This window comes from uncultured Altibacter sp. (assembly GCF_963972995.1).
Classification (GTDB): Bacteria; Bacteroidota; Bacteroidia; order Flavobacteriales; family Flavobacteriaceae; genus Altibacter.
Window position 1 is genome coordinate 57,672 of record NZ_CAXAXI010000003.1, and the last position, 55,723, is coordinate 113,394.

General features: G+C 41.8%; 64 protein-coding genes (2 of these 64 only partly in view). 28 read left to right on the forward strand and 36 right to left on the reverse strand.

The window, feature by feature from the left end:
- Positions 1-175, forward strand: partial view of a sigma-70 family RNA polymerase sigma factor gene (locus AACZ11_RS01960; RefSeq protein ID WP_290627581.1) — the 3' end only. It extends 362 nt beyond the left edge of the window; 175 of the gene's 537 nt are visible here — the last part of the coding sequence; its start codon lies off the left edge, out of view; the stop codon is at positions 173-175.
- A gap of 6 nt (positions 176-181) precedes the next feature.
- Complete coding sequence (locus AACZ11_RS01965) at positions 182-976, forward strand: anti-sigma factor (protein ID WP_290627583.1); 795 nt, start codon at positions 182-184, stop codon at positions 974-976.
- 180 nt (positions 977-1,156) lie between these two features.
- Here the strand turns inward: AACZ11_RS01965 and AACZ11_RS01970 are convergent, their stop codons facing one another.
- The 3 genes from AACZ11_RS01970 to AACZ11_RS01980 form a co-directional block, all read right to left on the reverse strand.
- Positions 1,157-2,440: a tetratricopeptide repeat protein gene (locus tag AACZ11_RS01970; RefSeq protein ID WP_290627585.1), complete on the reverse strand. Its 1,284-nt coding sequence runs from the start codon at positions 2,438-2,440 to the stop codon at positions 1,157-1,159.
- Between the two features lie 67 nt (positions 2,441-2,507).
- On the reverse strand, positions 2,508-3,182 hold the full coding sequence (locus tag AACZ11_RS01975; RefSeq protein ID WP_290627587.1) for a hypothetical protein: 675 nt from the start codon (positions 3,180-3,182) through the stop codon (positions 2,508-2,510).
- A 28-nt stretch (positions 3,183-3,210) separates the two neighbouring features.
- On the reverse strand, positions 3,211-3,930 hold the full coding sequence (locus AACZ11_RS01980) for a DUF4331 family protein (protein WP_290627589.1): 720 nt from the start codon (positions 3,928-3,930) through the stop codon (positions 3,211-3,213).
- 174 nt (positions 3,931-4,104) lie between these two features.
- Between AACZ11_RS01980 and AACZ11_RS01985 the strand changes: the two genes are divergently transcribed.
- The gene (locus tag AACZ11_RS01985; protein ID WP_290627591.1) at positions 4,105-5,319 is read left to right on the forward strand and encodes an LETM1-related biofilm-associated protein; all 1,215 of its coding nucleotides are present in this window, start codon (positions 4,105-4,107) and stop codon (positions 5,317-5,319) included.
- An 8-nt stretch (positions 5,320-5,327) separates the two neighbouring features.
- Here the strand turns inward: AACZ11_RS01985 and AACZ11_RS01990 are convergent, their stop codons facing one another.
- From AACZ11_RS01990 to AACZ11_RS02025, 8 genes are all read right to left on the reverse strand, one after another.
- Positions 5,328-6,083: a LytTR family DNA-binding domain-containing protein gene (locus AACZ11_RS01990; RefSeq protein WP_290627593.1), complete on the reverse strand. Its 756-nt coding sequence runs from the start codon at positions 6,081-6,083 to the stop codon at positions 5,328-5,330.
- 69 nt (positions 6,084-6,152) lie between these two features.
- Positions 6,153-6,479, reverse strand: a complete 327-nt coding sequence (locus AACZ11_RS01995) for a 2TM domain-containing protein (protein WP_290627595.1) — start codon at positions 6,477-6,479, stop codon at positions 6,153-6,155.
- An 11-nt stretch (positions 6,480-6,490) separates the two neighbouring features.
- Positions 6,491-6,829 (reverse strand): 2TM domain-containing protein, encoded by a 339-nt coding sequence (locus AACZ11_RS02000; protein ID WP_290627597.1) that lies wholly within the window; start codon positions 6,827-6,829, stop codon positions 6,491-6,493.
- 11 nt (positions 6,830-6,840) lie between these two features.
- Positions 6,841-7,152 (reverse strand): 2TM domain-containing protein, encoded by a 312-nt coding sequence (locus AACZ11_RS02005; RefSeq protein ID WP_290627599.1) that lies wholly within the window; start codon positions 7,150-7,152, stop codon positions 6,841-6,843.
- Between the two features lie 2 nt (positions 7,153-7,154).
- Positions 7,155-8,495 (reverse strand): 2TM domain-containing protein, encoded by a 1,341-nt coding sequence (locus AACZ11_RS02010; protein ID WP_339831322.1) that lies wholly within the window; start codon positions 8,493-8,495, stop codon positions 7,155-7,157.
- 6 nt (positions 8,496-8,501) lie between these two features.
- On the reverse strand, positions 8,502-9,125 hold the full coding sequence (locus AACZ11_RS02015; protein WP_339831325.1) for a hypothetical protein: 624 nt from the start codon (positions 9,123-9,125) through the stop codon (positions 8,502-8,504).
- A 132-nt stretch (positions 9,126-9,257) separates the two neighbouring features.
- Entirely contained in the window at positions 9,258-9,671 is a 414-nt protein-coding gene (locus AACZ11_RS02020) for a DUF2141 domain-containing protein (protein WP_290627604.1), read from the reverse strand.
- A 127-nt stretch (positions 9,672-9,798) separates the two neighbouring features.
- The gene (locus AACZ11_RS02025; protein ID WP_290627606.1) at positions 9,799-11,976 is read right to left on the reverse strand and encodes a TonB-dependent receptor; all 2,178 of its coding nucleotides are present in this window, start codon (positions 11,974-11,976) and stop codon (positions 9,799-9,801) included.
- Between the two features lie 170 nt (positions 11,977-12,146).
- Between AACZ11_RS02025 and AACZ11_RS02030 the strand changes: the two genes are divergently transcribed.
- From AACZ11_RS02030 to AACZ11_RS02040, 3 genes are read left to right on the forward strand one after another with little or no spacing between them, the layout of a single operon-like run.
- Positions 12,147-12,743 carry a YdeI/OmpD-associated family protein gene (locus tag AACZ11_RS02030; RefSeq protein WP_290627608.1) on the forward strand — a complete coding sequence of 199 codons (597 nt, stop codon included), beginning with the start codon at positions 12,147-12,149 and terminating at the stop codon, positions 12,741-12,743.
- A gap of 3 nt (positions 12,744-12,746) precedes the next feature.
- Positions 12,747-13,865, forward strand: coding sequence for an adenylate/guanylate cyclase domain-containing protein (locus AACZ11_RS02035; RefSeq protein WP_290627610.1), 1,119 nt, complete (start codon positions 12,747-12,749; stop codon positions 13,863-13,865).
- Between the two features lie 31 nt (positions 13,866-13,896).
- On the forward strand, positions 13,897-14,259 hold the full coding sequence (locus AACZ11_RS02040; RefSeq protein WP_290627612.1) for a hypothetical protein: 363 nt from the start codon (positions 13,897-13,899) through the stop codon (positions 14,257-14,259).
- 37 nt (positions 14,260-14,296) lie between these two features.
- On the opposite strand, the gene AACZ11_RS02045 is transcribed toward AACZ11_RS02040, so the two are convergent.
- Positions 14,297-15,577 (reverse strand): NAD(P)/FAD-dependent oxidoreductase, encoded by a 1,281-nt coding sequence (locus AACZ11_RS02045; protein WP_290627614.1) that lies wholly within the window; start codon positions 15,575-15,577, stop codon positions 14,297-14,299.
- A gap of 125 nt (positions 15,578-15,702) precedes the next feature.
- On the opposite strand from AACZ11_RS02045, the gene AACZ11_RS02050 reads away from it, so the two are divergent.
- Together AACZ11_RS02050 and AACZ11_RS02055 are read left to right on the forward strand one after the other, a co-directional pair.
- Positions 15,703-16,197, forward strand: coding sequence for an RNA polymerase sigma factor (locus tag AACZ11_RS02050; RefSeq protein ID WP_290627616.1), 495 nt, complete (start codon positions 15,703-15,705; stop codon positions 16,195-16,197).
- 6 nt (positions 16,198-16,203) lie between these two features.
- Positions 16,204-16,851, forward strand: a complete 648-nt coding sequence (locus AACZ11_RS02055) for a hypothetical protein (RefSeq protein ID WP_290627618.1) — start codon at positions 16,204-16,206, stop codon at positions 16,849-16,851.
- Between the two features lie 100 nt (positions 16,852-16,951).
- On the opposite strand, the gene AACZ11_RS02060 is transcribed toward AACZ11_RS02055, so the two are convergent.
- Together AACZ11_RS02060 and AACZ11_RS02065 are read right to left on the reverse strand one after the other, a co-directional pair.
- Positions 16,952-17,755 carry a lysophospholipid acyltransferase family protein gene (locus tag AACZ11_RS02060; protein ID WP_290627620.1) on the reverse strand — a complete coding sequence of 268 codons (804 nt, stop codon included), beginning with the start codon at positions 17,753-17,755 and terminating at the stop codon, positions 16,952-16,954.
- A 78-nt stretch (positions 17,756-17,833) separates the two neighbouring features.
- Positions 17,834-18,475, reverse strand: coding sequence for a CoA pyrophosphatase (locus AACZ11_RS02065; RefSeq protein WP_290627622.1), 642 nt, complete (start codon positions 18,473-18,475; stop codon positions 17,834-17,836).
- A 1-nt stretch (position 18,476) separates the two neighbouring features.
- On the opposite strand from AACZ11_RS02065, the gene AACZ11_RS02070 reads away from it, so the two are divergent.
- Entirely contained in the window at positions 18,477-19,205 is a 729-nt protein-coding gene (locus tag AACZ11_RS02070) for a peptidylprolyl isomerase (RefSeq protein ID WP_290627623.1), read from the forward strand.
- On the opposite strand, the gene AACZ11_RS02075 is transcribed toward AACZ11_RS02070, so the two are convergent.
- Together AACZ11_RS02075 and AACZ11_RS02080 are read right to left on the reverse strand one after the other, a co-directional pair.
- Positions 19,192-19,815: a trimeric intracellular cation channel family protein gene (locus AACZ11_RS02075; protein ID WP_290627624.1), complete on the reverse strand. Its 624-nt coding sequence runs from the start codon at positions 19,813-19,815 to the stop codon at positions 19,192-19,194. The two genes, AACZ11_RS02070 and AACZ11_RS02075, sit on opposite strands and share 14 nt — an antisense overlap.
- Positions 19,812-20,531 carry an RDD family protein gene (locus AACZ11_RS02080; protein ID WP_290627627.1) on the reverse strand — a complete coding sequence of 240 codons (720 nt, stop codon included), beginning with the start codon at positions 20,529-20,531 and terminating at the stop codon, positions 19,812-19,814. The genes AACZ11_RS02075 and AACZ11_RS02080 overlap by 4 nt, the downstream gene beginning before the upstream one ends.
- A 37-nt stretch (positions 20,532-20,568) precedes the next feature.
- On the opposite strand from AACZ11_RS02080, the gene AACZ11_RS02085 reads away from it, so the two are divergent.
- The 8 genes from AACZ11_RS02085 (at position 20,569) to AACZ11_RS02120 (ending at position 28,377) form a co-directional block, all read left to right on the forward strand.
- On the forward strand, positions 20,569-21,540 hold the full coding sequence (locus tag AACZ11_RS02085) for a stage II sporulation protein M (protein WP_290627802.1): 972 nt from the start codon (positions 20,569-20,571) through the stop codon (positions 21,538-21,540).
- Positions 21,518-22,393: a hypothetical protein gene (locus tag AACZ11_RS02090; protein WP_290627629.1), complete on the forward strand. Its 876-nt coding sequence runs from the start codon at positions 21,518-21,520 to the stop codon at positions 22,391-22,393. The genes AACZ11_RS02085 and AACZ11_RS02090 overlap by 23 nt, the downstream gene beginning before the upstream one ends.
- A 4-nt stretch (positions 22,394-22,397) precedes the next feature.
- Positions 22,398-23,159, forward strand: coding sequence for a DUF4129 domain-containing protein (locus tag AACZ11_RS02095; protein WP_290627631.1), 762 nt, complete (start codon positions 22,398-22,400; stop codon positions 23,157-23,159).
- A complete protein-coding gene (locus AACZ11_RS02100) occupies positions 23,152-24,369 on the forward strand; it encodes a DUF4350 domain-containing protein (protein WP_290627632.1) in 1,218 nt (405 codons plus the stop codon). Before AACZ11_RS02095 ends, AACZ11_RS02100 begins: the two co-directional genes overlap by 8 nt.
- Complete coding sequence (locus tag AACZ11_RS02105) at positions 24,356-25,354, forward strand: MoxR family ATPase (protein ID WP_290627634.1); 999 nt, start codon at positions 24,356-24,358, stop codon at positions 25,352-25,354. The genes AACZ11_RS02100 and AACZ11_RS02105 overlap by 14 nt, the downstream gene beginning before the upstream one ends.
- Positions 25,354-26,685, forward strand: a complete 1,332-nt coding sequence (locus AACZ11_RS02110) for a DUF58 domain-containing protein (RefSeq protein ID WP_290627636.1) — start codon at positions 25,354-25,356, stop codon at positions 26,683-26,685. The genes AACZ11_RS02105 and AACZ11_RS02110 overlap by 1 nt, the downstream gene beginning before the upstream one ends.
- Before the next feature lie 188 nt (positions 26,686-26,873).
- Complete coding sequence (locus AACZ11_RS02115) at positions 26,874-27,302, forward strand: DUF2141 domain-containing protein (RefSeq protein WP_290627638.1); 429 nt, start codon at positions 26,874-26,876, stop codon at positions 27,300-27,302.
- Between the two features lie 133 nt (positions 27,303-27,435).
- Complete coding sequence (locus AACZ11_RS02120; protein ID WP_290627640.1) at positions 27,436-28,377, forward strand: hydrogen peroxide-inducible genes activator; 942 nt, start codon at positions 27,436-27,438, stop codon at positions 28,375-28,377.
- A gap of 27 nt (positions 28,378-28,404) precedes the next feature.
- Here the strand turns inward: AACZ11_RS02120 and AACZ11_RS02125 are convergent, their stop codons facing one another.
- The 3 genes from AACZ11_RS02125 to AACZ11_RS02135 form a co-directional block, all read right to left on the reverse strand.
- The gene (locus AACZ11_RS02125) at positions 28,405-28,602 is read right to left on the reverse strand and encodes a hypothetical protein (protein ID WP_034258752.1); all 198 of its coding nucleotides are present in this window, start codon (positions 28,600-28,602) and stop codon (positions 28,405-28,407) included.
- A 121-nt stretch (positions 28,603-28,723) separates the two neighbouring features.
- On the reverse strand, positions 28,724-29,524 hold the full coding sequence (locus tag AACZ11_RS02130) for a TIGR00266 family protein (protein ID WP_290627643.1): 801 nt from the start codon (positions 29,522-29,524) through the stop codon (positions 28,724-28,726).
- 95 nt (positions 29,525-29,619) lie between these two features.
- On the reverse strand, positions 29,620-30,075 hold the full coding sequence (locus tag AACZ11_RS02135) for a DUF4442 domain-containing protein (RefSeq protein WP_290627646.1): 456 nt from the start codon (positions 30,073-30,075) through the stop codon (positions 29,620-29,622).
- 132 nt (positions 30,076-30,207) lie between these two features.
- Between AACZ11_RS02135 and AACZ11_RS02140 the strand changes: the two genes are divergently transcribed.
- From AACZ11_RS02140 to AACZ11_RS02170, 7 genes are all read left to right on the forward strand, one after another.
- Complete coding sequence (locus AACZ11_RS02140; RefSeq protein ID WP_290627648.1) at positions 30,208-30,708, forward strand: DUF4870 domain-containing protein; 501 nt, start codon at positions 30,208-30,210, stop codon at positions 30,706-30,708.
- Positions 30,708-30,902 carry a hypothetical protein gene (locus tag AACZ11_RS02145; RefSeq protein WP_290627650.1) on the forward strand — a complete coding sequence of 65 codons (195 nt, stop codon included), beginning with the start codon at positions 30,708-30,710 and terminating at the stop codon, positions 30,900-30,902. The genes AACZ11_RS02140 and AACZ11_RS02145 overlap by 1 nt, the downstream gene beginning before the upstream one ends.
- A 74-nt stretch (positions 30,903-30,976) precedes the next feature.
- Positions 30,977-31,315, forward strand: a complete 339-nt coding sequence (locus AACZ11_RS02150; protein WP_034258757.1) for a PadR family transcriptional regulator — start codon at positions 30,977-30,979, stop codon at positions 31,313-31,315.
- Positions 31,312-33,066, forward strand: coding sequence for a PspC domain-containing protein (locus AACZ11_RS02155; RefSeq protein ID WP_290627652.1), 1,755 nt, complete (start codon positions 31,312-31,314; stop codon positions 33,064-33,066). Before AACZ11_RS02150 ends, AACZ11_RS02155 begins: the two co-directional genes overlap by 4 nt.
- A 16-nt stretch (positions 33,067-33,082) precedes the next feature.
- The gene (locus AACZ11_RS02160) at positions 33,083-33,811 is read left to right on the forward strand and encodes a head GIN domain-containing protein (protein ID WP_339831335.1); all 729 of its coding nucleotides are present in this window, start codon (positions 33,083-33,085) and stop codon (positions 33,809-33,811) included.
- A gap of 76 nt (positions 33,812-33,887) precedes the next feature.
- On the forward strand, positions 33,888-34,373 hold the full coding sequence (locus AACZ11_RS02165; RefSeq protein ID WP_290627656.1) for a nuclear transport factor 2 family protein: 486 nt from the start codon (positions 33,888-33,890) through the stop codon (positions 34,371-34,373).
- 90 nt (positions 34,374-34,463) lie between these two features.
- Positions 34,464-34,937 (forward strand): hypothetical protein, encoded by a 474-nt coding sequence (locus AACZ11_RS02170; protein ID WP_290627658.1) that lies wholly within the window; start codon positions 34,464-34,466, stop codon positions 34,935-34,937.
- Positions 34,938-34,997: 60 nt separating this feature from the next.
- On the opposite strand, the gene trxB is transcribed toward AACZ11_RS02170, so the two are convergent.
- Positions 34,998-35,960, reverse strand: a complete 963-nt coding sequence (gene trxB, locus AACZ11_RS02175; protein WP_290627660.1) for a thioredoxin-disulfide reductase — start codon at positions 35,958-35,960, stop codon at positions 34,998-35,000.
- Between the two features lie 92 nt (positions 35,961-36,052).
- Entirely contained in the window at positions 36,053-36,520 is a 468-nt protein-coding gene (locus AACZ11_RS02180; protein ID WP_290627662.1) for an isoprenylcysteine carboxylmethyltransferase family protein, read from the reverse strand.
- Between the two features lie 193 nt (positions 36,521-36,713).
- Between AACZ11_RS02180 and hemN the strand changes: the two genes are divergently transcribed.
- Positions 36,714-38,078 (forward strand): oxygen-independent coproporphyrinogen III oxidase, encoded by a 1,365-nt coding sequence (gene hemN / locus AACZ11_RS02185; protein ID WP_290627664.1) that lies wholly within the window; start codon positions 36,714-36,716, stop codon positions 38,076-38,078.
- 103 nt (positions 38,079-38,181) lie between these two features.
- Positions 38,182-39,276 (forward strand): adenylate/guanylate cyclase domain-containing protein, encoded by a 1,095-nt coding sequence (locus AACZ11_RS02190; protein WP_290627666.1) that lies wholly within the window; start codon positions 38,182-38,184, stop codon positions 39,274-39,276.
- Positions 39,277-39,299: 23 nt separating this feature from the next.
- Here the strand turns inward: AACZ11_RS02190 and AACZ11_RS02195 are convergent, their stop codons facing one another.
- The 10 genes from AACZ11_RS02195 to AACZ11_RS02240 form a co-directional block, all read right to left on the reverse strand.
- Positions 39,300-39,428, reverse strand: coding sequence for a hypothetical protein (locus AACZ11_RS02195; protein ID WP_290627668.1), 129 nt, complete (start codon positions 39,426-39,428; stop codon positions 39,300-39,302).
- 6 nt (positions 39,429-39,434) lie between these two features.
- Positions 39,435-40,184, reverse strand: coding sequence for a sulfite exporter TauE/SafE family protein (locus AACZ11_RS02200; protein ID WP_290627670.1), 750 nt, complete (start codon positions 40,182-40,184; stop codon positions 39,435-39,437).
- A 1-nt stretch (position 40,185) separates the two neighbouring features.
- Complete coding sequence (locus tag AACZ11_RS02205; protein ID WP_339831340.1) at positions 40,186-40,659, reverse strand: FixH family protein; 474 nt, start codon at positions 40,657-40,659, stop codon at positions 40,186-40,188.
- Between the two features lie 151 nt (positions 40,660-40,810).
- Entirely contained in the window at positions 40,811-42,232 is a 1,422-nt protein-coding gene (gene ccoG, locus AACZ11_RS02210) for a cytochrome c oxidase accessory protein CcoG (RefSeq protein WP_290627691.1), read from the reverse strand.
- A gap of 24 nt (positions 42,233-42,256) precedes the next feature.
- Positions 42,257-43,240, reverse strand: a complete 984-nt coding sequence (locus AACZ11_RS02215; RefSeq protein ID WP_290627693.1) for a cbb3-type cytochrome c oxidase N-terminal domain-containing protein — start codon at positions 43,238-43,240, stop codon at positions 42,257-42,259.
- Positions 43,237-43,431, reverse strand: coding sequence for a CcoQ/FixQ family Cbb3-type cytochrome c oxidase assembly chaperone (locus AACZ11_RS02220; protein ID WP_290627695.1), 195 nt, complete (start codon positions 43,429-43,431; stop codon positions 43,237-43,239). Before AACZ11_RS02220 ends, AACZ11_RS02215 begins: the two co-directional genes overlap by 4 nt.
- Positions 43,432-43,433: 2 nt before the next feature.
- Positions 43,434-45,635: a cytochrome-c oxidase, cbb3-type subunit I gene (ccoN, locus tag AACZ11_RS02225; RefSeq protein ID WP_290627697.1), complete on the reverse strand. Its 2,202-nt coding sequence runs from the start codon at positions 45,633-45,635 to the stop codon at positions 43,434-43,436.
- On the reverse strand, positions 45,632-45,853 hold the full coding sequence (gene ccoS / locus AACZ11_RS02230; RefSeq protein WP_290627699.1) for a cbb3-type cytochrome oxidase assembly protein CcoS: 222 nt from the start codon (positions 45,851-45,853) through the stop codon (positions 45,632-45,634). The genes ccoN and ccoS overlap by 4 nt, the downstream gene beginning before the upstream one ends.
- Before the next feature lie 74 nt (positions 45,854-45,927).
- The gene (locus AACZ11_RS02235; RefSeq protein ID WP_290627701.1) at positions 45,928-48,348 is read right to left on the reverse strand and encodes a heavy metal translocating P-type ATPase metal-binding domain-containing protein; all 2,421 of its coding nucleotides are present in this window, start codon (positions 48,346-48,348) and stop codon (positions 45,928-45,930) included.
- 94 nt (positions 48,349-48,442) lie between these two features.
- On the reverse strand, positions 48,443-48,655 hold the full coding sequence (locus tag AACZ11_RS02240) for a DUF2892 domain-containing protein (protein ID WP_290627703.1): 213 nt from the start codon (positions 48,653-48,655) through the stop codon (positions 48,443-48,445).
- 176 nt (positions 48,656-48,831) lie between these two features.
- Between AACZ11_RS02240 and ric the strand changes: the two genes are divergently transcribed.
- Positions 48,832-49,554 (forward strand): iron-sulfur cluster repair di-iron protein, encoded by a 723-nt coding sequence (gene ric, locus AACZ11_RS02245; RefSeq protein WP_290627705.1) that lies wholly within the window; start codon positions 48,832-48,834, stop codon positions 49,552-49,554.
- 83 nt (positions 49,555-49,637) lie between these two features.
- Positions 49,638-50,843, forward strand: a complete 1,206-nt coding sequence (locus AACZ11_RS02250) for a hypothetical protein (protein ID WP_339831343.1) — start codon at positions 49,638-49,640, stop codon at positions 50,841-50,843.
- Here the strand turns inward: AACZ11_RS02250 and AACZ11_RS02255 are convergent.
- The 5 genes from AACZ11_RS02255 to AACZ11_RS02275 form a co-directional block, all read right to left on the reverse strand.
- Positions 50,840-51,457 carry a thioredoxin family protein gene (locus AACZ11_RS02255; protein ID WP_290627709.1) on the reverse strand — a complete coding sequence of 206 codons (618 nt, stop codon included), beginning with the start codon at positions 51,455-51,457 and terminating at the stop codon, positions 50,840-50,842. The two genes, AACZ11_RS02250 and AACZ11_RS02255, sit on opposite strands and share 4 nt — an antisense overlap.
- A complete protein-coding gene (gene nadB / locus AACZ11_RS02260; RefSeq protein WP_290627711.1) occupies positions 51,454-53,028 on the reverse strand; it encodes an L-aspartate oxidase in 1,575 nt (524 codons plus the stop codon). Before nadB ends, AACZ11_RS02255 begins: the two co-directional genes overlap by 4 nt.
- 1 nt (position 53,029) lies before the next feature.
- Entirely contained in the window at positions 53,030-53,962 is a 933-nt protein-coding gene (gene nadA / locus AACZ11_RS02265; protein WP_290627713.1) for a quinolinate synthase NadA, read from the reverse strand.
- 131 nt (positions 53,963-54,093) lie between these two features.
- Entirely contained in the window at positions 54,094-55,434 is a 1,341-nt protein-coding gene (locus AACZ11_RS02270; RefSeq protein WP_290627715.1) for a cbb3-type cytochrome c oxidase subunit I, read from the reverse strand.
- Positions 55,424-55,723 carry the 3' portion of a cytochrome c gene (locus AACZ11_RS02275; protein WP_290627717.1) on the reverse strand. The gene runs 132 nt beyond the window's last position, so only the last 300 of its 432 coding nucleotides appear in the window; the start codon falls outside the window, past its right edge; the stop codon is at positions 55,424-55,426. Before AACZ11_RS02275 ends, AACZ11_RS02270 begins: the two co-directional genes overlap by 11 nt.

Genomic DNA, 55,723 nt, shown 5'->3' on the forward strand with positions numbered 1-55,723 from the left:
ACAGAAATTCGTGGATGCCCTAAAACCTGCTTGTATAAAGATCATTGATCTCCTATTCTTTAAAGGTTTTACGCAGGCTGACGCCGCTAAAGAACTCGATATTCCACTGGGGACGTTAAAAACACGGAATAGAAATTGCATTAAGGATTTAAGAACCATGGTTCTTGGTCAATAAACCATTATGAGCGCACAAGAAATTATAGATTCGGGTAAATTAGAACTGTACGTTTGCGTGTCCCTCTCTTCGGAAGAGATCACAGAAGTAGAAGAAGCTTTAATCACCTACCCGCAGCTGCGAAGCGAAGTGGAAACCATTGAAGCTTCATTGATCAATCTCGCAGAAGCGGTAGCTCCTACCCTTCCGGCCATGATCTGGACGTACATTCTCAACTCGATCCGTAAGGTGCGATCCTTGAAGGACACCGAGCGCTCTTCTACCAACTGGGCTGCGATCACGGGTTGGGCTGCAGCTATTGTGTGCATTGCCGGTATCTTTTGGATGCTTCAGCAAAATACAGCCTTACAGGACGATATTCAATTAACGACTACAGAGAACGAGCAACTTAGAGAACAACTTACTACGGTTGAAGGCGAACTCACGGAAGCCAATGACATCTTAACAGTACTACGTTCTAAAGATTACAATACCATTATATTACCCGGTAATCAAGCCGTTGCCCCGGCAGCCTTTGCGAAAGTATATTACAACAAAGCTGAAAAAATAGCATATATTGATGCTTCAGGACTGCCAACACCTCCTTCGGGAAAAGTGTACCAAGTATGGTCCCTTATATTAGACCCGTTAACCCCCACCAGTGTTGGATTACTTAGTGCAGTAACCGAAAGTGAAAAAGGGGTCTATAAGTTCGAGAACATCCCGGATCCGGAAGCCTTTGGAATTACCTTGGAACCGGAAGGTGGAAGCGAAACCCCTACCTTATCGCAACTCTACACCCTAGGTACGGTAGCTCCTTAAAGCGTAACGCATTTTACAGATGATACAAAGTAAAAGCGCCCTCTTATGGAGGGCGCTTCAACTAACAAAAAAACTCTGAAAACCGGTAGTACCGGAAGTCAACTATCTATCAGAACTGATAGATGACCAACCTTTCAATCATACTTACGCAAAACTGGCGGTATTGGTTTTCAAATTCTCTTATAATTGTCTTACTTTTTGTGTTAAAACAGGACCTAATTCAAATTCGGCAGTAAGTAAGTCTTCTTTTAAAGGTGCTACCTCCTTCTCCATCCCATTAGCTTTATAGACCAACGCCGTATGATAGGCCGCCATGGGCTCAAATGTTTTTCCTACAACATGGTCTTGTATCGTTTGTAGCGCTTCCTTTTCATTCCCCGCTTTTAATTGTGCCAAGGCCAATAAATGATATGTTTCGGGCGTTGCGCGATTCGCTACTTCTTGTTTTGCCATTTCTAGTGCGCGTTGTGGGTCTTCTTCGGAATAGATCTCAATAAGATAGGCATTGTACATAGCTCCGTATTGAGGTTGTGACACCGCAGTGACAAATTTGTTGGTGAATGCGGTTGCTTCAGAAGTATTTCCATTGTATTCGGCCATTTCAGCCTTCAAAAGGTAATAATCGGGTGCCTTATGCTGCACCATGATGGAATCTAAGATGCGATTGGCTTCTTCAGTGTCCTTTTCCGAAGCATAAGCGATCCAGGCAATCCCTCTTTTTGCATAGGCGTTGTCCGGTTGTAACTCCAGTGTCTTTAAATACATGTTATACGCATCCTCGATACGTCCGGCGTGTCCGTAAAAATCTCCCAAATTTGAATACGTCCAGATCATGAGTGGACTACTGTTACGGGATTCAGCAACGTCTTTGGCTTTCTCCATATACTTGATCGCAGCATCGAGGTCTCCCTTGAAGTCACTCCATTTCGCTAACCGAATAAGGTAATTATAGTCGCCATTGGCTTTAATCTTTCCTAAGTATGTATCGGCCTTCTCGTACTCCCCGTTTTCCATGTATACGTCAAAGAGCATATATTCGGTATCTTTTTTATTAGAAGGCCCGGAGTAATACTGTTCCAACACTTCTCGAGCTTCTTTAAAGCGGTGCTGTGCAATGAGGTTATGAGCCAGACTCCGTGCGAAGCCCTCTTTGTCGTTTGCAGAAATTGCCAGTCCTTTTCTAATTAGAATTTCTGCTTCCTTAAGGTCTTGTACATTTCCTGTGGCGTCGAAAAGTGACGTGTAGGCACCGGACAATGGTCCTATCTCCCCGACTCCGGAAGTGTCTGCTGCCAAGCGTTGGCTCCAAAATTCTTTAGACTCAGTGGCCGTTTTTAAAGATTCGTGAGCTGTATTCTCTAAATACGAATTATAATCTTCTGCACTTATAACAGACTTTTCAGCGGTTTTAGAAGTGCAGGATAAGACCAAGCACAATAGCATGGTGTAGTATGTATATTTCATTTTTGAAACAGTTTTAAACAAAGAAAAGAGCAATTGCTTGCCCTTTTCTTATAATTGGTATTCGATATTATTGATTTGGAGTTTCCAAATACGGGAATGGTAATGAGAAGTTTCGGTCACCCGGGCCTACACCATCGCTGGTAAGTTGAGGCGTTCCGTTATTTCCGTCAAAACGCATTCCATCGGTACCACCAAACATTAAAGTAAGTGAAATATCGATCACGTCATCACTTAAAGTACGTCCTGTTAAGGCATTTGTCCCATCGAAATAGGTTGTCGTACCATTAGGTGCTACCTGTAAAGCATCGGTTTGTGAAAGAACAAAGGCAAAGGTAGGTGCGTCCAGACCCAAGATGTTCGCTTCATAATCGATATCGACACCTAAAGCGGTACCGTAGACATCATGATATCCTTCTAATTGCGCTTCAAAACCAGCTGTAAATCCGCTTCTACCACTTACGATAGTCGTGTTGAAATTGTTTTTGATATTATCACTGGAACTAAAAACGGTGTTGATTCCCGGTCGTCCCATGGCATCCTCTTGCACGAAGGTACCCGAAAAGGCAGAGATACAAGGTCCACATGCGGTTCCTCCACAATCTACTCCTTCTTCGTCTCCGTTCTGTATACCGTCGCTACAGCTTACTTGTTCTATTACATTATCGTCATCATCGCTACAGCCCACAACAAATAGGGAAGCACAAATAGCAATTAGTAAAAATTTGAATTTATATGTTTTCATATTTATATCTTTTAAAATGGTTATTTAATTATTGCTTTCTTTTTGTACTTACCCAAACGTTATATGCATTTGGCAAAGCGCCCGGAGGGAATAATCCCGCTGCAACGGCAACGTGTGTAGGAGCCGTTCCCAATAAAGAATTAGGCACTTCCACTACTATGGCCAGAACGTTCAGATTATCAAAAAAGTCATCGGCCTGTCCGGGTGGTAAAAACCCTTCGGGTGCTACAGACCCTGATGCTACCATGTTAAATCTGTTAAAATCAAAGAAGAATGCATCTCGTCTCGGACCGGCAAAAAAGGTCATCCCATTGCTGGTTGCCGTTTGAACATCGGCCGAGGTTGATATCTTTACAGCCACAGGTGCTACCGATGTTTCCACTATACTGGAAAGTCCGGTTTGTGTAGGCCCCACGGGACCAAAGAAGTACATAGAATCACCTCTTTTAATTGCTTGTATCACAAGATCTTCTACAAAATCACCGGTACGATCAATATTGAATTCTACCAATACATCTTCGTCAAATTGAGCATTATTGGTTACATTACCGGGCTCTAAAGGGCCTTGTAAGGTTGCAATAAGCACCGTATTGTTGGGGTTGTCCCCTTCAAAAGCATACAGATCGGCAATATCACTGGTGGTCCCTGCCACGGCCGGGGCATCAATGTGATCTGCAGCAATTAAAAATACTGCAAGCACAGCTAAGCCTAAGCCTCCTATTGCTGCTAAAAGTTTCGTTTTTTTCATAATTTAAGTTCTTTTAATTAATTATTTTTACTTGTTCATAGTTATTTACGTCTAAAGTACAGTGTTGGTTTCGCACCCACAGTTAATCTTTTGTTAATGTAATTGTCAAAAAACCCAATCCTTTGTTAAGTACTGTCATATAATACTAATTTTAGTTAATCCTTTATACTTATTGTGAATCCTTCTGCAACTGACTGGATACCAAAACTTTTAAACGGCTTCAAGAATGAGGATCTGCTTCGCCAAAACAACAGCGAAGTTAATTTTTACTCTGAATTGAAATCGGTAGGCTTCATCTTCGGGGTTTCGGTTTCCTCTCTTTTAGGTAAAAATCTAAGTAGTTTACAACTTACCAAAGAAGAATTCACCAAGGTTAATTTATTTCATGCGCTATTGGCTACCTACTGTTCAGCAACTAACTCAAACAAGTATCCGGAAGCCATCCAAAAGATCATTGAATTTTATAAACAGTTGGAAAAAGGAAAGACCGGCTTCTTTTCTAAGTTAACGCTGTCCCAAACTTCAACCCAAGAATTGGAACACATCTTGTCGGCAAGGCTTCAAGAGACCAACACTTCCCTGAAGAAGAACAATACGTCCATTTTAACTTACGCCTTGCTATATGCCGATGTATTAGCCTTTATGCGATGGTTGGAAACACCCAAAGGTATCAAGAACTACTCCAAATTGTTGGAAACTTTGGTGATAAGCTGTTGTTTTTTAGCGTTAAAAGCTAAAAAGAAACAAACGAAGTATGACCGGCTGCTCATTGAACTATTCGAATCCTCTTCCGAATACCTCATCGAAACGGCATCGGGTACACGAGTGATCACTTTGGAGAATCTCTCCGGATTAAAAAAGTTGACATTTTTGGAGAAAAAGTACTTGTTGGATATTTGCACCATTGCCGTATGGGATGATTACCACATGGACCTGTCGGAGTTTAAATTTCTTCAAGACCTTATTCTGTTTATAGAACTCCCTGAAGAAGAACTCACAAAAACCTTAAAGGAGTTAAGCCTTTTCTCGGAAGCGTATGGCAGTAAAATAAAACTATTCGAATATTCCAATCCGGTGCGTCTCTTCTACAAACAATCTGCTGCCACGGTTAAACTGTTGATTCTTCGGAACAAGAAGCGCTTACAACAGGAGTTAGAGGAAAGCGGAGAGCTTTTGGTATTACTTTCACAATCTACGGTAAGAGACCTTTCCGAAGAAGAACGACACAAAGTAAAGGAGCAGCTATTGGATGTGTGTAAGACCATCCCTTCGCTCACTATCTTCCTGCTACCGGGAGGGACTGTGCTCTTACCATTGCTAGTGAAATTCATCCCGAAGCTACTGCCCTCCTCCTTCAACGAGAACAGGATCGACCCGAAAAAGAAATGATTTCTTTCTTATTCCAACCACACCTTAAAATCTTTTACACGTTCTCTGGCCACGATGACTTCCTGCTCCTTAAAACTGTTCAGTTTAAGCTGCAAACGTGAATTGGTGTAAGAGATAATGTCACGGATTGCGTGAATGTTTACATAGAACTTTCGGCTTATTCGAAAAAAGGTTTGTGGTTCCAGCTCGGCTTCCAATTGTTCTAATGTTGTGTCCAGCAGGTAATCCCTACCATCGACCGTGTAGGCATAGGTACCTTTATTTTCAGAATAGAAGCATTCGATCTCATCCACAGGAATCATCTTGATATGCTGCCCGATTCGAGTGGTAAACCGCTTTTTGTATTCCCGTTCGACAGGATTGACCAGTAATTTCTTAATATCCTCAAAATCCAACTGTACTTGCTTGGCGGGTGCTTTTAGGTTTTGGTATTTTTTTACTGCAGCCTCAAGTTCCTGAGCATCTATTGGTTTCAGTAAATAATCGATACTATTCAACTTAAATGCTTGCAATGCATATTCGTCAAAAGCAGTTGTAAAGATGATAGCACTGTTCACAGTCACCGTCTCGAAGATCTCGAAAGAAAGACCGTCACTTAACTGAATGTCTAAAAAAATGAGGTCGGGGTGATTGTTGTTGGAAAACCATTCAATGGCTTCTGATACACTGTGAAGCATTTGTCGGGTATCAACACCTAATTGCGTCAACATGCGTTGTAAGCGACGTGCCGAAGGTTTTTCATCTTCTATAATGAGTACATTCATATTAAAAGTATATTGATAATTTTTCTGAGTCTAAGTGAGGTTTCAGGGTATCCTTCACGATCGCTACATCTAATCCCATGTGTTTTTCATCTCTTCTTCGTCCTTCTCCATATACTCTTGGATCTTCCGTTCTTCCCAATCCTTAAAAAAACGAAATCTGTCCTGAAAGACATACAATCCGTGAAAGAATAGACCAATCCCCCAGAAAAAAGGCGTGGTGAACATAGACCAGCGAGGTACCTCCACACCCAAAGTACCGTTTTGAAATACCAGCAATTGCAATCCCAGCAAAATGAGATTGATCACGATATAGACGGTTAGGTGTGAATAAAAGCCTTTCAGCTCCTTGACCTTCTTTTGTGCTTTCTTATATTTTTCATCTTCAAATTGTTCCATAATACATATCTTTAGTCCTTACGGTTATACATAGTTTCTTCTTCTTTCTTTATCAGTTCCTTAATTTTTCGCTCTTCCCATTTCTTCAGGAACTTAAATTTAACCACAAAGACCGAAAGTGCGTGAAATAGCAATCCTAATCCCCAAAAGAAAGTAATGCCAAAGGTATTCCAATTCAACCAAGAGATGAAGGCTGCATCCTGCTGCGAGAAGAGAAATGGTGCCCATTCAATTCTGAAAAACAGAAGTCCGGCATTTACAAGCAGATACACGATTAGATGGGAATAAAATCTCTTGATGGCCTGTACCTTCTTCTTTGCTTTAAGGTATTTGTTAGATGGTATATGCATTCCCTTCCTATTTATTGCCACCGATTTCCGGAGCCCTTTTCTGAATCCTTTTCCATATACTCCTTGATCTTTCTTTCTTCCCATTCCTTGTTCATATAGGGCATCCATCGAAACGCCTTAAAGGCTTGGATCACAATCCCGATTCCCCATCCTAAGGCCGCCCATAAAAACCAAGGGTACCTTAATTCGTTGGTATAATAATTTAGAGCTGCCAAAAATCCTATAAATAGTATATAGAATAGTAAACTGGTATAGAATTTTTTAATGTCGGCAACCCGCTCCTTCGCACGTATGTATTTATTTTGTTTTTCAAGATCATTCATAATTACAGGTCTTTATATTTATCTTCATCCATTAGCTTCTTTATTTTCTTCTCTTCCCAATCCTTGCCTAAAAATGGATTGTAATTGTATACTTCCATGGCATGTCCCATTACTCCAAACCCCCAACCTACAATTGGGAAAATAGCCCACGGAAAGCCAGTGGAACGGTAATTGAGCCAGATGAACACCGGGATCATTACGATGTATATGGTGAGATGCACATAGAAGCTTTTTAATTCTTCTACTTTCTTTTTAGCGCGTTCGTATTTTTTTTCTGAAATATAGGTCTCTTGTGTTTTCATATTACTTGTTTCTTTAGTGAGCATTGGTATGGCAATGCTAAATTCTTTGTGGTCCTCACGTATCGTAACAGGACGATCGGTCAACAAATAGTAGCGTTGTCGAATGTTTCGAAGCCCTACGCCACTGCTTTCTTTTACTACTTGTTTTGGCTGAACATTGTTCTTGATCACCAAGTTGCCATCTTCTTCATATATGGTAATAAACAATTTTCGCTCCGGGGTAACTTGATTGTGTTTTACGGCATTCTCCAACAACAATTGAAGCGCCAACGGTACGACTTTCGCTTCAGTATTAGTGATCGAGCCAGAAACCGTAAAGACGATACTATCTTCAAACCTCATTTCCAACAACGAAATGTAACGTTCCGCAAACTTCAATTCTTCGGCTACGGTAACGAGTTCTTTGTTCTTCTGTTCGAGGACATATCGATATACCTTTGATAACGAAGTAGTAAATCGTGTCGCTGCCTCCGGATTTTCTTCAATAAGGCTGGTAAGAACGTTTAAACTGTTAAAAAGAAAGTGAGGATCCAATTGATTTTTCAACGCATCAAACTTGGCTGATGCAGTACCTGCGATGATCTTTTGCTCCTTGACCTTCTTTTCCTGAGAATATTTATAGTAATAAAAGGCGTAAAAAATAGAGGTCACTACGGCCGAGATAATGAAAGATACATAATAATATTGTACACGCTCTCCTGCTATAAATTCATTTAGGGTTTCACCATCTATTAGTACTTCCGTAATAAATCGAAGCAAGAATAAACTAACTATGGTTATAGTAATGGCTCCCAAGATGCCCTTGGATAAATTATAAACTCTAAAAAGATTATTCTTATAGCGTTTTAACAAGTAAATGATCAACAAGGCATTGGCCATGTAGAGTACTACCGCGTAGAGTTGGTTGTACCCGAACAGGATAAGCAATTCCCTGCCAGTATCAATACGAACCCCATTGAACCAGCGGATGATGCCTAGTACAATGAAGATCACCATACCTACCAAAAAGGCTTTACCAAACTCTCTAAGAATTCCTTTCATAGTTTGTTAGTTACAATTGGAAGCTACTACTTTTTCGGCATACTCTTTTTCTCCCTGCGGATGAAATTCGCCCTCCGGCGAAAACGAATCGAACAATATAACGGCTCGTTTCAGCTCATTACAAAATTCATCGACCGGCTGACCAAAATAACGTGCTGTGCCCATGTCCCATTCTGTTTTTCCTAGGACTACCCTAGGATTTTCGGGGGCTAGTTTCATTGCCTTTTGATAAAGCTCGGAAACTTTTCCCGCATATTGCATTCCGTATTTTTGTCCGTCGAACACCACCCAAGCCGTATACCATTGTGCTTCCAACACTAGTATTTCGGCATTGTTAGGTGATAAGCCCTTGGCACTGTTTAAAAATTCCTGTGCTTTGTTTAATTGGGTGTTCAGCTTTTCCGGATCCTTTTCAGAAAAACTATTAATTATGTTGATCTGTGCGACATAAAAGGCCGGTAACCAATTGTCCGGCTCGGCATTGGCGATGCGCTCAAATAGATTTGCTGCTTCCCATGGCTTCTCATTCTGCCATAGATCGAAAGCCTTGTGCATTCCCTGTTCGTATTTTGTTTGGCTCATTCCTGAGAAGGAGATACATAGAAAACTGAATAGTATTAGATTTTTCATTGATTGCTGTATTTTGACATGCAGGGGAATTGTTCCGCCTACTAAAATTAATATTCTTATTAACAACGGCCTTGTATGATTAGCCTTTTTTCTTTTTTCTCTAAAGAAAGATCTTTCATTAGGTCGTTTTGTTTATAATTTTATTTCCAATTTTCGAACTACCCCACCCGTTACTTCAAACGAGGCGTCTTCCCATTTGGGCGGGCCAAATCTGGAAGGAGCATTGTTCGAAGTTCCGTAAGATTCGGTTGGGATCATGCCCATGAACATATTCAAACTGCCGCTACGATCTTCATCGTGATAACAAGAGATCGCATAGATACCGTCCGGAACTTCAGAAAAGATAACTGTTGCCTTTTCTTCGGAAATCTCGGCCGATAAGGCTTTGTACGGACGCTCCAAAAAAGTGCCTTCGGCATTGTAAAGTCCAACTTTTACTATTCCTTCGTTGCTGTCGAAGTGTGTCATAGTCACTTCAATGGTGTTTTGTCCGTGAAGGAGCATCGAGGTAATGAGAAAACTTAGATAGGTAAGTACTGTTTGCATGATATAACGGTTTAAAAATTGATAGTTCAAAGATGCGACGGTCAAGGCTCTTTTTAAAAAGAGAATAACTCAATTGTAGGATCTTAGGGATGAATTGTAGCCGTAGTTGCCATACAAACCAAGAATGCTACAGATTATCCAATTGGTTGTCGCTGCCGTCTTCGCTTATCGTCCAAAAGAACCCAACGAAAAAGAACTGATCTGCTGCTGGGGTCAATGCCCGGCGATCGAACCTTCCATTCGCATTGGGAGTACTCGCATACTGGTATCCATTTACATTGTTGAACGCAAAAACATTGTTCACCGAAAAATAGAGGATCTGTTGCTGGGAGATCAAATAGGCCCAATTGAAACTTGTGCTGTGAAAATCGCGTGTTTTTTTCTGAAGGAATCCGGGTTCGTTGGGATCTGTATACGAACGCCCACTCCCAAACTGGTGGCTGAACCCCACCTGACTTCTCCACGCATCGATCCAATATTTCCCAACCACTGAAACATTGTGTGTATTTGCAAAAGAGGGTGTAGCAGCAATAGGAAAGTTTTGATACGTACGTTCGGTATCCAACAACGAATAGCTTACCCAATAATCCACATTTTTTATACTCTTGTTATCCCTCCAAAATATATCAATGCCCTGTGCATACCCGTCCCCGTTATTAGTAAAAGTGGAGTTGGGTTGCGTAAAATTGGTATCATAAGTGATCAGATTACTGTACTCTTTTCTGTAGGCTTCGGCTCTAAAGATGCGGTTGTTGGCGGTATACTGATAATTAAGAATGTAATGCTGCGTCTTTTGGGATTTCAGATTAGTGTTAAATTTTAAAACATCGCTATTGGGTTGCTGAAAGAAATCTCCATAGGCCAAGGACAGCTGACTGTCCTTTCCTGTTTTATAAGCTACCGAAAATCGTGGCGACACGGTGAATGCATCAAACAGAGCGCTATACTCTCCTCTAAGTCCAAGTTTTACTGCGAACTTACGGGAAAAGATAAGGTCGGATTCTGCAAATAGTGCCGATATGTTATTCTGAAAGCCGTAGCTTTCAGCAAAGGAGGGATCTTGAAAATCCTCATTAAAATCGGTCAAGAACTGTTCGGCACCCACGCTCAGCTTGACCCTGTTGCTAAAACGTTTCCGAAGCTTTACTTTTAAATGGGCCGAGCTTTCGGTATCCTTAATATCGCTATCGATGATGCCTAATTTCGTCTTGGCATACGTAAAACTACCCCCTCCAAAGATCTTCCAATTGGGTCCAAGGTCGCCACTATAACTTGCATTAGTGTAAAAATTCTTGTTATTGAGCTTAAAATCGAGCCCGTTAGGAAGATCTATATCCTCCTGTGTGAGTTCAAAATCGGTTCCATCGAAGGCAGCATACCACTTAAAAAGGCCCTTCTTAAGTTTATGTCGAAAAACCGTTTCACCGGCATAGCCTGCAAACGGTTTCTGCCAATCGTTCCGATCGGGAAACACAGCAATATAAGGTGCGAGATTAATGTAGGTTGCATTGACACTAAGAGAACTCTTTTCCCACTTTTGGGTGTTTCCCAACCCGCCACCTACGGTCATTAGGGCGATTTCGGTCTTCTCTTGATCCGGCTCATCGATGGTATTTAAAAGCAGAACCGATGACAAGGCTTGTCCGTATTCTGCAGAATAACCGCCCGTTGAAAATGTGATCCCGTCGAATAAAAACGGACTGTATCTGCCGCGCGTTGGAATATTGTTAGTGGTAGGTGTATACGGCGTAAATACCCGGATCCCGTCGATAAAGATCTGTGTTTCGTCGGCATCCCCGCCACGTACGAACAGTCGGCCGTCCTCTGCTACGGTCGTGGTGCCGGGCAAGGTTTGGAGTGCCCCCACAAAATCCCCCAAGGCACTGGCCGTAGTAACGACATCTAAGGGTTTAAGCACCGAAACCTTACTATTGTCACTCGCTTCCAAAGTTCCCGCCGAAATGATCACAGTATCAAGCGAATTCACATCTTCCCGCAACTTAATAGTTAGATTTTGCATTTGGGACACATCGGCAGCCATGGTAAAGGTTTCAAAGGAGAGAAAAGATACCACCAGCACTTGCACACCTGTTGCCGTCGTTTCAAAAGAAAAACCTCCTTGTTCGCCGGTCGAAGCGCCATCGTAGGTTCCTTCCAGATAGACGTTCGCCCCTAAGATGGGCATCCCATTGGCTTCGGTTACAGTTCCTGATACGATTGTTTGACCAAACGCTACGACGGGCAGAAAACCAATGAGTAGTAAAAATAGAATGGTGCGCGGTACTTTCCGGTAATTATGATGCATAACATGGATGGGTTGATTATTGAGTTCAAAATTGCATAACACGGCAACAATTTCAGAAAAAAAATAACTCAACTGTAAGATACGCAGTACGAACTGTAAATTGAATTATAACATTTCTTTAAAAATTGTCACCATGAAAAAAGGTATCTTCGGAAGATAAAACAACATCCATGACCGATTCAGAAAAAATAGAGAGATACATCGAGAAACATGAGAAATGGACAAAACAACTTGAGAAATTACGCGACATTTTTCAGCAAACTGAATTGAACGAAGAAGTAAAATGGGGATCGCCTACATACACCTTAAATGGAAAATTAGTGGCAGGCATGGCAGCGTTCAAAAATCACTATGCCATTTGGTTTCATCAGGGAGTTTTTTTAAAAGACACCCATCAAAAACTCGTCAATGCACAAGAAGGGGTCACGAAAGCACTACGGCAATGGCGATTTGAAGCAGGTGATACTATCGAGCGACATATCGTACTGCAATACCTTCAAGAAGCCATCAAAAATCGTATTGAGGGAAAGGAAGTCAAGGTGGAACGTAAAAAAGGGGTTGTCATTCCGCCAATGCTAAAAGAGACTTTGAACAAGAATAAAGAGCTTAAAGAGGCTTTTCATGCATTAACACCCGGAAAACAACGAGAATACGCCGCTTACATCGGTGATGCCAAACAGCAAAAAACAAAAGAGAGCAGACTGGAAAAGATCGAACCAATGATCTTAAAAGGTGTGGGATTGCACGACAAATACAAAAACTGCTAATAATTGAAAGCACCACGATTTAAACGATATACCTCACGGCAACTCTGGTTCTATACCCGGCGTGCCTTTTGGATCCTTATCGCTTGGGTACTCATCTCCAATGCACTGTTCTTTTATGAGTATTTCACGCTTATTAGTAATGGGGTGTTAAGTTCAAGTTTCGACTTCCAGCAAGCATTTACGGCCAATTTGATCGTTGGGATCTCAGCTGGGATCATTGGTGGGATCGTTACAGTGAATCTCATGGAGCGCTGGCTTCGAAAACATGCTTTTTGGAAAGCGCTTCTCTATATCGTCATCGCGTATGTGATCGCCGCACTTATGGTAAGTACCATTGGCGCACTCTATTTTTACAGTGAAGATGCAGGCTTACCCTTTTACCATCCCGATGTGATCTATGAAGTGCAACTGTTTTTTGGCACTTGGTTATTCATCAAGAACTTTATCGTCTGGCTCGTGATCGTTATCGTGACACTCATAGTATTGATTGTTAATGACAAATATGGTCCGGGTGTTTTTCCCGATTACCTTATGGGGCGCTATTTTATGCCGAAGAGTGAGCGTAGGATCTTCATGTTTGCCGACATACGAAATGCAACCGGTATTGCCGAAGCGCTTGGAGAAGAAAAATATTTCAACTTTCTGAAGGATTTCTTTCGCGACATTGCTCCCGCTATTGTACAAACCCGGGGGGAGGTCTACCAATATGTAGGTGATGAAGTGGTGGTCTCTTGGAAAATGAAATGGGGACTAAAGAACGCCAATGCTTTGCAGTGCTACTACAGCATGAAGCGCATAATCGCTTATAAACAATCGCGCTATATAAAAAAATATGGTTTTGCTCCGGAGTTCAAGGTCGGTTACCACTTTGGTCCCGTTATGGTGGGAGAAATAGGACAAATAAAACGAGAGATCGCTTTTTCGGGCGATGTGCTCAATACCACCGCACGAATTGTCTCCTTGTGTAATGAACTTGGGGTAGATATCCTCGCTTCTAAAGAGTTTGCCAACATAGCGTACAAAACGCCTAAGGGCATTGAAAAACAGGAAGTAGGAAAGGAGAAACTTCGCGGTAAGGCGGAAGAAATGGAGCTCGTCACCTACTCTGGGAACGGTATTTGATGCACACTTTTAAATCTTAATTCTTTTTATTATGAAAACCGATACGTATACAAAAGTTATTCTCACCGTGATTGCGCTCTGTCTCACCGTCAATGTCATGAAAGAACTGGAATTTGTTCCTGCGGCCTATGCTTCGGAAGCAACGCCTGCACCCAAAGCAAAAACAAAATATCAATTGGTTCCTATTTCAGAAAACAATACTATGGATGTACGTATTGTAGATATCAATACGTACGATGAATTAAATGTGAACTTAAAAGGCGTAGATACGTACGAAGAAGTAAAGGTGAATATAAAAAGCATCGACACCAGTGACGAACTAGACGTTAACATAGACGAGGTTGGTGGTGGCTGGGTCTCGAACGGCGGACCGTTACGCGTCAAGGTGGAGTGATTGTACGTCGTAAACAGTAAAGTTCAGAACCATCATGTTATTCAAGGGTTCTTTTAAATGGCCTTATGATTAGTCGGGCGGCGCGATCGTAATTAATGTAATTATAACTCCAATTAAAGAAGGTCACCACCCTGTTTCTAAATCCGGCTAAGAACCACAAATGAACGAACATCCACAGGAACCAGGCAAAGGCTCCAGCAAAATGCCATTTTTTAAGGTCGACGACCGCTTTATTACGCCCTATGGTGGCCATGGTACCTTTATCGAAATACGAGAAAGGTTTCAATTCCTTTTGGTTGAACATACGTTTTAAATTCTTACCAAGGTGCTTCCCCTGTTGGATGGCCGGCTGTGCCACTTGCGGGTGGCCCTGGGGGAAATCCTCTGTTTCCATAAAAGCCACATCACCCAACGCATAGATATTTTCAAATCCTTCTACCTTATTATATCTGTCTACTTTGTAGCGGTTCGCTTTTTGAATAAGTGCTTCCCCATCGATTCCTGCTATAGGTGCTCCTGTTACACCGGCAGCCCAGATAAAAGTGGCTGTTTTAAAGGACTTTCCGTTCTTAGTGGTGACGGTTGTACCATCGTAGTCTTCAACCATGGTATTTAAATGGACCTCAACCCCTAGTTTCTCCAAAAAGCGTTGTGCTTTTTTAGAAGAATGTTCACTCATAGGAGGCAAGACTCGGTCAAAACCCTCCAATAGGTGTACACCCATATCTTCTTCCTCGAGTTCGGGATAATCGTTCTCAAGAATCCCTTTTCTGAATTCGGCTAAGGCACCGGCAAGTTCCACACCTGTAGGACCGGCCCCGGCAATCACGAAGTTCAAATACCGCCGTCGTGCTTCAGGATCATCGGTAATATCGGCAGCTTCAATATTCTGAAGCATCAAACTGCGAATATTCAGTGCCTGCGGAACCGTTTTCATGGGCATACTGTGGGTCTCAATGTTCTTATTTCCGAAGAAATTCGTACGGGTTCCCGTGGCAATGACAAGATAATCGTAAGACAGGTCGCCAATAGAGGTTTCTACTTCTTTTCTTGCAGGATGTATTTGAATCACTTCTGCCAGACGGAAATGAAAATCCTCTAACTTTCTGAAGATTTTCCGTAGCGGATACGCAATGGAATCCGGTTCCAAGCCGGCGGTGGAAACTTGATACAGCAAGGGTTGAAACGTATGATAATTATGTCGGTCGAAAAGGACGATCTGAGCAGGAACCTTCTTTAATTGTTTTAACAAGGCAATACCGGCAAATCCACCCCCAATCACTACAATTCGGGGTTGTTTGGTTTCGGGAATATTCATAGGGTGCTTCTTCTTCTATAAAGGTACTATTTGTCTTCTGAAACGCCTATATTTCCTATATTTTTTATGATTTTTGTAACAAAGAAGTGAGGATCAACACTAATTGATTAACTAACAAGAAACCATTGACAAAAGACCTTGAACATAGTTTTGTAACCCAGCTGGAAGAAAATCAAAACATTGTCCATAAGATATGTCGCTTGTATACCAATGACAGTGATTCGCATAACGATCTGTTTCAGGAAATCACCATTCAATTATGGAAGGCATTTCCAAAGTTTCGGGGCGATTCGAAGTTTAGTACATGGATGTATCGGGTGGCATTGAATACGGCGATCACCCTGTACCGAAAATCGAAACGCTCGATAAAAACCCAGGATTTTGAAGCCGTAAGTTTTAAGATCACAGCCGAAGCCTACGATAACACCGTAGAAGAACAATTGAAATTAATGTACAGTGCAGTGAAGGACTTGAACGATATTGACAAAGCATTGGTCTTCCTTTATTTGGAAGATAAGAATTATAAAGAAATTTCAGAAACACTGGGTATCACGGAAGTCAACGCCCGCGTGAAGATGAACCGTATTAAAGAGAAATTAAGAACTATTTTAAATCCGTAACCCCCTATGGATGAGTTAGAATTATTGAAGAAGCAGTGGCAGACCAGGGAGCAGGAGTTTCCTAAATTGTCGTACCAAGACATCTACAAGATGTTGCTTAAAAAGTCTTCTTCCATCGTAAAATGGATCTTCCTAATAAGTATAGGAGAGATCGTTCTGTGGACCGTATTGGCATTTTTAGTCCCGGAATCAAGCAGAGAGATCAATAATGGCATTGGTCTTAAAACTACGTTCATGATTATTAATATTGTTCATTACGCCATTTTTGTTGTGTTCATACTCCTATTCTATAAGAACTACCGCACCATTCAGGTGACAGATTCTATTAAAGATTTAATGGGCAACATCCTTAAAACACGAAGAACAGTAAAATACTTCGTGATCTACAATGTTGGCGTATCTGTATTACTCTTCATTGGTGTTAATATGTTCTACTACACTAAAAAAGATCAACTGTACGAATTAATGACCAGTACATATGAGGGGTACAGTGCGATTCCGCCCGAAAGTTTTACGTCGGTCTTCTTTCTAAGTCAGTTAATAGGTGGCGTAATTATTATTGGACTTTTATTGCTGTTCTATCGATTGATCTACGGAATCTTGCTCCGCCGACTTAAACGCAATTATAACGAACTGGAAAAAATGGAGGTCTAACGGTTTCCGTTTTTTCTGGAGGGAATAGGTCGAGTTAGGAGTTAGGAGTTAGGAGTTAGGAGTTAGGAGTTAGGAGTTTAAAAAAATATTATTACTTAATCTAATAACGCCACTGCCGCTCTTTGTTCAATTCTTCTTCGGTCTTTAGTTCTTCGGCCGGTATTACCTTTAGAAAGGAAGGATGTTGTTCAATAGCATATTCCAGTTTTTCAACAATTTGGTCCATGGTCTCATTCTCATAGTCGATATCTAAAGGTTTTTTGATCTCCATGGACTGAAGAATCCCCTTTTTTCGCACCCGAATACCTTTTTTATCGAAAGAACGTCTAAAGCCGTCGATTACTATTGGGACCACAATAGGTTTGTTTTGCTTGATGATATGTGCTGTCCCGCGCCGAATAGGTTTCCAAGGTTTGGTAGTACCCTGAGGAAAGGTTATCACCCAACCGTCGTTCAAAGCTTTGGAGATGTTACTAACATCGCTCATCTTTACCTGCTTGTTCACTTCCTTCCCTTTTTCCCGCCACGTACGTTCAATACTTACAGAACCGGCATACGCAAGAATCTTAGGTAATAGTCCCGATTGCATGGTTTCTTTGGCGGCCACAAAGTAGATATTGAGTTTTGGGTTCCAGAGATATCCAATGTTCTTGATATTATCCTCCCTTCCACTCAAAGCAGCATTGAAGACATGAAACATGGCCACCACATCGGCAAAATAGGTTTGATGGTTCGACACAAAGAGTACGTTCTTATCGGGCAATCCCTTAATGATCTCGCTACCGTCGATCTCCAATGTGTTGAATCCCTTAAATCGCCTATGGGTAAGCGCGCCAAGTATCCTAATGAGCCAACGCTTCAGAAATAATATATGTCCAAATGGATTTCTTTTAAAAAGCCCCATGTATTAGATTTCAATTTTCTTTATTACAAACTTCAGTTCTAAAAAAACCGAAACACAAAGATACTAAAAATACCCCCTTTACAGTACTTGTCTCAGCAATTCCCGTACTTCGCTCAGCATCATGGCAGTGGCTCCCCAAACCACATGACCGTTGAGCAAAAAGGCCGGAACTTCTATATCTGTCGCATACGAGGTAGTGAGCGTTTTGGTTACCAAAATACTGTCGTCCATAAAATGCCCCAGTGGCACTTCTATAAGCGCTTCCACCTCATCTTCTTGGGGCACGAACAAAGGGGTTTCTGCAGTAATTCCCAAATAGGGTTGTACAAAGAAGTTGCTGGGTGGAATATAGATCTCTGTGAGTTCCTTTAGAACAGCAATGCGATTGGCGGGAATTCCAACTTCCTCTTCCGTTTCGCGAAGGGCAGCATGTTGCAGGGAAGCATCGCCGGACTCCAGCTTGCCACCGGGAAAACCTACTTGAGCCGAATGTACTCCCTTATACGTTTTTCTAAGAATTAAAATTAAATGTGTTTCGAAGGCGTGAGAGGGATAGAATAATGCCATAACGCCTGCCTTGCGAGGTTCCTTTTGCTGTCTGGCTATCGCTTTTAATTCCAGCAAGCGTTCGATAGGCGCCATTTTTAGCTGAATGGATTCTCCGGGAAGTTCCATTTTTGTTACTTTTACAATCCGTTTTTCAAACTCTTGAAAGTGCATTATGAAAAAGTTACTTGTGTTAGGAATTGTTTGTGTGGGGTTACTACAAAGTTGTGAAGATAAGAAAAACAATTCCGAAGAAAAAACCGAAACGACCGTAAAAACACTCTTGGATACCCTCCCTTCGGAAGCTAAAAAAATTGACACTACTGCTGTTTCTGAAGCATCCTCCTACCCCAAGATCACCCAAAAGAACGTTGTGTCTTTCCTTACGGAATATGGTGAAGAACATCCTGAAACAAACGTTCGTATTACCACAAATCACGGTACCATCGATATACAATTGTATGAGGACACACCGCTGCACAGAGCAAACTTTGTATACTTGGTGAAACAGGATTATTTTGACAACACCTTTTTTCATCGGGTGGTCAAGAATTTCATCATCCAAGGCGGCAACAGCGATAACGTGAGTACCCCGCGTAAAAGAAATGCTATAGGAAGTGATTATCTATTGCCGGCAGAGATCGTACCCGGAAGAAAACATACCTACGGTACAGTAAGCGGAGCGAAAGAATATCGCGAGAACCCCGATAAGCAAACGGCTCCCTTTGAGTTTTTTATCTTTTTAGGCCCCCAAACTGCTACAGGGCACCTAAACGGAAATTATACCATCTTTGGCCGCGTAACAAAAGGGATGGATGTGGTTGAAAAGATCGCCAACCTTCCCGCAGACGAAGGCGATTGGCCGCTTCAGAATGTATACATACAGGAGGTTACTGTTGAGTAAGTTCTTTTTTCGTATAAATACTAGGCAACGACAGCTTAAAATACACCGCCAGCAGTCGAATGGTGATCACCACAGCACCCGACAGGATCACAACCCAATTCTCACTAAGGGTAGTTTTTAGTAATATAAAATACGTTACCCCACCTAAAATACAGGCAGTGGCATAGATCTCCTTTCTGAAAATAATTGGGATCTCATTGCACAAGATATCCCGGATCACCCCACCAAAACACGCCGACATGGTTCCCAAGGCGATACAGATAAGCGGAGGGAGATCGGCAGCAAGACCCTTCTCTACACCCACAATAGTATACAAAGCGATCCCAATGGTATCGAACAGGAAAAGCGACCTTCTAATATATCCCAACCAGCGTCTAAAGATCACTGCAAACACTGCCGCCCCTAAGATCACATATACGAAAGTGAGATTGCGCATCCAGGTGATGGGAAAGTCGATAAGCACATCTCGTAGCGTTCCGCCACCCACAGCAGTGACAAAAGCAATGATAAGGATGCCAAAGGGATCCATGCGCTTCTTTAAAGCGGTCAATACGCCGGAGATAGAAAAGGAAATAGTTCCAAGGATATCAATGATCAAAAATAAGCTCACATGTTCTGGGTATAATAGTTATAATCCTTGATCACACGGTCGATAAAAGCGACAGGCTTTTCGTCGATCGTTACGTCCATAACCGAGGCAACCTTTTCAGATAATTTTAAAATTACATTGTGGTTCCCGTTAAAACGGGCTTTATTGAAAACCGTCTTGATGGTCTGTATTTCGGTATCTGTAAAAACCGTTACTTGCGGGTATTTTGGCGTGTAATCATCAGGAAGGTCCATAAGCAAGGTTTCTGAAAAGCTCACCGTTTTCTTTTCCGTGATCACCGTGGTGGTAGCGGCAATATCACCCAGTCGCTGCCCTTTTCCGTTTAAGAGAATGGTGACAGTAGCGACAGCACCGCTGGTGATACTCACATCGATAATTCGAAGCAACCATCGAATAAAATAATTTGAAAAAGCCGGTTTGGATCCGTCCAATTTTACCACCCGTATCTTCATGGCAGCCTTCCCCGGACTTTGACCGTTCCAAAAGGTTTCCCACAATAAATGATATAAGAATATAGGGAGCCCCAAGGTCATAAAAAGCAAAAAGGTAGCATCGTCGTCCAAATAAGATATAGAATCCAAAACCACCATCACACCAATGACATAAATTACAATAAGAACCGAATCGATCAGGTAGGCGAGAATGCGTGCTCCTACTCCCGCTACATTCTGCGAAATGTTTACATTTTGAGCGGTTTCTATTTGAAAATTATCCATTAAATATGTTTCTTTGAAGCGAATCAAATGCCAGACAATGCGCGAGGCTGCCTTTGCGAAACAAAATAAAGATAAATGGTTAAGATTTGAAAGTGTTCTTCGGAATAATGTTCAAATACATCCCGACGAATTAAGTGCGCTCTATCTCGAAATTACCGATCATTTGAGTTATGCACAAACCTTCTATCCTCAAAGCAATACACTACAATATCTCAATGGCCTATCGGTATTGGCGCACCAGAAGATCTATAAGACAAAGCGGGAATCCCGATCACGATTTATCACATTCTACACCCAAGAATTTCCTTTGTTCTTCTCAAGCTATCACAAACAATTGCTCATCGCTTTTATCACCTTTCTTCTTTTTTCACTCATTGGGGCATATTCGGCGGCCACCGATGGGAATTTTGTGCGGCTTATCCTTGGCGACGGTTATGTGAACATGACACTCAACAATATTGAGAAAGGCGATCCTATGGCAGTTTATAAAGACATGAACGAACTCAACATGTTCCTGGGTATTACCATCAATAATATTCGGGTGGCTCTTTTAGCCTTTAGCTTTGGGATCTTCTTAAGTTTAGGCACCTTATTCATCTTAATGCGCAATGCCATCATGCTGGGTTCCTTCCAATATTTCTTCTACGACCAAGGATTACTCTGGGAATCGGCGCGTACCATTTGGATACACGGTACCATCGAGATTTCGGTGATCATTATTGCCGGTTGTGCAGGTCTAGTTCTTGGAAACAGCATTTTGTTTCCGGGAACCTATACTAGAAGACAGTCTTTTGTTCGTGGCACTAAAGACGGTATCAAGATACTGTTGAGTACAATTCCGTTCTTTATTATTGCAGGATTTTTGGAAGGCTTCGTAACGCGCCATACCGAAATGCCGGATTGGCTGGCAATTCTAATCATTGGAGGCTCTTTGTTCCTTATTTTATTCTATTACGTATACTACCCCATAAAACTAAAAAAAGACCATGAGAGATTACGTGCAGTTTAAGCAACAACGCGAGCTAGGCGACATCCTTAGCGATACCTTCAAGTTTTTACGAGGAAACGGAAAGCAACTTTTTGGACTTATTTTCAGAATTGCAGGCCCTGCCTTGGTACTACTCGTGCTTGCGTATGTGTTCTACATGCAAACCGTTTTTGGAAGTGTGGGCTTGGGCAGCTTCGGAATGGGAAACTCCATAGAGAATTTCACCGGCAGCTTTATGATCTCCATATTCGTACTTATCATTTCCGGGATGGCCTATTATGCGCTTCTTTACGGTACCGTACTGCACAGCATTAGATCCTACATAAAGAACGATGGGAAGATTATTAAGGAAGAAGTAACGGCCGGCGTACGCGAACACTTTTGGAGCTTGATGGGTCTAAGTATTTTGGCAGGCTTGATGATTGGTTTTGGCCTCGTTTTCTGCATCGCCCCCGGTATCTATCTTGCAGTGGTCCTTTCAGTAACATTTTCAATTCATGTCTTTGAAAAGAAAGATGTAACAGACAGTATCGGGTATAGTTTTCAACTTATTAAAGGAGAATGGTGGATGACATTTGCCACCTTGTTCGTGATTGTGATCCTGTATTACATTTGTGTAATGATCTTTCAAGTTCCTCAGTACATTTATTTTTTTATTAAAGGTTTCGCAATGGCCGAAACCCTATCAGCAGACCCCACTGAGATGTTCGATTGGATCTATATGGCATTGAGCTCTATTGGTATCATTGCCCAATATTTACTGCAGGCGGTCATTGTGATCACAACGGCACTTATTTATTACAATTTAAACGAAAAGAAACACTTTACAGGAACTTTGGAAACGATTGAATCTTTAGGTGATCGGGAGGTTTAGGCACATGCGAATTCTTTTTACTTTAGCACTCTTTTTATTCTTTGCTTCGGAAATGCAAGCACAGGACTCCCTGGCCGCTACTGAAAAAAAAGTAATTCAGTACGATACAGACAGGGACGTACGTCCTTTGGAACTCAGTAAAGAATCCATCGCCAATTATAAAAAGGACGAAGCTTTCAATTACACCGAAGCAACACCCGATGAAGATAATTGGTGGGAGCAATTCAAACGCTGGTTGGCCGGATTGTGGTTTAAATTTTGGCAATGGCTATTGGGCGACTCCATAAACAGTCCGTTTTGGGGTTTTATCTTAAAGATGCTGCCCTACCTTATCATTGCAGGAATTATTGGGTTCATTATCTGGTTGTTCTACAAGCTAAATCCGGGTGCGAAAATTTTAAAGTCCCAAGAGGCCCCGGATGTTTTCTTTACCGAAGAAGAAGAGATCATAAAGACCGCTGACATTAAAAAGCTTATTCAAAAAGCGCTGGAGCAAAAGGATTACCGCCTGGCAGTGCGGTATTCGTATCTTTTGATCTTAAAGCAATTGAGTGAAGCCCATCTTATCGATTATGAATTCGATAAGACCAACAGCGATTATATAGCCGAATTGGCCTCGGGACCGCTCCACCTTCAGTTTCAAAAAGTCACCAATCTTTACGATTATATATGGTATGGCAGTTTTGCCGTTACCGAAACAGATTATCATGTGGCACAACGCACCTTTCAGAAATTAGAACAACAATTCCCTAAGACCAATGACTAAACTCCAACAGCTGGCATTTTTCGGATTGTTGCTCATGGTAGCCGCATTGGTTTATTTGGAAGCAACGCGACCCATGCCGGTAAATTGGTTTCCCAGCTATACTCAAGAAGACAAAATTCCCTTAGGAACCTATGTCATGCATGATGTCTTGCAAAAAAGGCTTGGAGAAAAACTAGTGGACATGCGGCAGCCTCCGTTCGAAAACCTACGCGACACGACCCTGTCCGGCACCTATTTTTTTGTAAATGACAACCTTTCTTTTGATACGGCAGAACTAGAACGAATGTTTGCTTGGGTGGCCAAGGGGAATACAGTATTTGCTTCAGCGACCTATCATAGCATGCCGTTGTTAGACACGTTACAACTTAACGTTGAGACCGCTTGGCTGCCCGATCAATTAGGAACCGAACCCATGTTGAAACTTGTTAACCCTACATTTACGGCGAAAGGGCCTTATCACATAGAACGGGATCGAGTGATGCGGTATTTTTCTGAAATAGACACACTTTCACATACCGTTTTAGGTGTTAGTCAGCCGTTTAACGACACATTGGAGATCACGCAACCTCTTGTTAATTTCATTAAAGCACCTATTGGAGAAGGAACAATCTATCTACACACCCAACCGGAAGTATTCTCAAATTACTTTCTGCTTACGCAACAGCATGTACGTTATACAGAAGGTTTGCTAGGCTATATAAACGATGGGCGTCCCGTGTTTTGGGACACGCATTACAAATCGGGTAAAAGCATAAACATATCGCCACTATATATCTTGTTCAATAATAAATATTTAAAATGGGCGTATTATATGGTCCTTATGGGTGCACTGCTTTTTGTATTGTTCGAGGGAAAAAGAAAACAACGTAGCATTCCCATTGTAAATCCGGTAACTAACAAAACCTACGAATACACACGAACAATTTCGGGGATGTACTTAGATCAAAGGCAAACACATGAGATCGCCAAAAAGCAGATCTCGCTCTTTTTTGAATACATCCGTACCCGACTCAGGGTCCCCACCGAAAAAACCAACCCACGGTTTTTTGCCGCCGTGGCATCACGAAGCGGTAACAGTCTTGAAGACACCAAAAATCTGTTTACTTTTATGGAAAAGATACAACAGCAAGAACAAACTTCTCAAGAAGAATTATTAGAACTCAACAAACGAATCACTATTTATAAAAAAACACTCGATGGAACATCCTGAAGCAAGCAATGACGAATTGCATTTTAATAATCGTATACCCTTAGACGAACTAAAGGGGGCGGTAGACGGCATCAAAACACAATTGGGAAAGATCATTATTGGTCAGCATGATTTTATTGAGCTTCTTATCGTAAGTCTTTTGGCGCGAGGTCATGTGCTCATTGAAGGAGTTCCCGGAATTGCCAAGACCATTACTGCAAAACTTTTTGCGAAAACATTGCATACCGATTTCAGTCGGATACAATTTACACCGGATCTCATGCCCAGTGATGTTCTAGGGACATCTGTACTGAACATGAAAACCTCCGAATTCGAGTTTAAAAAGGGACCTATCTTTTCAAATGTGGTCTTGATAGACGAGATCAACCGTGCGCCTGCGAAAACACAGGCCGCACTTTTTGAGGTTATGGAAGAACGACAGATCACCATGGACGGACATCAATACAATATGGAATATCCGTTCATGGTCTTGGCAACACAAAACCCTGTTGAACAGGAAGGTACCTATGCCCTTCCCGAAGCCCAGTTAGACCGATTCCTGTTTAAGATAAAAGTGGGCTACCCAAGTTTGACAGATGAAGTAACGATCCTCAAAACACACCACGACAGGAAGTTCGATCTTCCGCAAGAGCAAATTGAAGCCGTGATCACCCCGGAAACCTTGAAGAAGTTTAGATCACAGGTACAGGAGGTCCTTATTGAAGAAAAGATCTTCAATTACATTGCCCAAGTGGTGGACAAGACCAGAAATCACCCGCATCTATATTTGGGAGGTTCCCCCCGCGCATCGTTGGCGATCATGAATGCCTCAAAAGCCTTTGCTGCAATGAGTGGGCGGGATTTTGTAACCCCGGACGATGTGAAGCGATCATTGGCACCTGTATTACGACATCGTATTATACTATCCCCCGAACGTGAAATGGAAGGAATGACACCGGAAACCGTGATCGATATGATCGCACAATCTGTTGAAATACCTCGCTAGTGATCAATTTTATCAAATCCTTGTATCTAAGCGAACGCTTTTTCTATACGCTAAGTGCGATTGCACTCCTATTCCTTCTATCGTATTGGATACCTTCCCTTTATGGTATTGTATGGATTGGTGTGGTGTTCGTAGCGGCCGTTGTGATCATTGAAATGAGTATGCTTTACAGTACCGCAGGACTGCAAGGAGATCGTATATTACCCGAAAAATTCTCAAATAGTGATGAGAATGAAGTGCTGCTTCAGCTAAAGAATGCGTATACCTTTACAGTACATGTTGCCATCGTTGAAGAATTACCGGTGCAGTTTCAGAAGCGAGATTTTTTCAGAAAAGTAACAATTCCGGGTAAGAACAGAAACACACTTTCCTATATCGTCCGACCTGTTGAACGCGGGGAATATATCTTCGGAAATATGAACTGCTATGCCTCCAGTACCTTAGGTATGATTCGCAGACGCTACACTTTTAACAAAGAACAAATGGTGAAAGTGTATCCATCGTTCATACAAATGAAAAAATATGATTTTTTAGCGATCGATAACCGATTGACACATATAGGACTAAAAAAAATTCGAAAGATAGGTCATACTATGGAGTTTGAACAGATCAAGGAATATGTAGCAGGTGATGACGTTCGAACCGTGAACTGGAAAGCTACGGCGAAGCAGGCGAGGTTGATGGTAAATCAGTTTCAAGATGAAAAGATGCAGCCTGTGTACTCCATCATAGACACCAGTAGGGTGATGAAAATGCCATTTAATGGCTTAAAATTGGTCGATTATGCCATTAACAGCTCCTTGGCTTTTTCAAATATCGCATTGAAAAAAGGAGACAAGGTCGGTCTGTTGGATTTCTCACATAAGATCGGGAACTACCTGCCTGCCGTTGCGAAGAAAACATATCTTAATTCAGTTCTTGACACACTTTATAATATAGACTCAACATTCTTGGATTCAGATTTTGGTACCCTTCAGGCCTTTGTGAAACGCCGGATTACCCATAGAAGCCTGCTCCTCTTGTATACCAATTTTGAACACATTTCGGCCTTACACAGGCAACTTCCTTATTTGCTCGCGATTGCGAAGAAACATGTATTAGTAGTGATCTTTTTTGAAAATACCGAGTTAAAAAGTCTGAGCGAGTCAGAAGCTACCACCATTCCTGAAATATTCGACCAAACTATTGCGCAGCAATTTCAGTTCGATAAAAAAGTAATGGTTAGAGAGCTTCAGCAACGCGGCATCCAAACCGTGCTAACGGCTCCGGAGGATCTTACCGTCAACACCATCAATAAATATTTGGAGATCAAGGCTAAGGGCTTGTTGTAATGAGTATACCAAAATTCCAACTTCCAACTTCCTACTTCCAACTTCCAACTTCCTACTTCCTACTTCTTACTTCCAAGAACATACAACTCATCCCGGGCAATCGACAATTGAGCGTTTTTCTTTTTTGCAACAGTAGGTTTTAGTAGAGTTTTGCTTCAGAAGAAATTGTAACTCTAAACATTCACATTATGAAAACGTTATTACTTACACTCACCCTTACTCTAAGCGCCTACATCCTGCAAGCTCAAACTGAAAACGTATCTCCTTCAGAAGGAACCACGCTCACAGTTACTGTACCGGTACAAAGCACGGAAGGACATGTTATTTTCGCACTTTATGATGAGACCACATTCTTAAAACAGCCGCTCATGGGCTTGGAAAGCACCATTGTTGACGGTAAGGCCACGGTCACGTTTACCAGTGTACTTCCCGGCACATATGCTGTTGTACTTTTTCATGACAAAAACGACAATAAACAAATGGATTTTGAAGCCAATGGTATGCCGAAAGAAATGTATGGTGCCTCCAACAATGTACTTTCATTTGGTCCTCCGCAATGGAATGATTCAAAATTTGAGGTGGGCGATGAACCCCTCACCTTCGAAATTATCATGTAAGCTAAGCCTATTTTTGTGTAACGTCCGAAGCATTTACTTCGGACTTTTTTATAGGTAAAATCTTTTTTTGATAAACCATGTAATAGATTTTATCGATACAAAATCGTATCTTTGATCCATAGAAAGTACGATCATGACCATCACCCAATTAAAATATGTACTGGCCGTAGCCGAACATCAAAATTTTACCAAAGCAGCTCAAAAGACTTTCGTGACACAGCCTACGCTGAGTATGCAAATTCAGAAACTGGAAGAAGAATTGAGCATTCAAATCTTCGACCGAACTAAAAAACCCATCGAACTAACTGCCATTGGCAAAAAAATAGTGAATCAGGCTCGTAATATCGTGAACGAAGCCGATAGGATGCAAGATGTGGTAGATCAAGAGAAGGGATTTATTGGAGGTGTCTTCAAACTGGGGATCATTCCTACAGTAATGCCTACCCTGCTTCCTATGTTTTTGAAGAACTTTACAAAACGTTACGGAAAAGTTCAGCTGAAGATCGAAGAACTCACCACCGATGAGATCATCCATAAAATAAAGGACGGACATTTGGATGCGGCCATTGCCGCTACTCCCTTAGAGATCGAAAGCATTAAGGAACGGGTGCTTTATTATGAACCTTTTGTGGGCTATATTCCGGAACATCACCGTTTGTTTGATAAACAAAAAATTGAGGGAAAGGATCTTGATCTTGACGATATTCTTTTATTAGAAGATGGTCACTGTTTTAGGGACGGCGTGGTCAATCTTTGTAAAGCTTCAAAACTGCAGGCCGGTGATTCTTTTCAACTGGAGAGCGGTAGCTTTGAGACTCTTATAAAATTATCTAACGAAGGATTGGGAATGACATTACTGCCGTTTCTTCATACCTTAGACATACCAAATGAACAAAAGAGCTATTTGCGTTATTTTACCGAACCCTCTCCCGCTCGAGAGGTAAGTCTGTTGTATAATAAGAACGAGTTGAAATTACAGATTATCAATGCGTTGTATGAAAGTATTTCCGGGGTGATCCGTGGTGCGATCGCCTTTCAGGATGTGAAGATCATCAGTCCGAAAGCTAAAAACTAAAAAAGGCCCTGTAAACAGGGCCTTTTTTTATGGATTTAAATAGATTAAACATTGATTTAGTTGGGGGTTCTGCTTGATCAAAGAGTCAACCCAGATTTTAAGTTCCTCAATTTCGTAAGGAAGCAATCGTGTCATCGCCTTTTTCAACTCTTTGCAGAACAAATTAACATCAAAACTAACTTTTGCGAGTACAGCTTTTGTGTAGTCAAACATTGCTCTAGCCATAGTTAAATTGAATTTAAAATAGGTTATGTAGTTGTTGTCAATAGGCAGGTAGGTTTTATTACGCTCCTTAAAGATAACAAAAAAATTGATTTGTTATTTCCTATTGATCAAAAATAGGGTGTTAAAATCGGTTGTCCCCATCTAAGAGATCGCCCAATCCCCCTAGAATACTGCCTTCACCTTTATCTTTACCTCCGCCTTGAGGCGCCGATGCCCATACACGTTTCGCCAGTCGGCTAAACGGCAATGATTGAATGTATACCGTTCCGGGACCTGTTAGGGTAGCAAAGAACAGCCCTTCGCCTCCAAACAAGGTGTTTTTAATCCCTCCTACAAACTCTATATCGTAATCCACCGTATGGTCAAAACCAATAATACAGCCAGTATCCACTTTCAATTTTTCTCCCGGGGCCAATTCCTTTGTTGCGGTAGTTCCGCCGGCATGCACAAAAGCCATACCGTTCCCTTCGAGCTTTTGCATAATAAAACCTTCTCCCCCAAAGAGTCCGCGGCCCAATTTGCGTGAGAATTCAATCCCAATAGAAACCCCCTTGGCTGCGCAAAGGAAAGCGTCCTTCTGACAAATAAATTTTCCGTTGAACTTACGCAGGTCAATTGCAATGATCTTCCCCGGATATGGAGAAGCGAAACTTACACGCTTCTTTCCTGGAATCGTATTGTAAAAGGCGGTCATGAACAAACTCTCCCCTGTAAGTAATCGCTTTCCGGCACCAAATATCTTTCCCATGACACTGTTATCACGTGAGGAACCGTCACCAAAGATGGTCTCCATTTTAATTCCGTCATCCATCATCATAAAGCTGCCTGCTTCGGCCACGACTCCTTCATTGGGATCCAATTCGATTTCTACGTATTGCATCTCTTCACCATAGATGCTATAGTCTATTTCATGTGCTTCCATGTTCTCTTATTTTTTGGTTATTGCAACTATTGGTTGATCGAATTTCTGTTTTGTTACAACCGAGGTGTATAACAGTGCTATTCAAAAAGTGACATTCAATTTTTTCTTTTAACGGTCCATTCGAAGTCAAAACTAGACACCTGCTCTCCCTGTGCATTCAATCCTTCAGAATGCATCCAACACGTCACACCTTCTCCGGTCGATAAGGTTTTATCGATCGCCTGTTTGATCTTAAGACCATCGTTACAAGTAAAAGTGATCTTCCCTTTGGCTTTCTTGCTAAAAGAGCCTTTGTTATTCGCCACAAGCATGGAAACCGATGCGTCGCGCTCTTTAATATAAGACATCACCAATGCACCGGTACTCAACTCCGCTGCCATACCTTGTACGGCCCAGAACATGGATTTAAAAGGATTTTGATTGATCCATCTATAGCGGACCGTGGTGGTGCAGTTTGCTTCGGAAATGGATCGAAGACGAACGCCACATAAGAAGGCAGACGGCAATTTAAATAGTAGATACGTGTTAATCTGACTCGGTTTTAAAGGCATTTCTGAAGAATTTTCAGCTAAGATATCACAATTTACGGATACGTATAATATGTTAAAAAAATGTTAATTATAGTACTATGCGTAACATAATACCTTCTTTTAGACATATATTTGTATAGGAAACTAAAAATCATGGAAGCAACTACAACCATTACACATAAGAATCTGGGGGCGTTTATACACCTATCCACATTTCTGAAGTATTTTTTCCCGTTCGCCAATTTTTTTGCTCCACTATTACTTTGGACATTTAATAAGGAGAGTGAATTTGTGGATCATCACGGAAGACAGGCGATCAATTTTCAATTGAGCATTTTTGTGTACACCTTAATGATCGGTCTGCTTTGTTTGCCCTTTTTCTTACTTTTTGTAACAGACTTTGTATCCTTGGTCGATGCTGTAGAACATACGACCCGCGAAATGCATTTTTCCGATATAAGGAACCTTAGCGGATATATTCTATTATTCTTTTTGATCGTATTGCTATTGTTTGGACTTTTTGTCTTAGAACTATACGCAGTCATTTCGGCTACATTACGTGCCGCACAAGGAGAACAGTACAGATACCCTCTATGTATCCCTTTTATTAAAACAACTCCCCGAACCGTTTCGGGACAAAATCAATCAAAATAATGAGCACACTAGTTAGTATTTTATTGGCGATCGTCATGAACACGTTGTCGGGAGGCGGAATGCCTCTGCAAGCAAAAGAGACGTCTTTTGCAGCAAAAGAACTCTGTAAAGAAGCTATGCATACTACAAACACTCAGTGCATCAACAAAAACGAACAGTTATTCACAAAATGTAAAAAAGAGCAGGTGAAGTAAGCCGGTTCATGTCTTTGCTAATCACCTAGACAAGATACCTAACTGCTCCAAATGATTTAAAACAGAAGAGACAGATGAAAATCGAAAACACAAAAGCGCAAATGCGTAAAGGAGTTCTGGAATATTGTATCCTTTCCATTCTTAAGGATGGGGAAGCGTATACAAGCGATATTCTTGAAACCTTAAAAGACGCAAAAATGCTTGTCGTGGAAGGAACCATTTATCCGCTGTTGACCCGTCTTAAGAATGCGGGACTGCTAGCGTATCGATGGGAAGAATCCACCAGCGGACCACCGCGCAAGTATTATGAATTGACCGAGACCGGTAAACTATTTTTAAAAGAACTAAATACCACCTGGAGCGAACTGCAGCAGGCTGTAAATAGAGTAACCAGCGAAAAAACTACAAAATGAACAAGACAGTAAATATAAATCTAGCAGGCACATTTTTCCACATCGATGAAGATGCCTTTGGAAAATTATCACGCTATTTGGACGCGATAAAGAAATCGCTGTCAGATCCTCAGGGAAGTGACGAGATCTTGCGTGACATTGAAGCGCGGATCGCAGAGCTCTTTTCTGAAAAATTAGAAAGCAACGCACATGTTGTTACCCTAAAAGAAGTAGATGCCGTTATTAAAGTAATGGGGCAACCGGAGGATTATATGGTAGACGAAGAGATCTTTGAAGATGTACCTCCCTCATCAAAATCACGAACACGTACCACCTCGTATAAACAACTGTTTCGGGATATCGACAATAAATTTATTTCCGGAGTATCATCGGGATTGGGTCACTATATGGGAATAGACGCTATCTGGATCCGATTGGCGTGGGTATTACTTACGGTATTATCCAGCGGATTCTTTATTGTGATCTATATTCTCTTTTGGATATTGGTTCCCGCTGCCGAAAGCACATCGGATAAATTAAAAATGACCGGAGAGGCCATCAATATATCGAATATTGAAAAAAAGTTTAAAGAAGGATATGATACTGTCGCGGATAAGGTAAAGAACGCAGACTATGACAAATACGGGAAAAAAGTGAAAAGCGGAGCTTCCGGTTTTTTCGATGCTCTCGGTAGTATCCTTCTTACCCTACTTAAGATATTTGTCAAATTTATTGGAGTGATTTTAATTATTATATCCTTATCAACCCTTGTAGGATTGATCGTAGGACTGTTCACATTTGGCTCTATGGATCTATGGGGACATGGAGAGGTGATGGATTACATTTCATTGGTCGATACCACCAATGCGCCACTGTGGCTTATTTCATTGTTAGTATTTTTTGCCGTGGGAATTCCATTCTTTGTGCTCTTCATTCTAGGATTGAAATTACTTATCGATAATTTAAAATCCATAGGGACACCTGCCAAGATTATCTTGCTTGTGGTGTGGTTCTTCAGTATTGTTGGTTTGGGTATTTTAGGAGTTCAACAAGCCTCAGAACAGGCCTATAACGGGGAATTCATTGAAGAATCTACGCTCCCTATACGCACAGGAGATACCCTGCGTCTGGAGATGGCAGCGAACAACCTGTACGAATACACGGTACGACGCAGCGGGGGCGTTGAGATTAAATACGATGAAAATGACGAAAAGATCATCTATTCCAATGACATTAGATTGATCGTTCGTTCTACCAACGATTCGGTAGCGAAAATTGTGATAGAAAAACACGCCGAAGGTCGAAGTCTTCTTGAAGCCAGACAACGCGCAGAGGCAATAAACTATGCGTACAACCTTCAAGGAAATAAACTGCTGCTCGACGGATATTTCTTGACCGGCATCGAAAATAAATACCGCGATCAAGAAGTACAGGTGTTATTATATCTGCCTGTGGGTACGGTTCTTTATGCCGAAGAGAACACCTATTCGTTTCACAGGAATTCTTCCAGCTACCGGGATATTTTGGACAATGGTGATGAATCTCATTATCTGCGCATCTTGAGTAATAAGACCGAATGTTTGGATTGCCCTATGGAAGAAATGGATCCTTCCGAAAGAAATTCTGAAACGGAAAGCGATGATTGGGAACGGGAATTGGAAGAAGAATGGAACGATGAAGACGGTCCGCACGAGATTATTATTGATAAGAACGGTGTAAAGATCAATCCGGGGAGCCATTCAGATTCAATTCAACTAACCATAGATAACTAATTTAAAACCAAACGATATGAAATCATTTAAAATCATAGCCGTACTTTTCATTTCCATTGCGAGTGTCTCCTGTAATTTTGATATTTCACTGGGACAAATTCATGGTGACGGAAATGTGGTTACCGAAGAACGACCTGCTGCCGAAGCATTTGATCAAGTAAAAGGCAGTGCCGGTATCGATGTCTTCCTTACGGAAGGTACCGAACAAAAGATCCTAGTGGAAGCCGATGAGAATCTCCAAGATATCATTACGACCGAAATTACGAATGGAAAACTTTCCGTGGGTGTCGTCAACGGAAAGAATATTGGTCGCTCGAAGGCTAAAAAGGTACACGTAACGTATGTGTCGCTTACAACAATTGCCGCCAGCAGCGGTGCCGATGTGATCGCGAATTCTGTAGTTAGAAGTGAGCGTGTATCCCTGGACGCCAGTAGTGGTGCCGATCTTGAAGCTGAAGTATTTGCTAAGGAGGTCTATGCCGAAACCAGTAGCGGTGCCGACCTGAAAGTTAGCGGAAAAGCATCCAAATTAATTGCAGATGCCTCCAGCGGAAGTGATCTCAATGCAAAGAACCTGTTGGTACTAACCTGCAATGCTGAAGCTTCCAGCGGGGCAGATATTACGGTACATGTAAAGGACGAACTTCGCACCGATGCCAGTAGTGGCGGAGATATTAATTATTACGGCGATCCTACCGCGGTTACTAACAATAGTAGTCGTAGCGGTAACATTCACAAAATGTAACACAAACGGTCTAACCAACCTATAAAACCCCGAAGTTGTTCCATGGCTTAGGGGTTTTATGTTTAATTGATACATCATGAAACTAGTTTATATCCTCGTTATGCTTATTACAACACATGCTACAGCCCAAGTAGCAACATCATCAGAACTCTTCAAGACATTAAAATACAACGACAGCTTATTGTTCGATGTGGCTTTTAATCGTTGCGATCCTGCTCCATTACACCTTCTCATTCGAGAGGATCTGGAATTTTATCACGATCAAGGAGGGATACAGCACTCCAAAAAGGAATTCATGGAAACAATGCAAAAAAATATTTGCGGTAATCCTAATTTTAAATCCCGAAGAGAGCTTGTTCCCGGAAGTTTAAAAGTATTTCCGCTCTATGATAATGGAACGCTATACGGAGCGATACAGATAGGAAGCCATCGTTTTTTCGAAAGTAGGAATGGTGAAAGCGAAACACCGGGAAGCACTGCCTTGTTTACACATCTTTGGTTACTGAAAGACGGTAATTGGCAACTGGCCAGGGTCTTGAGCTATGATCACAAAGCTCCTTAATTTACAATATGACACGGGCGAATCAATTTTTCTGAAAGTGCTGTAATAAATTCAAAAAAGTATCGTTACACTAGCACAAAGAATATCCCCATGAGATCAAATGTAGCTCCGTTCGCAGCCTTGCTTTTTTTAGTTTTTTCTGCCTTGCTTTTCAAAAGCTGTAAATCCAATGATGATGATGCGGCTACCAATGTGAATGCAAATGTGGTGAGCGATCTTCCTGAAGGAACTTGGCGAATCTCCTATTTTTTCAATAACAACGCCGACCATACCAACGAATACATCAGTTTTACTTTCAATTTTAACACAGACAGATCTGTTGAAGCTGCCAACGACATTTTCAGCGAAACCGGAAACTGGGAATACGAAGATGCTTCCAATGATGCTTCAGACGATGATGGAATTGAAAATGACGAGGAACTATTGATATCCTTTACCAATGCAACGCTTTTGGGAGAACTTTCAGACAATTGGCATATCACTTCCGCCAGTGCTACACGAGTCGAGCTTTTTGATGAAAGTTCAGACGGAAATATGCAATTCTTAACCTTCAGTAAGTTGTAAAAAAAATCCGAAGCACATTACGCACTTCGGATTTATTAATTTTAACATGTCAGTATTGCCTTAGGCCGTTACCTCACTTTCAATGCTCACGAGATACCGCTCCGCATCCAAAGCAGCCATACATCCCGTTCCTGCAGCCGTAACCGCTTGACGGTACTCTTTATCCTGCACATCGCCACTTGCAAAGACGCCCGGTTTATTGGTCTTAGTGCTTTTGCCTTTTGTGATGATGTATCCTGTCTCATCCATATCGATCTGCCCTTTAAAGATCTCTGTATTGGGTTTATGCCCAATCGCAATGAACAGGCCGGTGATAGCTATTGTTTCCTTCTCTCCGGTTTCATTGTTCACCATGCGTAAACCTTCCACAACAGTATCTCCCAGAACCTCATCGATCTCTGTGTTGTATCTTAGATCAATGTTTTTGGTAGACGTCACGCGGTGCTGCATTGCCTTTGAGGCTTTCATATGATCTTTACGCACCAACATAGTTACTTTGTTACAAATATTAGCCAAATAGGTAGCTTCTTCGGCAGCAGTATCTCCACCACCTACAATCGCAACGTCCTGACCTTTATAAAAGAATCCGTCGCATACCGCACAGGCCGATACACCGCCGCCGCGTAAGCGTTGCTCACTGGGAAGCCCTAAGTATTTTGCCGTAGCTCCGGTAGAAATAATCACGGTTTCGGCTTCTAATTGTGTGTCGTTGTCCACCGTAATCTTATGGATCCCACCCACCTCATCGCTAAAATCCACGGCGGTCACCATCCCGATGCGCACCTGAGTTCCGAAGCGCTCGGCTTGTTGCTGCAATTGCACCATCATGGTAGGTCCGTCCACACCATCGGGGTATCCGGGGAAATTATCAACTTCGGTAGTGGTGGTCAATTGACCGCCGGGTTCCATTCCGGTATACATCACAGGCTTCAGGTCGGCTCTGGCAGCATAGATCGCAGCTGTATAACCCGCCGGCCCCGATCCAATGATCAAACATTTTATTCTTTCTATGGTATCAGACATAATGTAATTCTTTCTAATAAATTAGTAGACTGCAAAAGTAGCAACTTTCGTTAAAAATAGGATAGTAAATAGTATTAATAATAGGTATTTAATTATTGCTGATTCCTATCGTTTTTCTTCGGAAAAAAACGCCCCGTGGAATCCTTATAGTCCTTATAATCTGAAAAATCCTTTATTAACAGTTTCTCTTCGTAAGATGATTTTAAATAGAGCACAACAATTAAGGCGAAGGCGATAACCAATTTTATAACCGAAACACTGTAGATGGCGAAGGCGATCATGGCGATCAATATACCCAAATAAATAGGGTGACGCACGTACTTATAGATACCGTAAGAAATTAATGCTGCATGCTTCTCTTTCGAAGATATTGGGCTTAAGGAATCACTTAGGTTCAAGATCCCCAAGACAATTACAAAAATCCCTAATCCTACAAACACCAAACAGATATGTGCAAGCCATTGTGGCAATTCAATACCAAAATTGTCTTCCCATGCTATGAAGAACAAAGCAAAAAAGAAGAACTGAACGAGTAGGTATACAATGTCTTTTTTGAGCACGAACCGTAGGAATTCAAATTTCAAGGCATACAAAAATAATATATTTTGCAATTTGAGAAAACAAATAGGACACTAAGTAGCACATAAGGTTCATTAGATAGGATCGCGTGATTTGAGAGGTTTTGAAAGCTGATATATATCATTTTACAAGACCTTTACCGCCACTATTTTTGCGATATAAAAGTCGAAATATATGTGTGCATCCCTTATCACTAAATACAATGTCGCAGGGCCCCGCTATACAAGTTACCCTACCGTTCCGTATTGGGACAATGACAGCTTTTCTTTAAAGCATTGGAAAGAAACCATAATGCAAAGTTTTAAAGAAAGTAACGAATCTCAAGGCATTAGCCTGTACATTCATTTACCTTTTTGTGAAAGCCTATGCACCTTTTGCGGCTGCAATAAGCGAATCACAAAGAATCACGATGTAGAGATCCCTTACTTGAAGTCGGTACTTAAAGAGCTTCAGTTGTATATCGATATGTTTGAAGAGCGCCCCATCATTAAAGAATTACACTTGGGCGGAGGTACTCCTACCTTCTTTACACCTCAAAACCTGCAAATGCTCTTGGAAGGACTTTTCCGAAGAACAAAAAAAGCAGCCAATGCCGACCTTAGCTTTGAAGGTCACCCCAACAATACTACCGAAGAACATTTAGACGTATTAGCGTCCTTTGGATTTACGCGTGTAAGCTACGGCGTACAGGACTATAACGAGACGGTGCAAAAGGCCATCCATCGCATCCAACCGTTCGAAAATGTGAAAAATGTGACCAAAGCAGCACGCAACGCCGGTTTTACCTCAGTAGGGCACGACATTATCTTCGGACTCCCTTTTCAGAAAAAAGAACATATTATTCATACCATAGAGCGCACCAAAGAACTTATGCCGGACCGGATTGCGTTCTATAGCTATGCCCATGTACCGTGGCTCAAAGGAAATGGGCAACGAGGGTTTAAGGAAGAAAACTTACCTTCAGCCGAAGAAAAACGAGTGCAATACGAAACGGGAAAACGCATGTTGCTCGAAGCGGGCTATGTTGAAATTGGCATGGATCACTTCGCTTTGCCAACAGACAGCTTGTACAAAGCTTCGGTATCGAAAACCATTCACAGAAACTTTATGGGATACACCGACTCCAAAACCCAAGTGATGATTGGTTTGGGAGCTTCGGCCATTAGCGACAGTTGGTACGGTTTCGCACAAAACGAAAAAGGTGTGGAGGCGTATCAGGATCTCGTAGAAAAGAATATCATTCCCGTATATCGCGGACATGTACTTACTAAGGAGGACTTAGTGATTCGCAAACACATTCTCAATCTCATGTGTACGCTAGAAACAAATTGGAAGCATCAGGAAGACTATTTTAATGAACTGCCCGATGTATTGGTAAAATTGAAGGAGATCGAGAAGGACGGCTTGATCGAATTTCAAAAAAACGGACTGACAGTCACCGAAAAAGGGCGCCCCTTTGTTCGAAACATTTGCATGGCCTTTGACCTGTTGCTCCAACGAAAGCAACCCGAAACGCGACTATTTTCTATGACGATATAGCGTTTGATTTTTAGTTTAATAGGTAAAAGGGAAGTCAATGACTTCCCTTTTTTTGTATCTAGTAGTAAGATGAATATAACGGTCTATTTTATATCTTTAACTAATGATACATCCAAAGTACGGTCATTATATTCGGCAAATAATCGTTTTTGCGATTATCTGGCTCATTTTTGGAACGTTGTATGCCCTCTTGGAAGTAGGTCTATTAGGAAGTACTACCATTGCATATCCCACCACGGGTATCGATTATTACTTTGGAAATAACATCCTGTATTTCAGCTTAGGAAGTCTCCTCATGGGCGCCGTACAAGGCTCGATAGAAGTCCTCTGGCTTCACAAACAATTTTCAGACAAGCCTTTGTGGGTAAAGATCCTTTGGAAAAGCCTTATTTATTTGTTTCTTATCCTTTTATTCTTATTGGTACTCACCGTAGTCACCAGTTGGGTGAATGCCCCTTCGGGTAGTTTGGATGCTTCTGCAACCGATAGAATACAGGGATTTATGGGTCAATTCTCCTTTTGGTCCATTGTAATTTACGCCGGTGTCACCTTGAACATTGCCTTGATCTTTTCAGATATACAGGAATACATAGGTCGCCGATTGCTCTATAATTTTTTACTCGGAAGATACCACCATCCTAATCAAGAGTGTAGGATCTTCATGTTCTTGGATATGAAATCATCCACCACCATTGCCGAAAATATGGGGCACGCCCAGTATTTCCAACTTATAAAGACCTATTATGCTAATATGACGGATGCCATCCTTGAAACAGCTGGAGAGATCTATCAATATGTTGGGGATGAAATTGTGATCTCTTGGCCCGAAAAAAAAGGGCTCTATAAGAGCAATTGTATCCAATGTTTTTACAAAATTGAGAAAGACCTGTATAGAAATCGTCAAAAGTATATGGAAGAGTTTGGCATTGTCCCATCCTTTAAAGCGGGTTTTCACATTGGAGAGGTCACTACCGGAGAGATCGGGATTATTAAGAAGGACATCATCTATACGGGTGATGTCCTCAATACAACTGCCAGAATACAAGCCCAGTGCAATACCTACGATGCCAAGGCATTGATCTCGGAAGCATTGATGAACAAACTTCCGGCGTCCTCCTCCTTTACGTTTACCAAACTGGGTAAACTAAAACTTCGGGGAAAGAAAGATGACATCTTATTATATCGCATCGAGCTTTAAAAAGAAGTCAACGCCCTAACATGTTATTTTTTCTTATCGCTTTTTACCATGTTGAGAACAACTAGAATCATCACGGTGCAAACCACGCCAAAAACAACAATAATGGCAGTGCCCATGCCCCAATCCACTAAAGGTATATTTGTTAAGATCATAGGTAATTATTTTAAAGGTTGATAGTTAGGCGTTGTCGCTTTGGACATAGCCGGTGAATGACAATTATAATCTGCAGAGACACTTTCCACCACGGGCGTAGGAGAAATATAGGGTATACCCAATCCCAAACCGCGCACAACAAACAAACAGCCCATAAGCACAACAAATACGGGAATGGATTTGCGTATGTATTGACGTACCTTACCGCTAAGAAAATTTCCGAAATAAATGGCGGTGGTCATCAAGGGGATCGTTCCAAAACCAAAAACAGCCATGTACAAACTTCCTTCCAACGCATTTCCCGAAGCGATCGCTCCAAAAACGGCCATATAAACAAGTCCGCAAGGCAAAAATCCATTTAAGAAACCTATGGTTAAAAAGGTGTCCGGACTCCGCTTTTTCAACGCAGTTCCCAAATGGTTTTTAACAGATGAGATCGCTTTGAAAATGGGTTTTGAAAAGTTATATCTGCTAACAGTTCGGTAAGGCAAGAGGATCACCAAGATCATTAAAAGTCCCACAACAATAGACAATTGCTGCTGCATTCCGAAGAGATAAAAACTTTTTCCCAGCAATCCAAAAAGCAGTCCTATGATCCCGTATGAGAGTAGTCGACCCATGTGGTACAGCGCGATCTGCCCCGATTTTTTCACGGGATTTGCGCGGTCTACCGGCAATAAAAAGGCAATGGGTCCGCACATGCCAACGCAGTGAAAACTACCCAAAAGCCCAAAAATTAAAGCCGATACAAACATATTAGTAGGTTATTTCTGCTTTGTATAAATAGTTCTTTCCATTATAGGTCATTGCCATAGTAATGTTCCATCGACCGTCCAAAAAGCGTTCGTCAGGTATGAGCAAATTTGATCCGGACACTTCAATCGGAAGATCGAAATCCAGTTGCTTATTAGACGGTCTGTATAGGAACACTGTGCCCTTCAATTTCGGTATATCCATGTCGTCCGGAAATGTAAGTTGCCAGCCTTCTGCTACCTTGGTTCCCACAATTCCTTTGGAAAAATCCTTCAAGTTCGTTTCGGCATCGATCTCTTGTTGATAGGCGAGTTCCTTCTTGTAATACTCTTCCGTGACAAGGTCGTAATCGTATCGGTCATCTGTACTCATGGTAATCACCATGAACATAATGAATGCTATAAATAGTACCATTCCTATCGCTAATCCTGTTCCCCAGTTTATTTTCATAGTAGTATGCGTCTTTAGACGCTGCATTAGTTAAACTTCTTTATTTGGGCGTGCCCCGCTGTCGCCGGTCTTGTGACCTGTCTCCATCGGGTCGGGCTATCGCTGCAATTCCTCACCGCTGTCGCGGCTACGGGATTTTCGCTCTACAAGCCCGCCTTTGGCGGGTCCCTCACGCTTTCTATTTGTAACTTCGGGGTCCCAAAAAGGCTGCCGTGGTGGTCTCCACCAGTCGGTCCCCACTGTATACACCTATTTCTACCCTATCCTTATCTCCTGTTAATGCACTGGCATTGATCTCAATAAAAAGTGTTCCTTCAGACAATCCTTGCGGCGGAACAACAAACGCGTCATGTGCTACCAATTTCACGGTCCCTTTATGGGAGAGCAACTCAAACCGTACGTCCTCGATCGCCGCAGTAGTCTTGTTCACCAATTTGAAGGTATACACATTGCTTATAATATTATTCTCCTTGTGTTCATACAACTGTCCCGGCAATCGCAATATCCTTGCTTCCACATCATTCCTTAGAAATAGCATCCCCGTAAGAACCGACACCAAAATGAATAACACTGCGGTATATCCCTTTAAGCGCGGGGTGAACTTGAATTTTGCTTTTTTCTCGATATTATCTTCACTCGCATAGCGTATGAGCCCTTTGGGAAGATTCACCGCCTCCATGATGCTGTCGCATGCATCGATACATGCCGTGCAATTCACGCATTCCAGTTGTGTCCCGTTTCTAATATCTATACCGGTAGGACATACATGCACACATTGAAAACAATCGATACAATCACCTTTCCCACTGGCTTCACGGTCCTCATTCTTTTTGAACTTGGCCCGTCCCATTTCCTTCTCACCGCGTTTATGATCGTAAGCAACCACAATCGATTTGTTGTCGAGCAGCACCCCTTGTAAGCGTCCATAGGGGCAGGCAATGATACACACCTGTTCGCGAAACCAAGCAAACACAAAATAGAATACGCCCGTAAATATCAACAGAGAGATGAGTGTACTCACATGACTTAAAGGCCCGTCCATTATGTATTGTATCAAGCGATCACTCCCTATCAAATATGCCAAGAACACATTGGCAATGAGAAAAGAGATAATGAAAAAGATACTCCACTTCAACACTCTTTTTTTAATTTTCTCACTATTCCAAGGCATTTTATCCAGCCGTATCTGCTTACCGCGGTCCCCATCGATCCAATATTCAATACGTCGAAAGACCATTTCCATGAAGATAGTCTGTGGACAAATCCATCCGCAAAAGATTCTTCCAAAGGCAACGGTAAAGAAGATCACAAATACCACTCCTATGATCATCATGATCACAAACAAATGAAAATCCTGTGGCCAGAACGGAAATCCAAAGATGTTGAAACGGCGTTCCAACACATTAAACATGAGAAACTGGTTTCCGTTGATCTTCACAAAAGGAGCCGCAAACAAAAAAAGTAAAAGAACGTAGCTCACATACTTGCGATATTCATACAACCTTCCTGAAGGTTTCTTTGGGAAGACCCAAGCCCGTTTGCCTTCTTTGGTTACAGTACCAATACTGTCTCTAAACTTTTCGTTCTTTGGGGTCTCCAAGGGTTTTTGTAATTTAAATTCTTGTTATTGATTGTCGGTTGTGAGATCTTCCACCACGGGATCATCTGTCATGATCACCTGTACCTTCGTAGAATCAATCACTTCCACCGAAACGTTGTCCACTCGGGCATTTTCATCTATCCACAGTTCTCCTTCGGGTTCTTTCGCTTCAGCCGGAGTAATACCATGTAAAGAGAGGACATAACTGGCAACTTGGGCCATTTCGGCCGGTTTCAGGTCGGTTTTCCAGGCGACCATTCCTTTTCCTGCTCGTCCTCCTTCAGAAATAGTATTGAACACATTCTTTATTCCACCACCCAAGATCCAATAATCGTCTACCAGATTCGGACCAATTCCGCCGCCGCCATCAGATTTATGACAAGCAACACAATTGGCTTCAAAAATGGTTTTACCGGCATTGATATCCTCCGCACCGGTGAGAAGTTCTACCGTATTCACATCGACAAGATCTTTGGCCGTTTTTTTGTATTCATCTATCTCCGCCCGTGCCTCGGCTACGGCAATTTCATATTCCTCATCCTGATTGGCATCGTCGAATATGTGGTAACGCACCATATACACCACAGCAAAAATTATAGTAGCATAGAACATATACACCCACCATGGCGGGAGGTTATTGTCTAATTCTTTAATACCATCGTAATTGTGGTCTAAGATGATTTCGCCTTCTTTCTCGACAGGTTTGCTTCCCAGTAACTTCTTATAGACCCGCTTGAACCATCCAAACCGATTTTCTTTCTTAGCTGCTTCCGCAGCGAGATATCGCCCTTTAGCTTCCGGAGACAACCCATTAAAAAGAATGCGTTTCAGTGTTTCTGAAATGACTTCCACAGCGATGGCAAATAACAGCAACATGGCTAGTACGGCCCAAATAATGGGGTATTTTTCAATGGCTATTTGATCGCCGGTATCTATCGTGAACTCCAGCAGAAAAAATGCGAGGACCATAAAGGTGATGATCCGTAAATAGGAGGTTCCTGTTCTCATAATAAATCGTCGTTTTGTTGGTTGTTTGACTCTAGTGGAATGTTGCTAACTTCAGCAATGTGTTCTTTCTTTGCGGTAAAGACCCACCAAAAAAGGACTACAAAAAAGATGAAGAAGATCAACAGTGAAATAATAGGATAGATCTGTACCCCATCGATGCTTTCTAAGTTTCCTTTGATAAATCGTAACATACTTAATCGTTTTGCGCTGAAACTTCAGCATTATTGGTTACTTTAATATCGGTTCCAAGACGTTGCAGGTATGCGATGATCGCTACCACTTCTCGATCCTTCATTTCAATAAAGGTCTCACCGTTCTCTTGTGCATACTGCTTGTCGGCTTCATAGGTTTTCACGAAATCGGGATCGCTGTACAGGTTTTGCTGAATGGTAGTACCTTGCGCATCCATCCACTCTTGCGCCCGTGCGATATCTTCTTCCGTATAAGGCACCCCAAGAGACACCATGGCCTTCATCTTAGCTTCGGTCATGGATTTGTCAAGTTCACGTTGTATCAACCACTTATACGATGGCATAATTGAGCCTGAAGACGTACTCTGCGGATCGTAGAAATGGTTCAAATGCCAGTTGTCGCTGTACTTTCCTCCTACCCTGAACAGATCGGGGCCGGTACGCTTGCTACCCCATAGGAACGGGTGATCGTAAACATATTCGCCGGACTTAGAATATTCCCCATAGCGCTCCACTTCACTTCTAAAAGGGCGGATCATTTGTGAATGACACGAAACACACCCTTCCCGAATGTAAATATCACGGCCTTCCAGTTCTAAAGGGGTATACGGTTTTACACTGGAAATCTTAGGTACATACTCGTCTACCATAAGCGATGGAATGATCTGTACCATGCCTCCAATTAAGATCGCAATCGTAGCATAGATGGTAAGCTTTACCGGGCGACGCTCTAGCCATGTGTGATACCCCTCTTTGGCGGTTCGTTTCTTGGTTACTTTCTCAAGTGCTGCTGCTTCGGCAAGCTCATCGGTAACCTTGCTTCCTTGACGTACGGTCTGAACCACATTGTATAGAGAAATAAAAGCACCTATAATAAACAAACTACCCCCAATGGCCCGCATCCAGTACATCGGCATGATCTCACTTACCGTCTCCAAGAAGTTTCCATAGGTGAGCGTGCCATCCGGATTGAATTGTTTCCACATGGAGGCTTGAACAAATCCGGCTACATACATTGGAAGTGCATACATTATGATCCCCAAGGTCCCGATCCAAAAATGGAAGTTCGCCAATTTGATGGAATAGAGCTTTGTTTTAAATAATTTAGGCACCATCCAATACAGCATACCAAAGGTCAAGAATCCGTTCCACGCTAATGCACCTACGTGAACATGCGCAATGATCCAATCGCTAAAGTGAGCGATGGCGTTCACGTTCTTCAAGGATAACATAGGTCCTTCGAAAGTAGCCATTCCATATCCCGTGATCGCAACGACCATGAACTTAAGAACAGGATCGGTTCGCACTTTATCCCAAGCTCCTCTCAAGGTCAAAAGACCATTAATCATACCACCCCATGAGGGTGCGATCAACATCACCGAGAACGCAACACCTAAGTTCTGGGCCCAATCCGGCAATGCAGAGTATAAAAGGTGGTGAGGGCCTGCCCAGATATAGATAAATATAAGCGACCAGAAGTGAACAATAGACAATTTATAGGAATACACAGGTCGATTGGCTGCCTTTGGGACAAAATAATACATCAAGCCTAAGAATGGTGTGGTCAAGAAAAATGCCACTGCATTATGACCGTACCACCATTGCACCAAAGCATCCTGAACGCCCGCAAAGGCCGAATAGCTCTTCAAGGCATTTACAGGTATTTCAATGCTGTTCACGATATGGAGCACGGCCACAGTAACGAAAGTGGCTAGGTAGAACCAAATCGCCACGTATAAATGACGCTGTCTTCTTTTAAGAATTGTTCCAATGAGATTTGCCCCAAACGCCACCCAAATTAAGGCAATGGCAATATCGAAGGGCCACTCCAGTTCTGCATATTCTTTGGAAGTGGTATACCCTAGAGGTAAGGTGATCGCCGCCCCAACAATAATTAACTGCCAACCCCAAAAGTTGAGATTACTCAGGAAATCACTCCACATACGGGCTTTTAACAAGCGTTGGGAAGAATAATATACCCCTGCAAAAATGGCATTCCCTACAAAGGCAAAGATCACAGCATTGGTGTGCAAGGGACGTAAGCGTCCAAAGCTCAACCACGAGATCCCATCGGTCATGTTAGGGAACATGAACATAAACGCGAGGATGAGCCCAATCGTCATACCAACGATCCCCCAAATAAGGGTGGCCCAAATAAATTTCTTAACGACTTTATTGTCGTAATAGAATTGTTCTACTTTCATAGTGATTCGTGTTTCTCTTGATTAGTGTTTGATTGTTTATTCGATTTTTTTTGGGTTGAAACGGTGGTGTCTTTAACTACTTCGTCTTCAAATAACATACGAACCGAAGGTGTGTACGTATCGTCGTACTGACCTCTGTTTACTGAAAAAATGAATGCTGCGAAGAATACCAAAGCTACGATTACGCTTATGGTTAGTAATACATAAATAATACTCATACCTACCTGAATTATGCTGTAAAATTAGTACTGCGTGGTTCCTTAAAATATGACATCGGTCAGTTATACCTTATTTAAAATCGTTTTAAGGGAGTGCTTACATATTGGGTTGCCACTGTGGTAAACACTACAATGGTTATTGAACTCAATGGCATTAGAATCGCAGCGATTACCGGCAGTAAGTTTCCTGTTACAGCAAAAGAAACACCTACAATATTGTATAGCAACGACAGCAGGAAACTCCATTTTATGATTTTGATTCCCTTCTTGGAGATAGAAAAGAACCGGGTGATATCTGAAAAACGGGAGGCATCCAAGATTCCATCACAGGCCGGGGAGAACACGTTTATATTTTCAGAAATAGCGATCCCTACGTTGCTTTGCTTTAAAGCCCCCGCATCGTTCAAGCCATCTCCAACCATCATTACGGTTCTTCCCGCTTCCTGAAGCGAGCGTATAAACTCCAGTTTATCGTTGGGCTTTTGGTTGAACAACAATTGGGTGCCTTTGGGTAACAGCTCTTGAAGCCGCTCTCGCTCTCCTTCATTATCGCCTGATAAAACAATAAGCTTCTTGTCCTTATGAAGGTCCTCGAAAACCCGCGCAACTCCTTCTCTATATTCATTGTGAAAGACATAACATCCTTTATACACTTCATTGCTGCTTACATGCACCTTGGTTCTTGCCACAGCCGCTGCTTGTGGGGAGGTATCTGTTTTGGTGTCACTATCTACGAAACTGTACGATCCAACCTTCATACGAAGGTTATTGGAGCGTGCGTACATACCCAAGCCGGTCTCTTCTTCAAATTCATCTAAGGTTTGAATACCATTATTCTTCAGCAAGTCGTACAGAGCGCGACTTAACGGGTGATTGGACGCACGCAGTGTGTTGGTTAGCAAGGTCTCCTCTTCCGAAGAAAGTGCAATCCCTTCATACGTGATCAAACTTTTCTTATGAGTAGTAAGGGTTCCGGTCTTGTCGAAAACCACGGTGTCTACTTTTGCGATCTGCTCGATCACCGAAGCTTCCTTAAGGTACAATTTATGCTTTCCGAAGATTCGCAATAAATTCCCCAAGGTGAAAGGAGACGCTAAGGCAATGGCACAGGGACACGCAACGATCAATACGGCTGTAAATACATTGAACGCCTGGATTGGATCGTACACCAACCAAAAAAGAGTCGATAGAAAAGCGATGGACAAAACCGCGACAGTAAACCGCCTGCTAATACTGTCTGTAAGTGATTGAAAAAGATTGGGCCGTTCTTTTTGGAACACCTCGTTACTCCACAATTGGGTTAAGTAACTTTGTTCTACGGGTTTTAACACCTCGACTTCTAACACTCCTGCCATTTGTTTTCCGCCGGCAAAAAGTTTATCACCGCTTTCCTTGGTTACCGGTTCGGCCTCTCCGGTGACAAAACTGTAATCGATCAAGGCATTCCCTTTAATAAGAATGGCATCTACCGGCAATAGTTCGTTATTTCGAATAAGTATACGATCGCCCTTTTTAACTTCGTAAACCTCTGTTTGCTCTTCGGAAAGATCTCCTTGGTCGTTTCTGTGCAAGCGGGTAACCGCAATGGGAAAATACGACTTGTAGTCGCGTTCAAAAGAAAGGAAGGCATAGGTTTTTTGCTGAAAAAATTTACCCAACAACAAAAAGAACACCAATCCGGTAAGGCTGTCGAAGAAGCCCGAACCCCAGTCGAAGACAATATCCATGGTACTTCGAATGAATAGCGCCGCGATTCCGATGGCGATAGGTATGTCTATATTTAAGAACCCCGATCGTATGCCCTTATAGGCCGCAGTAAAATAATCACGACCGGAGTAGAATACCACCGGAAGTGAAAAGGTAAACATCAACCATCTAAAAACATGTTTGAATTGTTCCAGCCAAAACTCTTCTTCTCCTCTTCCGAGATCGAAATATTCCGGAAACGAAAGGAACATCACATTTCCAAATGCAAAACCCGCAACACCCAACTTATAGATAAGGCTTCGGTTGTATTGTTTTTTCTTTTTATTCGAATCTTCCAGCGAAATGTTGGGTTCATATCCAATACGGCTTAAAAGCAAGACAAGTTCCTTTAAGGAAGCCTTTTCAGAATGAAATGTGATTCGAACGGTTTTTTCCGGGAAATTTACTTGTGAGGTCGTTACGGCCGGATGCAATTTTTGAAGGTTTTCCAATACCCAAATACAAGAACTGCAATGAATAGAAGGTATTACAAAGGATACAATTTGTGTATTCGTATCGTCGAATTCCAAAAGCTTTTGGACAATTGCCGCATTATCCAAGAAATCGAATTTGCCGGAAACTTCATTGGGACTTGTCCCCGGAGTCTTCTCGAGATCGTAATAATATCCAAGGTCGTTCTCGTTAAGAATCTCAAAAACGGTTTTACAACCATGACAACAAAATGTTTTTTCGTCGTAGGGAATAACAGTGTCAAGACAAGAATCCCCACAATGGAAGCATGTATCCATAGATTAAAATTTGCTCATTATACCTAGGGCAAAGGTTAGGATTATGAGATCTTTAAAAAATGATTTATGTCAGCTATGCGTCAGACCCCACCAATTATTTGAGCGTGGTCTTTTTACAGGTATTAATCCCAAACGGCGCATATAAAGGACAAAAACTCACAAAACTGGTGATTACGAATACAGCTGCCAAAACCAAGAGGATGATTCCCAGCGTCCCTTCAATAACATTAGTGAAATACAATACTAAAATCCCAAGTGCAATTAGTATGCGAAGCATGCGGTCTGTGCCGCCCATATTTTTTTTCATATTAAAAACTTTTAATAAATCTTTCGTAAATATCAGTCAAACAACACAATAGACCTATGATAATTATCATATCACCCGGCACTCTTATTAAAAAAGATAAATTTATCTTTTTATGAGAAATATCATTTTTTACTCTGGGCCTAGTTTCGATTTTTGCCTTATAAAAAATACATACTATGACAATTACAAAAGATAAAACCGTTGCCGAGATCGTTACCGAAAACATCAAGGCATCCCACGTTTTCAAAAAATACAACATTGACTTCTGCTGTGGTGGCGGTGTGACCATAGAAAAGGCCTGTGAGAAAAAAGGCATAGCCTACGAGACCTTGAAAAACGATCTTCTTCACCTCGATTCTTCCGTAGAAGATTCGAACGATTACAATAACTGGAAGCTTCCGTTCTTGATCGACTACATCGTGAACATCCATCACCAATATGTGGAAGAGAACCTGCCGTTGTTATTGATGTACGCCTCTAAAGTGGCGAAGGTACATGGACATCATTATAGTGAAGTGATCGAAATCGATCGTCTTGTTCGTGAGATCGCTTCTGAACTCGCCGCACACATGAAAAAGGAAGAATTGATTCTCTTCCCTTTCATAAAGCAAATGGTACGAGCCGAAAAAGAAGGGACTCCCCTACCAAACAGAAATTTTGGAACGGTAGACAACCCCATCAAAATGATGGAACACGAACACGAGGAAGTGGGCCAGCTATTTAGAGAAATAGCACAGCTTACCAATGAATACACACCCCCTTCTGGAGCCTGCAACACCTTTAAAGCCTTATACGACAAGTTAAATGAGTTTGAGCAGGACCTTCATACGCATATTCATTTGGAGAACAATATTCTGCATCCCAAGGCCTTGCAGTTAGAACAGCGCCTGCAGTCTTAATAGTATGTTGTTGCTTAAGAAAGCTGTCCGGGTCGTGCCATTTGGACAGCTTCTTTTTTATTTTTGAAGTTTGACAAACGTTCATGCCACTCAATAAACACATACATATAGCTCTTGGTTATTTTTTTATCATTGCATTCTTAGGCGTAATAATGCGGTTGTACCCAATTGCCGATATCCCTGCGCCCTATCGCTTTATCGTTCATACTCATTCCCATGTTGCTCTACTAGGTTGGGTCTATACAGCTATTACGACACTTCTAGTGTATGCTTTTTTGCGCAATGAAGCTACACTTAAAATGTACAATCGTATTTTTTGGGTCACGCAAGTCACTATTCTCGGGATGCTGTTCTCATTCCCATTTACCGGTTATGCCTTATTCTCTATCCTATTTTCTACTTTATTTTTAATTGCCTCGTACTGGTTCGTCTCTTTTTTTCTGAAAAACGTTCCGATTTCGAAAAAGCGACTACCATCCTTTAAGTTAGTGCGTATATCACTTTGGTATTTAATTCTTTCCAGCATAGGCCCTTGGGCGTTAGGAGCTATTATGACCACCTTAGGAAACAGTTCACCTTGGTACCGAAACGCCATCTATTTCTTTCTGCATTTTCAATACAACGGCTGGGTTATTGTCGCCTTAGTTGAACTTTTTTTTGTGTTATTAGAAGATTGGGGGTTGAAATTTCCACCCAGCGCATTTAAAAAATTCTTTTCCCTGCTGAATGCAGGTGTTATACTCACTTTCTTTCTATCTGTGTTGTGGATGGAACCTCATGCTATTTTTTATGTGTTGGCAGGTATGGGAGCGCTCCTTCAGGTGATTGCCTTTGGCATGCTGTTCGTATGGGTTTTTAAAAATCGCGTCACCGTTAAAGAAAATCTTCCGGGACTGGTATATTCGCTTTTAAAGGTCTGCGGAGCCTTGCTAATAATTAAGTTAGGTGCGCAATTATTGGGTGCAGTTCCCCCTGCATCTAAAATCATTTCAGCAAATATTGACTACGTTATTAGTTATATCCACTGGGTATTTCTCGGGATAGTTAGTTTGGCACTTTTAGCGTTCCTAAAACAATTTCAACTAATTAGAATAACCAAACCCATTTATTGGCTGTATCTCTTAGGTTTCTTTCTAACAGAGATACTTATTTTTTATAGAGGTACGACCTCGTGGCTTGGAGGCAACACAATAGAAAACTATCCCGAAGCACTTGCACTGTCGAGCATTCTTCTTTTTACAGCCATCGCCCTGTTATTTCTACAGCAATTTGTAAAAAGAGGAAGCTAACTTATCTTAACTTTCTTGGCGTCTAACAACGTTACCATTTTTATGAGTTCTTTTAAAATCGATTGGCCGCGATCCTTATTGTACCAAACTTGAAGTGATTCTTTAAAGGCCGCATCCAAGGTTCCGTGTTGGGCTTTATATTGTAACACCAGTTGGGTTGCTGCTTCCGAGCGTGGTCCCCAGTCTGCCAACACGTCCAAATTCTCATCCAAAACAATGAGCTTCGGGATCGCACGTGCGCCGTTTGTAAGAAAAGCATCCATTAACTCCGGATGTTGATCCCGTAGCAGTATCCGGAGTTCAATGTCTGGAGCTGTTTCCGCAACCCGGTTGAGGAACGGAAGTGTTTGCGCAGCATCCCCACACCAAGTTTCGGTTAGCACCAACCATGTTTGTGGTTGTACGGTCTCTTTAAGCCGCTTGGCCTGGATCTCTGTAAGAAAAATGGTCTTATCCAATCGTTTGCTTCGGCTGAAATTCAATTTTGTGAATTGAATCCTTTCCGCTGTAGGTTCTCCGGTGGTACCGTCTTGTGTAGCCAGCTGCTTGAACATCAACATATATTCAGCATAGGTCATGCCGGCTTGTATTGCTTCTTTTATTGTATTTTTCATACGAGTGTGTTTATTTTTTCTGAATAGTTTATATTATAATAGCCTCCTTTATTTTCGGTACGTTGTAAAGAATGATCAATAATTAAATAGGCTACGCTTAGCATGTTACGTAGTTCACAAAGTGTTGAGGTGAGCGTATGTCTTTCAAATAGGATCTCGGTATCTGCACGAAGCATGGCAAGCATTTTAAGTGCTGTTGTTAACTCATGCGTACTTCGAACGATCCCGGCGTTACAGCGCATGAGCTGTTGTAACTCCAGTATTTTACTTTGAAGAATGGTTTCTTCGGCTGGCCCTGATTTTTTATTCTGCTTCCATTGTGGAGGTTCTTCCGTAATACTTTTAAGATCTTGTTTAATGTGGTAGCGAAAAATACGATGGGCATATACCAATGCTTCTAAAAGTGAGTTGGAAGCCAATCGGTTGGCACCGTGAAGCCCTGTACGGGAACACTCTCCACACGCAAACAGATTATTTATACTTGTTCTCCCCCAACTATCCACCTCAATTCCTCCACAAACATAGTGTGCAGCGGGGACAACCGGTATCCAGTCCTGTGAAACGTCTATTCCTAAACGTGAACAATTGGTGAAAATCGTAGGAAACTTTTGTTTAAACGTTTCAGTCTTTAAATGCGTACAGTCTAAATATACGTAGGGAATATGTTCTTTCTTTATTTCGGCATGGATTGCACGAGCCACAATATCCCTTGAAGCCAACTCGGCATCTTCATGATTGTGCAACATAAAGCGTTCTCCATTGGTATTACGCAAATATGCTCCGAAGCCCCTTACAGCCTCTGAAATCAAAAAGGAAGGAGTTTCCTTTTCCTCGTAAAGCGCAGTTGGATGAAATTGAATGAATTCCATATCCCTGATCCTTGCATTGGCTCTGTAGGCCATCGCAATACCATCTCCGGTAGCAACCATGGGATTCGTGGTATGCCCGTAGATCCTGCCAAGGCCTCCGGTAGCCAAGACAACACTTGCTGCTCTTAAAGCGCAAATTTCACCCGATATCTGATCCAGCACATAGGCTCCAAGACAAGCTGATGGTGTATTGGAAGCATGTAATGGATGGGATTCCAAGATAAGATCCACTGCAAAATGATGTGATAGTAACTCAATGTTATCCAAAGCATGTACCCTTTGCAAAAGAGCTCTTTCAATTTCAGATCCCGTAGCGTCCTTATGATGAAGCACCCTATATTCGGAATGACCGCCTTCCCTACCCAACGAAAAATTGCCATGCAGATCCTTATCGAATCGCACGCCCCATTCTATTAGTTCTCGTAAGCGTTCGGGCCCTTCCTTCACTACCATTTCAACTATATTGGGATCACACATGCCATCTCCGGCCAAAAGGGTGTCAGCAATATGTTTTTGGAAAGAATCCTTTTTCTCACTAATGACAGATGCTACCCCGCCCTGGGCGTATTTAGTATTGGACTCTGATTCGTGAGCCTTGGTAACAATAGTAATAATGCGCTTTGGAAAAGCTTCGGCCATTTTTATGGCTAAAGTCAACCCTGCCACACCCGATCCAATAATAAGGCATTGTGATTCTTTCATCCTATTTCGATAATTCCAACATCCGTTCTATGGGTTTCAAAGCTTGTATTCTTATTTTTTCTGAAACTTGTATCTGTGGTGTGTCATCGCGCAGACAATTGTACAATTTCTGAAGTGTGTTAAGTTTCATATAAGCACATTCACTGCAAGCACAGGTGTTATCTTCCTGCGCCGGGGCCGGTATCAAGGTGGCCTTTGGTACTTCTTGGCGCATTTTATGTAAGATTCCCGCTTCGGTCGCAACAATAAATTTTTCGGAAGGATACTTCTTAACATACCCTATCATTCCGGCCGTGGAGCCAATATAATTAGCCGTGTCCAAAATGTGGGTTTCAGATTCGGGATGTGCGATTATCTTGCTCCCCGGATGCTCCTTATACAGGTTCACAAGCTTATCTATGGAAAAAGCTTCATGTACAATACAAGATCCATCCCACAGCAGTAACGCTCTTCCGGTTTTTTTCTGAATATATTTCCCAAGATTCTTATCGGGAGCAAAAATAATTGGCACTTCGGCAGGAATACTATTTACGATCTTCAGGGCATTTGACGAAGTGCATACGATGTCGCTCATGGCTTTGATCTCTGCCGAACAATTGATGTAGGTGATCACCATATGATCCGGATACGCTTCAACAAGTTCTGCAAAAGGCCCAGGCAAACAAGAATCTGCGAGTGAGCAGCCTGCATTAAGATCGGGGATTAGCACCTTTTTTGTAGGATTTAGGATCTTGGCCGTTTCAGCCATGAAGTGTACCCCGGCGAACACAATTATATCGGCATTGGTCTCAGCTGCTTTTTGTGATAATCCTAAACTATCGCCAACATAATCGGCTATATCCTGAATTTCGGGTGCCTGATAATAATGTGCTAAAATGACAGCGTTTTTATCATTTTTCAACGATACAATTGCTTCGGAAAGTTTTTTTGTCAATTGATTTGTTTTGACACAAAAATAAAATGATTAACCCCTACTAAATATGACTAAAATCATGGTTTGACCCTTGTTCAACAATTCGATTAAGGTGTACTTTCTGAAGCTTCAGAAAAATGGGATTTTTATAATTAATAGTCGGGTTCGCTTGTTCTTATCTGCTTAATAAAAGCCTTTACTAACGGCAAGGCAATCATTCCGATAGAAATAACGAGTGCAACGCCAAAGAAGCTAATTGCTCCATACGTTACTGCTAAGCCTTCCTGCATTTCGGAAAAGAGTCCTTGTTTAGTAAAATACAACCAATAACTTTTCTTTATCCCTGCGGCAAGTATGGAACACCAAAAAAGAAACAGGGAAATATTAAAAAGTTGCAATCCTCTTTTGGTTACCCATTGCGCTTTTGGGAATGAAAAATTTAAGTTTCCAACAATAAAATACAAGGAAGAGAACAAAATGGTTGTATTGATCCCAATCGTGGTACCCATAGCATGTGCAACAGTAACGTGGGTCCCGTGGGTAAAGAAATTAATGGCCGGGATGGAGAACAGCAGCGCAAGAATTAGATTGAGCAGAATCCAGAAATCTGCAGACATCATAAACTTGGTTGCCATAGGGTGATTTAATTTATCGACTTTAGGCAACGACCGTTTCCAATTATAAATAATAGAACCAAGAACGACCCATTCTGTCATGCTCACCCCATAGGCCAAATAGCGAATCCAAGGCTGTGTTGGTAAAAAATAGGTGTGATGCGCCCATCCAAACATAAGGTTGGAAAGTCCTAAGAAATAGAAGAAGAATGCGATCTTACTTGTGGCCACATTACTGTCCTTTTTTATTTTGGACATTACGTAAATTGAAATCCCGTAAACCAGCATATTCCAAGACCCTGTAAAAGAACCATACGATTTCCACTGAACGGACATGTCTTTTATAAACGAACTCCTGAAATAGTCAAAAAACCAAAGGTGGGCTTCCATCAAATGATAGATCATAAAAACAATCCCGGTACCCCACATCCAATAGTATACCGGCCAATTTCTCACTTTCTTCCGAAGGGTTCTAAAAAAATTGAATCCGAAAAGTATCCAACCCAGAATGATGGGAATAATCAAGACAGGGGCAAAAGCAAAGTATTCCCTTCCTTTCATAAATCCAAAGGCATAGGAAATATAGATTGCGACTCCCGTTAACAAGAAAATGATAAAATGTGCCCAAACTAAAGAAGGTGCTGCAATTTGTAATCTTTCAATTTTTGACATGAAAAAATAAATACTCCCGGTAGCTCCAAGAATAATCCATGAAATAACCGATGTGGTATGGAATGGCCGCAACTTTGAGAAAGGCGTATATTCCTTTAAGAGCTCCGGAACTATGTATTGAAACGATGCCGTAAGTCCGAATAAGATCCCTGCCAATAAAGCAAATAGCGCAAATATTAAAAAATATAAAGGAAGTCTATTTGGCATCTTTATACTTTATTTTTACCCAGCCGCTGCGTTCAATAGAAGCATCGAAATTGGGATAGTATCCTGTTTCATCGACGATTCGCAAGTATTCGATAATCGCATCCTTCTCACCTTCCGAAAAATTAAATTTAGGCATGCTGCTTACGCCGCTGTTCAAAAAGGCCTTTATAAACAATGGTCCTTTGTCGATATTAGAATAAACATTGGTAAGATCCGGTCCTAAATATCCCCCCAATCCGTATAACTGATGACAAGACCAGCAATTATTTTCCTGCCATAGTTCTTGACC

What these genes read in the sequence shown, in the direction of transcription:
- AACZ11_RS02000 (WP_290627597.1), bottom strand. Translation starts at nt 6,829, where the DNA reads ATGCATATACCATCTAACAAATACCTTAAAGCAAAGAAGAAGGTACAG.
- trxB (WP_290627660.1), bottom strand. Translation starts at nt 35,960, where the DNA reads ATGTCTGATACCATAGAAAGAATAAAATGTTTGATCATTGGATCGGGG.
- AACZ11_RS02085 (WP_290627802.1), top strand. Translation starts at nt 20,569, where the DNA reads ATGCGCGAGGCTGCCTTTGCGAAACAAAATAAAGATAAATGGTTAAGA.
- AACZ11_RS02205 (WP_339831340.1), bottom strand. Translation starts at nt 40,659, where the DNA reads ATGCAGCGTCTAAAGACGCATACTACTATGAAAATAAACTGGGGAACA.
- AACZ11_RS02005 (WP_290627599.1), bottom strand. Translation starts at nt 7,152, where the DNA reads ATGAATGATCTTGAAAAACAAAATAAATACATACGTGCGAAGGAGCGG.
- nadB (WP_290627711.1), bottom strand. Translation starts at nt 53,028, where the DNA reads ATGAAAGAATCACAATGCCTTATTATTGGATCGGGTGTGGCAGGGTTG.
- AACZ11_RS02200 (WP_290627670.1), bottom strand. Translation starts at nt 40,184, where the DNA reads ATGTTTGTATCGGCTTTAATTTTTGGGCTTTTGGGTAGTTTTCACTGC.
- ccoN (WP_290627697.1), bottom strand. Translation starts at nt 45,635, where the DNA reads ATGAAAGTAGAACAATTCTATTACGACAATAAAGTCGTTAAGAAATTT.
- AACZ11_RS02015 (WP_339831325.1), bottom strand. Translation starts at nt 9,125, where the DNA reads ATGAAAAATCTAATACTATTCAGTTTTCTATGTATCTCCTTCTCAGGA.
- AACZ11_RS02020 (WP_290627604.1), bottom strand. Translation starts at nt 9,671, where the DNA reads ATGCAAACAGTACTTACCTATCTAAGTTTTCTCATTACCTCGATGCTC.
- AACZ11_RS02090 (WP_290627629.1), top strand. Translation starts at nt 21,518, where the DNA reads ATGAGAGATTACGTGCAGTTTAAGCAACAACGCGAGCTAGGCGACATC.
- AACZ11_RS02240 (WP_290627703.1), bottom strand. Translation starts at nt 48,655, where the DNA reads ATGAAAAAAAATATGGGCGGCACAGACCGCATGCTTCGCATACTAATT.
- AACZ11_RS02025 (WP_290627606.1), bottom strand. Translation starts at nt 11,976, where the DNA reads ATGCATCATAATTACCGGAAAGTACCGCGCACCATTCTATTTTTACTA.
- AACZ11_RS02255 (WP_290627709.1), bottom strand. Translation starts at nt 51,457, where the DNA reads ATGAAAAATACAATAAAAGAAGCAATACAAGCCGGCATGACCTATGCT.
- AACZ11_RS02235 (WP_290627701.1), bottom strand. Translation starts at nt 48,348, where the DNA reads ATGGATACATGCTTCCATTGTGGGGATTCTTGTCTTGACACTGTTATT.
- AACZ11_RS02135 (WP_290627646.1), bottom strand. Translation starts at nt 30,075, where the DNA reads ATGCCTTTAAAACCGAGTCAGATTAACACGTATCTACTATTTAAATTG.
- AACZ11_RS01970 (WP_290627585.1), bottom strand. Translation starts at nt 2,440, where the DNA reads ATGAAATATACATACTACACCATGCTATTGTGCTTGGTCTTATCCTGC.
- AACZ11_RS02095 (WP_290627631.1), top strand. Translation starts at nt 22,398, where the DNA reads ATGCGAATTCTTTTTACTTTAGCACTCTTTTTATTCTTTGCTTCGGAA.
- AACZ11_RS02160 (WP_339831335.1), top strand. Translation starts at nt 33,083, where the DNA reads ATGAAATCATTTAAAATCATAGCCGTACTTTTCATTTCCATTGCGAGT.
- AACZ11_RS02100 (WP_290627632.1), top strand. Translation starts at nt 23,152, where the DNA reads ATGACTAAACTCCAACAGCTGGCATTTTTCGGATTGTTGCTCATGGTA.
- AACZ11_RS02190 (WP_290627666.1), top strand. Translation starts at nt 38,182, where the DNA reads ATGATACATCCAAAGTACGGTCATTATATTCGGCAAATAATCGTTTTT.
- AACZ11_RS02040 (WP_290627612.1), top strand. Translation starts at nt 13,897, where the DNA reads ATGAAAACCGATACGTATACAAAAGTTATTCTCACCGTGATTGCGCTC.
- AACZ11_RS02270 (WP_290627715.1), bottom strand. Translation starts at nt 55,434, where the DNA reads ATGCCAAATAGACTTCCTTTATATTTTTTAATATTTGCGCTATTTGCT.
- AACZ11_RS02105 (WP_290627634.1), top strand. Translation starts at nt 24,356, where the DNA reads ATGGAACATCCTGAAGCAAGCAATGACGAATTGCATTTTAATAATCGT.
- AACZ11_RS02195 (WP_290627668.1), bottom strand. Translation starts at nt 39,428, where the DNA reads ATGATCTTAACAAATATACCTTTAGTGGATTGGGGCATGGGCACTGCC.
- AACZ11_RS01980 (WP_290627589.1), bottom strand. Translation starts at nt 3,930, where the DNA reads ATGAAAAAAACGAAACTTTTAGCAGCAATAGGAGGCTTAGGCTTAGCT.
- AACZ11_RS02130 (WP_290627643.1), bottom strand. Translation starts at nt 29,524, where the DNA reads ATGGAAGCACATGAAATAGACTATAGCATCTATGGTGAAGAGATGCAA.
- AACZ11_RS02010 (WP_339831322.1), bottom strand. Translation starts at nt 8,495, where the DNA reads ATGAAAGGAATTCTTAGAGAGTTTGGTAAAGCCTTTTTGGTAGGTATG.
- AACZ11_RS02030 (WP_290627608.1), top strand. Translation starts at nt 12,147, where the DNA reads ATGACCGATTCAGAAAAAATAGAGAGATACATCGAGAAACATGAGAAA.
- AACZ11_RS02115 (WP_290627638.1), top strand. Translation starts at nt 26,874, where the DNA reads ATGAAAACGTTATTACTTACACTCACCCTTACTCTAAGCGCCTACATC.
- AACZ11_RS02070 (WP_290627623.1), top strand. Translation starts at nt 18,477, where the DNA reads ATGAAAAAGTTACTTGTGTTAGGAATTGTTTGTGTGGGGTTACTACAA.
- ric (WP_290627705.1), top strand. Translation starts at nt 48,832, where the DNA reads ATGACAATTACAAAAGATAAAACCGTTGCCGAGATCGTTACCGAAAAC.
- AACZ11_RS02080 (WP_290627627.1), bottom strand. Translation starts at nt 20,531, where the DNA reads ATGGATAATTTTCAAATAGAAACCGCTCAAAATGTAAACATTTCGCAG.
- AACZ11_RS01965 (WP_290627583.1), top strand. Translation starts at nt 182, where the DNA reads ATGAGCGCACAAGAAATTATAGATTCGGGTAAATTAGAACTGTACGTT.
- AACZ11_RS02250 (WP_339831343.1), top strand. Translation starts at nt 49,638, where the DNA reads ATGCCACTCAATAAACACATACATATAGCTCTTGGTTATTTTTTTATC.
- AACZ11_RS02045 (WP_290627614.1), bottom strand. Translation starts at nt 15,577, where the DNA reads ATGAATATTCCCGAAACCAAACAACCCCGAATTGTAGTGATTGGGGGT.
- AACZ11_RS02140 (WP_290627648.1), top strand. Translation starts at nt 30,208, where the DNA reads ATGGAAGCAACTACAACCATTACACATAAGAATCTGGGGGCGTTTATA.
- hemN (WP_290627664.1), top strand. Translation starts at nt 36,714, where the DNA reads ATGTGTGCATCCCTTATCACTAAATACAATGTCGCAGGGCCCCGCTAT.
- AACZ11_RS01995 (WP_290627595.1), bottom strand. Translation starts at nt 6,479, where the DNA reads ATGGAACAATTTGAAGATGAAAAATATAAGAAAGCACAAAAGAAGGTC.
- AACZ11_RS02150 (WP_034258757.1), top strand. Translation starts at nt 30,977, where the DNA reads ATGAAAATCGAAAACACAAAAGCGCAAATGCGTAAAGGAGTTCTGGAA.
- AACZ11_RS02170 (WP_290627658.1), top strand. Translation starts at nt 34,464, where the DNA reads ATGAGATCAAATGTAGCTCCGTTCGCAGCCTTGCTTTTTTTAGTTTTT.
- AACZ11_RS01990 (WP_290627593.1), bottom strand. Translation starts at nt 6,083, where the DNA reads ATGAATGTACTCATTATAGAAGATGAAAAACCTTCGGCACGTCGCTTA.
- AACZ11_RS01975 (WP_290627587.1), bottom strand. Translation starts at nt 3,182, where the DNA reads ATGAAAACATATAAATTCAAATTTTTACTAATTGCTATTTGTGCTTCC.
- AACZ11_RS02155 (WP_290627652.1), top strand. Translation starts at nt 31,312, where the DNA reads ATGAACAAGACAGTAAATATAAATCTAGCAGGCACATTTTTCCACATC.
- ccoS (WP_290627699.1), bottom strand. Translation starts at nt 45,853, where the DNA reads ATGAGTATTATTTATGTATTACTAACCATAAGCGTAATCGTAGCTTTG.
- AACZ11_RS02060 (WP_290627620.1), bottom strand. Translation starts at nt 17,755, where the DNA reads ATGGGGCTTTTTAAAAGAAATCCATTTGGACATATATTATTTCTGAAG.
- AACZ11_RS02065 (WP_290627622.1), bottom strand. Translation starts at nt 18,475, where the DNA reads ATGCACTTTCAAGAGTTTGAAAAACGGATTGTAAAAGTAACAAAAATG.
- AACZ11_RS02125 (WP_034258752.1), bottom strand. Translation starts at nt 28,602, where the DNA reads ATGGCTAGAGCAATGTTTGACTACACAAAAGCTGTACTCGCAAAAGTT.
- AACZ11_RS02120 (WP_290627640.1), top strand. Translation starts at nt 27,436, where the DNA reads ATGACCATCACCCAATTAAAATATGTACTGGCCGTAGCCGAACATCAA.
- AACZ11_RS02055 (WP_290627618.1), top strand. Translation starts at nt 16,204, where the DNA reads ATGGATGAGTTAGAATTATTGAAGAAGCAGTGGCAGACCAGGGAGCAG.
- AACZ11_RS02215 (WP_290627693.1), bottom strand. Translation starts at nt 43,240, where the DNA reads ATGAGAACAGGAACCTCCTATTTACGGATCATCACCTTTATGGTCCTC.
- AACZ11_RS02165 (WP_290627656.1), top strand. Translation starts at nt 33,888, where the DNA reads ATGAAACTAGTTTATATCCTCGTTATGCTTATTACAACACATGCTACA.
- AACZ11_RS02220 (WP_290627695.1), bottom strand. Translation starts at nt 43,431, where the DNA reads ATGTTACGATTTATCAAAGGAAACTTAGAAAGCATCGATGGGGTACAG.
- AACZ11_RS02145 (WP_290627650.1), top strand. Translation starts at nt 30,708, where the DNA reads ATGAGCACACTAGTTAGTATTTTATTGGCGATCGTCATGAACACGTTG.